The following is a 56,153-nucleotide window of genomic DNA, read 5'->3' on the forward strand; positions in this document are numbered from 1 at the left end:
CGCCCCGGCGCCGTCGTCGCCGGCCCGCCCGCCACCGCCCGTCCCTCGCACCGACCGGCCCGGCCCCCGCGCCGGCATGGAGGCCCCTCGTGCTCAGACTCATCGGCAAGCGCCTGCTGCTGCTGATCCCCACCCTGTTCGGACTGTCCGTCCTGCTGTTCGTGTGGGTCCGCAGCCTGCCCGGCGGCCCCGCCACCGCCCTGCTCGGCGACCGCGCCACCCCCGAGGCCGTGGCCCGGGTGAACGCGGCGTACGGCTTCGACAAGCCGCTGCTCGAGCAGTACGTCACCTACATGGGGCGGCTGCTGCGCGGCGACTTCGGCACCTCGATCATGACGAATCGGCCCGTGGTCGAGGAGTTCGCGGACCGTTTCCCGGCCACGCTGGAGCTCTCGATCTTCGCGATCGTGTTCGCGGTGGTCATCGGCATCCCGCTCGGCTACTGGGCCGCCCGCCATGTGGGCCGGTGGCAGGACGACGTCGCCGTCGTGCTGTCCCTGATCGGCGTGGTGGTGCCCGTGTTCTTCCTGGCGTTCATCCTCAAGTGGGTGTTCGCGGTGAAGCTGGGCTGGCTGCCCACCGACGGCCGACAGGACCCGCGGATCGACGCCACCCACTACACGAACTTCTACGTGTGGGACGGCATCATCACCGCCGAGTGGGACGCGGCCCTGAACGCGCTGACCCACCTGGTGCTGCCCGGCATCGCGCTGGGCACCATCCCGCTGGCGATCATCGCGCGCATCACCCGCGCCTCCGTGCTGGACGTGCAGGACGCGGACTTCGTGCGCACAGCCCGCGCCAAGGGCCTGGCCCCGCGCCTGATCCGGGACCGGTTCATCATGCGCAACGCCCTGCTGCCGGTGAGCACCACGCTCGGCCTGCAGCTGGGCCTGCTGATCTCCGGGGCGGTGCTCACCGAGACGGTGTTCGCGTTCAACGGGATCGGCCGGTTCCTCGCGCAGGCGATCTTCCAGCTCGACTTCCCGGTGCTGCAGGGCTTCATCATCTTCATCGCCCTGCTCTACTCGCTGATCAACCTGGTCGTGGACGTCTCCTACGGCCTCATCGACCCGAGGGTGCGTGTCTCATGAGCGTGAACCTGCCCCCCAGCCCCGGCGGCGGACCCACCGAGCACGCCGTCGAGCACGCGCTGGCGCCCGTCGAGGCCGGGGCGACCCAGGCGACCACCGAGGCCGCCGCGGACACCCGCGGCACCTCCGTGTGGGGCGCCGCGTTCCAGCGGCTGCGCCGCAACCCGGCGGCGATCGCCGGCGCCGTGATCGTGCTGCTCTTCGTGCTCGTGGCCGTCCTCGCCCCGGTGCTGGCCCCGTACGCGGGCACGGCCACACCCGGCATGCGCGAGATCCGCCCCACCCACGTGCCCGGCCCCGGCGAGGTGGCCGGCTACCCGCTGGGCCTGGACCGCTTCGGCGGGGACGTGCTCTCCAAGCTGATCTGGGGCGCGCAGGCCTCGCTGCTCATCGGCGTCGTCTCGACGGCGTTCGGCCTGGCCGGCGGCATGCTGCTCGGCCTGCTGGCCGGCACGTTCGGCGGCTGGGTGGACTCCGTCGTGATGCGCGTCGTGGACATCCTGCTCTCGGTGCCCAACCTGCTGCTGGCGGTGTCCATCGCGGCGATCCTCGGACAGACCCCGTTCGCGGTGATGATCGCGATCGGGGTGGCGCAGGTGCCCGTGTTCGCGCGGCTGCTGCGGTCCTCGATGCTCACGCAGAAGGGGTCGGACTACGTGCTCGCGGCGCAGACCCTCGGCCTCTCGCGCGGACGGATCACGATGTCCCACGTGCTGCCGAACTCGCTGGGCCCCGTGATCGTGCAGGCCACGCTCACCCTGGCCACGGCCGTGATCGACGCGGCCGCCCTGTCCTTCCTCGGCCTCGGCGGCGGCCGCCCCGAGACCGCCGAGTGGGGCCGCATGCTCACCTACGCGCAGGCCGAGCTGGGCATCAACCCGTGGCTCGCGTTCCTGCCCGGCCTGTGCATCGCCATCACCGCGCTCGGCTTCACCCTGCTGGGCGAGTCCCTGCGCGAGGCCCTCGACCCGACCTCCCGGAGGCGCTGACCATGGACCCCAAGCACGACGACGGCGCACCCGGCCCCGGCGCGGCGCCCGCGGTCCCTGCGGCGGGCGCCCCCCTGCTGGAGATCCGCGACCTGGACGTGGAGTTCACCACCCAGCAGGGCACCGTGCAGGCCGTGGAGGGCGCGTCCCTCACGCTCCCGGCCGGCGGCACGCTGGCGATCGTGGGCGAGTCCGGCTCGGGCAAGTCCACCACCGCGATGGCCGCGATCGGCCTGCTGCCCGGCAACGGCCGGGTCACGGCAGGCTCCGTCCGCTTCGCGGGCGAGGAGCTCGTGGGCCTGCCCGAGTCGCGGATGCGCCGCATCCGCGGCCGCCGGATCGGGCTGGTGCCGCAGGACCCGATGTCCAACCTCAACCCCGTGACCCGGGTGGGTCAGCAGATCGGGGAGACCCTGCTGACCCACGGCATGGCGACGAAGAAGGACGTGGGGGCCGCCGTCGTCGAGGTGATGGAGCGCGCCGGCATCCCCGAGCCCGCGCGACGGGCCAAGCAGTATCCGCACGAGCTCTCGGGCGGTCTGCGCCAGCGCGTGCTGATCGCCATCGGCCTGGCGTGCCGGCCGCAGCTGCTGATCGCGGACGAGCCGACCTCCGCCCTGGACGTGACGGTGCAGCAGGTGATCCTGGACCAGATCGGCGAGATGACCCGCGAGCTCGGCAGCTCCGTGCTGCTGATCACCCATGACCTCGGCCTCGCGGCCGAGCGGGCGCAGCAGCTCGTGGTGATGCACCGCGGACGCGTGGTGGAGTCCGGCGACGCGCGGGCCATCCTCGAGGACCCGCAGCACGCCTACACCCGCTCGCTCGTGGCGGCCGCGCCGTCGGTGGCGGCGGCCCGCCTGCTGCCCGAGGCCTTCGATCCCGCGCCCGTCGCCCTGGCCGAGGACGACACCGCGGCCCTGACCACGGTGGCCCTGGCGAAGCAGGACCTCACCCCGCTGGTGGAGATTCGCGACCTCACGAAGGTCTATCCCGTGCGCGGGCACGAGGACTTCATCGCCGTGAAGGACGTCTCCCTGAAGATCCCGCGCGGCAAGACCGTCTCGATCGTCGGCGAGTCCGGCTCCGGCAAGACGACGACGGCGCGCATGCTGCTCAAGCTGATCGAGCCGACCTCGGGCGAGATCACCTTCGAGGGCAGGGATGTGCTGGCGCTGAAGGGGGAGGGGCTCAAGGACTTCCGGCAGCGCGTGCAGGCCGTGTTCCAGGACCCCTTCTCCTCGCTCAACCCCTCGTTCACGGTGGGCCGGATCATCGAGGAGCCGCTGCAGACGTACCGGCGGGGCAACGCCACGCAGCGGCGGGCGCGCGTGCTCGAGCTCATGGACCAGGTGGCCCTGCCCTCCCACTTCCACCGCCGGTACCCGGCCGAGCTCTCGGGTGGACAGCGCCAGCGCGTGGCGATCGCCCGGGCGCTCGCGCTGAACCCCGAGCTGATCGTGTGCGACGAGCCGGTCTCCGCGCTGGACGTGCTCGTGCAGGACCAGATCCTCACGCTGCTGCGCCGCCTGCAGGACGAGCTGGGGCTGAGCTACCTGTTCATCTCGCACGACCTGGCGGTGGTGCGGCTCATCTCCGACTACGTGTGCGTCATGAAGGACGGCGAGGTGGTGGAGGCGGCCAGCTCCGAGGAGGTCTTCACCAACCCGCGGCATCCGTACACGCGGCGGCTGCTCGCCTCGATCCCGGGCAACGAGCTGGGGATCGCGGTGGAGGCGGACGGGACGCACGTCTGAGCGCTGACCGGGCCGGACGGTCGGGTGCAGAAGCGCCCCGTTCGTGTCGACCGAGCCGCAGCGACATCACCGCCGGGCGGACCGGCGGTGATGTCGCTGGGCGTCGGTCGGACGGTCGGGCGCGGTGCTCAGCGGGTGAGCTCCCACGTCAAGCGGGCGATCGCCTGCTCCTCGTCCGTGGGGACCACGAGCACCGGGATCGCCGACTCCGGCGCGGAGATCGTGTGGGGCCCGGCCACGCGGGCGCGGTTGGCCTCGGCCTCGTAGGCCACCCCGAGCGCCTCGAGCCGGTCGAGCACGCGCGCCCGGAACGGAGCCGAGTTCTCGCCGATCCCGGCGGTGAACACGATCGCCTGCGCCCCGCCCACGGCCACGTGGTAGCCGCCCACGTACTTGGCCAGCCGGTAGGAGGCCACGTCCAGGGCGTTGCGGGCGCGGCCGTCCCCGGAGGCGGCGTTCTCCAGCACCTGGCGCATGTCCGCCTCCCCGGCCAGGCCCAGCAGGCCGGAGCGCCTGTTCATGAGGGTGTCCAGCTCCTCGGCGTCGTAGCCGTGGTTCCGCATGAGGTGGGTGACCACGGAGGGGTCCAGGTCGCCGGAGCGGGTGCCCATCACCAGGCCGGCCAGCGGGGTGTAGCCCATGGAGGTGTCCACGGAGACGCCGTCGCGGATGGCGGTGGCGGAGGCGCCGTTGCCCAGGTGCAGCACCACGGCCCGGAACTCCCCCCGCGGGATGCCCAGATGCTCCGCGGCGAGGCCGGTGACGAGGTCGTGGCTCGTGCCGTGGAAGCCGTAGCGGCGGATGCCGTGCTCCGTGTAGACCTCGTCCGGCAGGGCGTACTGCCAGGCCTCGCGGGGCATGGTCTGGTGGAACGAGGTGTCGAACACGACCACCTGGGGCATGTCCGGCCAGCGCTCGGCCATGGCGCGCAGCCCCTGGGCGGCGGCGTGGTTGTGCAGCGGGGCCAGCGGGGCGAGGCGCTCGATCGCGCGGATCACCTCGTTGGTCACCCGGGCCGGGGCGGTGAACCGCTCGCCGCCGTGGACCACGCGGTGGCCGGCGGCGTCGATGGTGCGCCCGCCGGTCGCCTCGGCCAGCTCGGCCTCCACCTGCTCGAGGCCGGCGGCGTGGTCCGGCACGCCGGAGCCGGGGACGCCGATGCGCTCCACCAGGCCCTGGGCGAGGACGGGCACCGGGGCGTCCGTGCCGTCGTCGGCCAGCTCACGGAGCTGGTACTTCAGGGACGACGAGCCGGAGTTGATGACAAGGACGAGCACGGGGGACTCCTTCCGGGGCGTCAGCCCTGGGCCTGGGCCTGGATGGCGGTGATGGCGACGGTGTTGACGATGTCCTCCACGGTGGTGCCGCGGGAGAGGTCGTTGACGGGCTTGTTCAGGCCCTGCAGCACGGGCCCGACGGCGACCGCCCCGGAGGACTGCTGGACGGCCTTGTAGGTGTTGTTGCCGGTGTTCAGGTCCGGGAACACGAACACGGTGGCCTGGCCGGCCACCTCGGAGCCGGGCATCTTCGAGGCCGCGACGGAGGCGTTGACGGCGGCGTCGTACTGCAGCGGGCCCTCCACCTTCAGCTCGGGGGCGCGCTCCCTCACGAGCTCCGTGGCGGCGCGGACCTTGTCCACGGACTGCCCGGAGCCGGAGGCGCCCGTGGAGTAGGAGAGCATGGCGACGCGCGGGTCCACCCCGAACTGGGCGGCGGTGGCCGCGGACGCCACGGCGATGTCCGCGAGCTGCTGCGCGTCCGGGTCCGGGTTCACGGCGCAGTCGCCGTACACGAGGGCGCGGTCCGGCAGCAGCATGAAGAACACCGAGGAGACGATCGAGACGCCCGGCTTCGTCTTCACGAACTCCAGCGCGGGGCGGATGGTGTTGGCGGTGGTGTGGGCGGCGCCGGAGACCATGCCGTCCACGTCGCCCAGGTGGACCATCATCGTGCCGAAGTAGGCGCCCTCCTGCATGACCTCGCGGGCGCGCTCGGCGTCCACGCCCTTGTGGACGCGCAGCCGGGCGTACTCCTGCGCGTAGCGCTCCAGGTCCGGGGAGTCGGCGGGGTCCACGAGCTCGATCCCGGTCAGGTCCACGCCCTCGCGGGAGGCCAGCTCCCGCACGGCGGCGGCCGGGCCGAGCACCACGAGGTCGCAGACGTCGCGGCGCTGGAGGATCTCGGCGGCGCGCAGCACGCGGGCATCCTCGCCCTCGGGCAGCACGATCCGGCGGCGGTCCGCGCGGGCGCGGGAGATCAGCCCGTGCAGGAAGCGCAGAGGGGTGACGACGTCGGTGCGTGGCAGGTCGAAGCGGGCCAGCAGCTCGTCCCCGTCCACGCGCTGGTGCCAGGTGCCCAGGGCGGCGGCGGTCTTGCGGGGCTGGGCGCTGGAGAGCTCGGAGCGCACCCGGGAGACCTTCGCGGCGGTGGTGAACGTGTCGTCGTGGGTGACGAACACGGGGAAGGCCGCGCCCAGGTAGAGCCGCTGGAGCTGGCGGTTCGGGAGGATGCCGTTGGTGAGGATCATGCCGGAGGGGGTGGGGAAGTCCGGGGTCAGCGAGGAGGCCACGGTGGCCAGGATCGCGTCGGAGCGGTCGCCGGAGACGATCACGAGCGCGCCCTCGCGCAGGACCTCGAGGAAGTTGCCGCCCTCCATGGAGACGGCCTTGACCTCGGCGACGTCGCGGTCCAGCGTCTCCTGCCCGGCCATCTGCTCGAGCCCGAGCGCGTCCGCCACCTCGGCCACCGAGGGGTGCGCGAGCTCGGTCAGCTCGGGCAGCACGTACACGGGCCAGGCGTGGCGGCCGGGGCGCACGGCCGCGCCGACGGCGTCGAGGTCACGGGGGTCCGCGCGGTTGACCATGACGGCCAGCAGCTCGACGCCGGCGTCGTCGAGGGTGCGCCGGGCCAGGTCCACGACGTCGGCCGCCTGCTCGGGTGTCAGGTCCGCGCCGGAGACCACGGCGACCACGGGGGTGCCGAGGTTGCGGGCGAGCTGGGCGTTGAGGTCGAGGTCGGCGGCCGGGTCCGGGCTGATCAGGTCGGTGCCCTCCACCACCACGACGCCGCCCGCCGCCCGCATGGCGTCGTACTGCTCCACGCAGCGCTGCTGGACCTCGTCGCCGCGGCCCTCGGCCATGAGGGTGCGGGCCTCGGCCGCGGTGAGGCCGCCGCGGGCCTGCTCCGGGGAGAGGCCGTACTGCTCGCGCATCAGCAGCACCATGGGGTCGGTCTCCACGTCGTCGCCGGGCACCACGGGGCGGAAGTAGCCCACCGTGCCGGAGCGCCGGTACAGCGAGTCGGCCAGGCCCAGGCTGACGAGGGACTTGCCGGCGCCGGTGGACGTGGTGGAGACGAAGATTCCCTGGGGCATGGCGGACCTTCCGGTGGAGGACGGGGCTCGTCGTTCACGGTACCGAGGCCGCGGCGTCGGGGCCCGTCCCGGCCGACGCGGATCGACGTGAGTGAGGCGTGTCTCTCACGCGCGTGACACACATGACTGCACTCGCCCCGTCAAGCATCAAGGACCCTCCCATGGCAACGAGAGCCGACCGCGGCCGCCCCGTGCACAACCCCGACATCATCGGGTTCACGGACGCCGAGCTCAACGAGACCCCCATCCGGCCGAAGTGGAACTCGCTGGGACCCGGCATCGTGGCGGCCGCCACGGGCGTGGGCGCCGCGGACCTCGTGGCCACCCTCACCGCCGGCTCCCGCTACGGCTACATGCTCCTGTGGGCCGTGATCCTGGGCGTGATCTTCAAGATCGTGCTCGTGGAGGGCGTGGGCCGCTGGTACCTGTCCACCGGCAAGACGATCTTCCAGGGCTGGCGCACCCTCGGGGCCTGGACGTCCTGGTACTTCGGCCCGTACATCCTCATCTGGGGCATCGTGTACGGGGCGACGGCGATGTCCTCCACCGCCCTGCCGCTCGCGGCGCTGTTCCCCGGTGTGGACAGCAAGGTGTTCGCGATCGCCGCGGGCCTGATCGGCCTGGGACTGGTCTGGCTGGACAAGTACCGGCTCATCGAGTGGCTCATGACGGTGCTGATCGGCGTCATGTTCGTGACCGTGCTGCTCTCCGCGGCGCTGACGGCCCCGAACCTGGGCGAGATCCTGGCCGGTCTCGTGCCGCGCCTGCCCTCCGGCGACCCGGACGTCATGTTCTACGTGCTCGGCCTCGCCGGCGGCGTCGGCGGCACCATCACGCTCGCGGCCTACGGCTACTGGCTGCGCGAGAAGGGCTGGAACGTCCCGAAGTACCTGAAGGTCATGCGGTTCGACAACGCGACCTCGTACATCCTCACGGGCATCTTCGTGATCGCCACCATGATCATGGGCGTGGAGCTGCTGCACTCGGCGGGGCTGGCGATCTCCTCGGGCGACAAGGGCCTGCTCGACCTCGGCGGCGTGCTGGCCGAGCGCTACGGCTCGGTGTGGTCCACGGTGTTCCTCATCGGATTCTTCGCCGCGTCCTTCTCCTCCCTGCTGGGCGTGTGGCACGGCGTCTCGCTGATGTTCGCGGACTTCTGGACGAACTTCCGCCGGCCCGCCGCGGAGCTGGACCAGGACGACGCGCCGTCGCTGTCCTCGAAGCCCGGCCGCTTCTTCCTGCTGTGGCTGACCCTGCCGCCCATGGCGCTGCTGTTCCTGGACCGGCCGATCTTCCTGATCCTGCTCTACGGCACGCTCGGCGCCCTGTTCATGCCGTTCCTGGCCGTGACCCTGCTGTTCCTCAACAACACGAAGGACGTGCCGCGGCAGTTCCGCAACGGCTGGGTCCGCAACACCCTGCTGGGCCTGACCGCGGCCGTGTTCGTGGCGATCGGCGTGAACGAGCTGATCAAGGCCCTGCAGCCGGTGCTCGGGGGGTGAGCCGGCGGCGGGGGCGGGGCACACTGGTGCCATGATCGTCGCCTTCTCCGTCGCCCCCTCCGGCCAACCCGCCGACGCCGAGCACCTGCCCGGCGACGCGGACACCGCGTCCGTGCACCGGGCGGTGGCGGCCGCCGTCGCCGTGGTGCGCGCCTCCGGCCTGCCGCACCGCACCTCCTCGATGTTCACCGAGATCGAGGGGGAGTGGGACGAGGTGGTGGAGGTCGTGCGCGCCGCCGTGGACGCCGTGTCCCCGTACGGCTCCCGCGTCTCGCTCGTGCTGAAGGCGGACATCCGCCCCGGCCACACCGGCGAGCTGGACGGCAAGCTCGAGCGCCTCGAGTCGGCCCTCGCCGAGGACGAGGGGCGGCGCGCCGCCCCGGCCCCGCACGACGGCGACGCCGGGTGACCCCCCTCCCCGCTGCCCCCCCGGACGCTTTCGTTCGAGAAACGGCGCCGTGTCGAGGCGCTTTCGTTCGAGAAATGGCCGCCGCGCCGGCGGCCCAGAGGAGCAGCCCGTGCCTGAGTCTGTGACCGTGCGCCCCGCCGCCCCCGGGGACGTCGAGGCGCTGCTGCGCGTCAAGGCGCGGTCGTGGCGGGAGGCCTACGGCGCGCTCCTGCCGTCCGCGTACCTGGACGCGATCGAGGCCCGGATCCCGGAGGACGTACCCGCGTGGACCGCGCTGATCGGACCGGACCGAGACCTCTGGGTCGCCGACGACGGCGGCCGGCTGCTCGGCGTGGCGCTCGCGGGCCCGCGTCGCTCGGCGGCGGAGACGGGCCGGACGGGCGCGGACGACGCGGCCGCATCGCCCGCCGACCTGCCCGATGTGGAGCTCATGGTGCTCTACGTCCTGGCCGAGGCGTACGGGACCGGCCTGGGAGCGCGCCTGCTGGACGCCGTCGTCGGGGAGCGTCCCGCGATGCTGCGCGTCCTCGCCGAGAATCCGCGGGCCGTGGCGTTCTACGCCAAGCACGGGTTCGCGGCCGTGGGGGCGCCGGAGCCGATGACCGGCCCGTGGGCCGGCCTGCACGAGCAGCTGATGGTGCGCCGTCGCCCGCACGACGGCGGTGCGGCGTGAGTCGCCGGTCATCGGCGCGCCGGGGCCGGGCCGCGGGCGGATCCGCCGGCCCCGCCGGGATCGAGCCGGGCGTCCACGCGATCACCCACGGCACCGCCGAGATCCGCGAGGACGCCTTCGAGCCGGACGCGTTCATCCTCTACGTCAACGGCGTCGAGTCCTCGCCGCTGGACCCCGAGCGCCCCGAGCGCATGGCCTTCGAGTACATGCGCTGGGCCGCCGCGGCCGTCCGGGCGCACTGGCCGGAGCCCACGCCGCTGCGGGCCCTGCACCTGGGCGGCGCGGGCTGCGCGCTCGCCCGCTGGGTGGACCACGCGTACCCGGGCTCCCACCAGACCGCGGTGGAGATCGACGCCGGCCTGGCCGCCCTCGCCCGCGAGCGCTTCGGCCTGCCCCGCGCCCCGGCCCTGCGCATCCGCGTGGCAGACGCCGCCGAGGTCCTGGCCACGGCCCACCCGGCCAGCCGCGACCTGATCATCCGCGACGTCTTCGCCCCGGACCCCACGGACCTGACCGGTGCCCGCCACATCACCCCGCCGGGCCTCACCGGCCTGGACGCGGCCCGCGCCGCCGCGCGGGTCCTCGCCCCGGGCGGGCTGTACGTGCTCAACGTGGGCGGCGGGCCGGACCTGACGTCGGTGCGGGCGGACGTGGCTGCCGTCGTCGCCGCGTTCGAGCACGTCGAGGTGATCGCGGATCCGCCCATGCTCAAGGGGCGGCGCCGCGGCAACGTCATCGTGGCGGCCTCGGACGCCCCCGTGGCCCGCCCCGCCGCGGACGCCCCGCCCGGCTCCGACCCCCGCGACCGCCTGGCCCGTGCCCTGCGCATGGACGCCTTCCCGGCCCGGCTCGCGGAGGATCCACGCGGCTTCCCCGCGGGCGTCGCGCCCGGGATCACGGGACTCGTCCCGGGCCCCGAGGCGTAGACTGGAGGCACTCGGCCGGGTCCGCCCGGGGCCCGTCGAGTCCGACTCGAGGAGGTCGCCATGTCCGCCCAGACCCAGCCCGCCGCCACCCGCCGTGAGGACGCACCGCTCGGCGTCCTGGTGGGTGTGGACGGCTCCGACCAGTCCGTCTCCGCCGCCCGCTGGGCCCAGCGCGAGGCCGGCCTGCGCGGCGAGCCGCTGACCCTCGTCACCGCCTACTCGATCCCCGCGTACTGGGGTTACGGCGCGGACGCCGGCGGCGCCGTCCTGGACGACTCCCGTCTCCGCGAGGGCGTGCAGGCCCTCCTGGAGGAGGTCGCCGGCAAGCTCGACGCCGACGGGGTGCGTCCGGAGCTGCGTGTGGAGATCGGGGACGCGGCCGGCGTCCTCGTGGAGCTCTCCGCCGAGGCCTCCCTGCTCGTCTCGGGCGCGCGCGGCCGCGGCGGCTTCATGGGCCGCCTGCTCGGCTCGGTGGCCGCCGCGCTGCCCGGCCACGCGCACTGCCCGGTCGCCATCATCCCCGCCGGGGTCGAGGCCAGCCGCGCGGGGGACAGGACCGCCGTCGTGGTGGGCGTCGACGGTTCCGAGCAGGGCCGTGCCGCCGCTCTCGAGGCCGCTGAGGAGGCCCGCCTCCGCCAGGCCCCGCTGAAGCTCGTGTGCGCCGTCCCGCCCCTGGGCGCGAACGCCGCATGGCTGGCCGTCAGCCTGGACGAGGAGGCCCGCGAGCGGGAGCTGCGCGAGCGCCTCGACGCCGGCGCCGCGTGGATCAGCTCCGAGTTCCCCGGCCTCGAGGTCCTCACCGAGCTCGTGGACGGCACCCCCGTGGACGTGATGGTGGACCAGACCGCCACCGCCCGCCTCACCGTGGTGGGCACGCGCGGTCTGGGCGGCTTCGCCGGTGCGATCGTCGGCTCCACGAGCCGCGGCGTCGCGGACCACGCGAAGGGCCCGGTGCTCGTCGTCCCGTTCCGCGAGGACGTCCGCCTCAGCCGCCGCGCCTCGTTCGGCCCGGTCCAGGACCAGCCGGAGTCCTGATCGTCGCTCAGCCCCAGCCGAGCTCGTGGAGCCGCTCCTCGGAGATGCCGAAGAAATGCCCCACCTCGTGCATGACGGTGACGGTGATCTCGTCCTCGAGCTCGGCGCGGGAGGTGCAGTGGCGGGTGAGCGGGCCGCGGAACACCACGATCCGGTCCGGCATCTGCCACGCGAACTCGGCGCGCTCGGTCAGCGGCACGCCCTCGTAGAGGCCGAACAGCTCGGTGGCCGGGTCCTCCCAGCGCTGCGGCTCGTACTCGTCCTCCACCACCACGACGACGTTCGTCAGCAGCCGGGCCAGCTCGTCCGGGATGCGGGTGAGGGCCGCGGAGACGGCGTCGTCGAACTCCTGCTCGCTCATCCACGTGGCGGCGGGCTGCTCGGGCGACGGGCGGTGGTCCACGGCGGCTCCTGGGGGTGCGGGGCTCCGCGGTGCGGAGGGCGGCCGGCCGGCGGCCGGACTTGCCGGAGGGTGTGCGGCCACCATAGACTCCCAGGGTCCACCTCGGGAATCTCGACATCGGACCTGCCCCTATCGTCTAGAGGCCTAGGACACCGCCCTTTCACGGCGGCGACACGGGTTCGAATCCCGTTGGGGGTACGCAGAACGGCCGCCCTCGGCAGCCGGAACGGCACGTGGAGCGTGGATTTGCACGACGCTCGGAGGCTCTGCTAGAGTTTCCACTCGTTGCGAAAGCGGCGAGAACAACAGAACATGGCCCTGTAGCGCAGTTGGTTAGCGCGCCGCCCTGTCACGGCGGAGGTCGCGGGTTCAAGTCCCGTCAGGGTCGCTCGGATCGTCCGATCACCGGCATTCGGAAACGGAGTCCGGTGACGCATGGTCCTGGTGACGAAGGTCGCCGGGCTCTGTAGCTCAGTTGGTAGAGCGTACGACTGAAAATCGTAAGGTCACCGGATCGACGCCGGTCGGAGCCACCACTTCGAGAAGGCCCCCCGCAGACGCGGGGGGCCTTCGTCGTCCGGGGCGACGGGCCGCTGACAGGGGGAGACGCGGTGGGCACACTGGGTCGATGCCCGATTCCTCCTCCGCCCGCGCGACCGGTGGCGAGACCGCGCTCGTGGTGATCGACGTCCAGCACAGCTACTTCGAGCATCCCGCGCTGGCCGCCCGTCAGGCCGAGCTGACGGCGGCGGTCGTGGAACTGCTCCGGACCGCGCACGAGGCCGGCCGTCCCGTCTTCCTGGTGCGGACCGAGCACGCCCGGGACCGCTCCACGTGGACGTTGAACATGCTGGCCGACGGCGAGGGCTTCGCCTTCCCTGGCACCCGGCAGGCCGCTCTGCTCGACGGGGTCGCGGCGGCCGCCCCGGACGCCGTCGAGGTCGTGAAGACCCGGGACTCCGCCTTCCACGGCACCGGGCTGGCGGCCGAGCTGCGGGGCCGCGGGGTGGATCGGCTCCTGCTGTGCGGCGTCTCCACCCACAGCTGCATCGCCGAGACCGCCACGGCCGCGTTCGCCCTCGACTTCCACGCCGCGATCGCGACGGACGCGATCGCCTCCGAAGAGCCGGCGCTGGCCGCGGCGATGCTCGACTTCCTCCGCGCCGAGATGCGTCAGCCGCTCCTCGGGCAGGACGAGGCACTCACCCTCCTGCGCACCGGCCTCGTCCCCGACCGGGGCTGAGGGGCGGTCACAGGATCTCGACGTCGCCCTCGTCCGCACGCGTGCGGTCCTGGGCGTCCTCCTCGATGTGCATGGCGGCGGACTCCGCATTGCGCAGGGAGTCCGGGGCACGTCCCTCCCCGGCCCAGTGCTGCGGGTCGTCCGAGCCGCCGCGCACGGGCTGGCCGTCGCGGCCGTCCTCCGGCTCGGGGTCGCCGGCGGCGTTGGGATCGGCGAGCAGGTCCGTCTCGAGCTCTCGTTCGTCCTCGCGGTCCTCGAAGGGGACGTCGGTCATGGTGCGGGTCCTTCCTCTCACGGGCGGGCCCGTCCGGCGCCGCCGTCGTCGTGGTGCCCCACACCCTAGTGAGGCCGCCCACGCGTCACCAGGGGGCGCCCGCGCCGGGGCCGTGGGCGCGGTCACCCGGCCGGGTGAGACCGTCCACTCGGCCGCGTCTCAGGCGGGGGGCCTGCGCGCGGGACCACGTAGGGTCGGGAGGATGAGCGATCCGACACCGCCCTCGACCGAGCCCATGATCCCCGAGCAACCCGGGAACCATCCGTCCTCGGCGACCGCCCCCGACGCCGGCGTCGCCCCTGCCACCTCCGCCGCGGCCGCCCGCGACCGCGTCCTGCTGCCGTGGGTGTTCTGGCCCTCCGCGGTCATCGTGCTCTCCTTCGTGGGGGCCACGCTGCTCGCCCCCGAGCAGATGACCGTGGGCATCGGCCTGGTCCAGCAGGCCATCATCACGAACTTCTCGTGGTGGTACGCGCTCGTCGCCCTGTTCTTCGTGCTGTTCTGCGGCTACCTCGCGTTCTCTCGCAAGGGCGACATCACCCTGGGCAAGCCCGATGAGAAGCCCGAGTTCTCCACGCTGTCCTGGTTCTCCCTGCTCTTCGCGGCGGGCATGGGCATCGGCCTCGTGTTCTTCGGCATGACCGAGCCGCTCATGCACTTCACCGATCCGCGGCCCGACGTGGCGGCCGCCAACCCCACCCAGGCGGAGGCCGCCCAGTCGGCGCTGGCCACCACGTTCCTGCACTGGGGCCTGCAGCCCTGGGCGATCTACGCGGTGGTGGGCGTGGCGGTCGCGCTGGCCATCCACCGGCGTGGCCGTCCCCTCGCGCTGCGCTGGGCCTTCGAGCCGCTGATCGGCGAGCGCCGCGTGCGCGGCGGCTGGGGCCACCTGATCGACAACATCGCCCTCATCGGCACCGTCTTCGGCGTGGCCACCTCGCTGGGCCTCGGGGTCACCCAGATGTCCGCGGGCCTGCGCGCGCTGGGCATCGTGCCCGAGGACAGCCCCTGGCTCGAGTACGTCATGATCGGCGCGGTCACCTGCGTGGTGCTCTACACCGTGGTCTCCGGCGTGGAGCGCGGCATGAAGTGGCTGTCCAACACCAACCTGATCCTGGCCGCCGGCCTGCTGCTGTTCATCGCGATCGTGGGACCCACCGCGTTCCTGTTCAAGGAGATGGTGCAGTCCCTCGGCTCCTACATGCAGTACTTCTTCGCGAACTCGCTCAACGTCTCCGCGTTCTACGGCGCCGAGGGCGACGCGTGGCAGGCCGGCTGGAGCGCGTACTACTGGGGCTGGTGGATGTCCTGGACGCCGTTCGTCGGCATCTTCATCGCCCGCATCTCGCGCGGTCGCACCGTGCGCGAGTTCATCGCCGGCGTGCTGCTGGTGCCCACCCTGGTCTGCGTGGTCTGGTTCGGCATCCTGGGCGGCACCGCGATCTTCCTCGAGACCACCCGCCCGGCCGGGTACACCTCCGTGGTGGGCGCGGACGGCGCCATCGACTCGAACACCGCGCTGTTCCAGGTGCTCGAGCAGCTGCCCGCGGGCATGATGCTCGTGGTCGGCGCCATCATCCTCTCGGGCATCTTCTTCATCACCTCCGCCGACTCGGGCTCGCTCGTGATGGGCATGCTCGCCACGGGCGGCGACGTGAACCCGAAGGCCACGGTGAAGATCTTCTTCGCCATCGCCACCTCGCTCATGGCCGCGGCCCTGCTGGCCGCCGGCGGCCTGTCCGCGATCCAGGTCCTGGCCATCACGATCGGCCTGCCGTTCTCCGTGCTGATGCTGCTGATCTGCCTGGCCACGTTCCGCTCGCTCGGCTACTCCGTGGCGCGGGTGGAGGCGGTGCGCCGCAAGGCCATGCTGGCCTCCATCAAGGACCGCCTGGGCCTCGAGTCCGACGACGACGAGGTGGTCGACGCCGGCCCCGTGGCGGCCTCGCAGTGGTGGGCCTCGCTCAGCCGGGACCACCAGCAGCGGATCGCCGATGCGGCCGCCGGCGTCCCGGCCTCGGCCGGGCCTCGCCGCCCCCGGCTGCGCCGCCACGAGCACTGACGTCCGCCCCCGGGCGCCCTCCCGGCCCCGACGAGAACGGCCCCTGTCCCGCGCGGGACAGGGGCCGTCGTCGTCGTGGGGGTCAGTCCTCGTGGGACTGGCGGGTGCGGACCACCGGCAGGGTGCCGGTGCGGCTGTGGGCCGCGGCCGACGTGCGGGTGCCCGTGACGAACCAGGCGAGGGTCAGGACCGCGACCCACACGAGACCGATGATGAGCGCGCGGCGCGAATCCGGGATGGTAGCCATGGTGATCACCACGGTGGCCACAAACGCCAGGCCCAGGTAGGTGCCGACGTTGCCCAGCGGCATGGGGAAGGGGGACGGCTCCGCGCCCTGCTCCGCGACGCGCCTGCGCATGGCGCGGTGGGACAGGAAGATCATGGCCCAGGTCAGCACCACGGCGAACGAGGCGACGCCGGCCACCAGGCTGAAGGCGTTCGGGTCCACGGTGATCAGCACCGCGCCGAGCACCATCACGCCCAGCGTCACGGCCACGGACAGCCACGGCACGCCGCCGCGGTTGGTGTGGGTGAAGGCCCGGGGCGCCTGGCCGTCATGGGCCATCGCGTAGAGCAGGCGACCGGACGCGTAGATGCAGGCGTTGATCGCGGAGACGGCGGCCGTGAGCACCACGAAGTTCAGCAGGTGCGGGGCGAAGGGGACGCCGAGGCCCTCGAAGATCTGCACGAACGGGCTGGCCTTGCCGTCCACCTGGTTCCAGGGGACGAGGGCCATGATGACCGCCATCGTCAGCACGTAGAACAACAGGATGCGGATCGGCACCGTGTTGATGGCCTTGGGCAGCACCTTCTCCGGGTTCTTGGCCTCGCCCGCGGCCACGCCGAGGGTCTCGATGCCGCCGAAGGAGAACGTCACGATGGTGAGCGCGGTCAGCACGCCCAGGATGCCGTGCGGCAGGAATCCGCCGTGGTCCACGAGGTTCGCCAGGCTGGCCTGGGTGCCGTCCGCGGTGGAGGCGCCGGTGAAGAGCAGGATCACACCGCCGAAGATCATCGCCACGATGGCCCCGACCTTCACGAGCGTCAGCCAGAACTCGGCCTCGCCGAAGTTCCCGACGTGCGTGAAGTTGATCAGGCCGACCACGAGGATCGTGGCGGCGACCCAGGCCCAGGCCGGGACCCCCGGGAACCAGAACGCCATGTACGTGGTGATGGCGGCGGTGTCCGCGACGATCACGACGGCCAGCTCGAAGACGAAGGTCCAGCCGGTCACGTAGCCGGCGAAGGGGCCGAGATAACGGGAGGCATAGGCGGCGAAGGAGCCGGAGACGGGCTCACGGAGCGTCATCTCGCCGAGGGCGCGCATCACGAGGAACACGGCGGCGCCCGCGACGAGGAAGGACAGGATCACGCCCGGCCCGGCGGCCTGGATGCCGCCGGCCGAGCCGTAGAAGAGGCCGGTGCCCACCGCCGTGCCCAGGGCGATGAACATGATGTGCCGCTGGCTCAGGCCGCGGTGCAGCTGCCCGCGGTCCGCGGTGGCCGCGCCGGTCTCGGCGACGCGGGAGCCGGAGGGGGAGGTGCTCACGTGAAGTCTCCGCTCGAAGGGGGGGGGGGGGGGATCAGGACACGCCATGGTGACTCGTGACACAGCGTTCATGCCACTTTGTCCGGTGTGATGCAAGTCATCGTGGACGTTACGTCGCGTTCGTCCGGCCAGGCCGGATGATGTGACCTCGCCCACCGCGGATTCCCCGCGGAAGGTCCGTGGCGCCCCGGCGGGTCCCGGGGCGCGCCGGGCTCAGTCCATGAGCAGCCACGCGGCGGCGTCGTGCGCGAGCCGCCCGTCCTGCACGGCCTCCGCCTCCTCGAGGGAGAACAGGGCCCGGGAATGGTTCGCGGGCAGGTCGACGGGCTCGGTCGACAGGTTCGCCATCACGAGCACGGTGCGCGCCGGGATCGGCTCGCCCGAGCCCAGGTGCCGGCCACCGCCCGAGGTGACCGTGAACGCCAGCACGCCGCGTGTGGGGTCGTGGTGCTCGGACCACGCGAACGTGCCCGTGCCCAGGTCGAGCTCGCCGCGGATCTGCAGCAGACGCCGGTACAGCTCGAACACGGAGCCCTCGACGCCGACCTGCCGGTCCGCCGCCAGCGCTCGGAAGGACGCGGGCTGGGGCAGCCACGGCGCGGCGACGCCCTCGGCGGCGGACGCGGGGCCGTCGTCGTCCGCGGGGGTCGAGAAGCCGTAGGACGGCTCGTCGGCGGCCCACGGCAGAGGGATGCGGCAGCCGTCGCGGCCGGGCTCCTTGCCGTCCGTGCGGAAGAAGTACGGGTCCTGGCGGTGCTCGGCGGCGAGGGTGGTGTGCTCGGGCAGGCCCAGCTCGTCGCCCTGGTAGATGTACGCGGAGCCGGGCAGGCCCAGCTCCACCATCGCGGCGGCGCGGGCCCGACGGCGACCGACCGCCTCGTCTGGCTGCTCGTCCTCGGCCGTGATGCCGGCGGGGTAGGAGCTCGGGTCGGCGAGGCCGTAGCGGGAGGCGTGGCGCACCGTGTCGTGGTTCGAGAGCACCCAGGTGTTCGGGGCGCCGACCCGGCCGGCCTGCTCGAAGGACCGGTCGATCGCGTGGGTCAGCGAGGCGGCGTCCCAGCCGGCCATGAGGTAGGTGAAGTTGAAGGTCTGGTGCATCTCGCCGGGGCGGACGTACCGGAACATCCGCGAGAGCGGGGCCACCCACGCCTCGGCCACCATCATCGGCTCGTGGTCGTAGGAGTCCAGGACCCGCCGCCAGTCCCGGTAGACCTCGTGGACGCGGTCCTGGTCCATGAACGGGGTGAGCGGCTCGAAGGTGTCCGGGTCGAACGTGGGGTCGGCGTCCTCGCCCGCGTCCGTGACCATGCCCATGCGGGAGTGCTCGGCGTCCGGGTAGCCGGGCTGCTTGATGAGCCCGTGGGCCACGTCCACCCGGAAGCCGTCCACGCCGCGGTCCAGCCAGAACCGCAGGATGGAGCGGAACTCCTCACGCACCTCCTCGTTCTCCCAGTTCAGGTCCGGCTGCGTGGTGTCGAACAGGTGCAGGTACCACTGGCCCGGGGTGCCGTCCGCCTCGGTCACGCGGGTCCAGGCCCCGCCGCCGAACGTGGACTCCCAGTTGTTGGGGGGCAGCTCGCCGTGCTCGCCGCGGCCCTCGGCGAAGTGGTAGCGGGCGCGCTCGGGGGAGCCGGGGCCGGCGGCCAGGGCGGCCTGGAACCACGCGTGCTCGGACGAGGTGTGGTTCGGCACGAGGTCCACGACCACGCGGATGCCGGCCTCGTGCGCGGCGGCGATCATCTCGTCCGCGTCCGCGAGCGTGCCGAACCGCGGGTCCACGGCGCGGTAGTCCGCGACGTCGTAGCCGGCGTCGTGCTGCGGGGAGAGGTAGAAGGGCGAGAGCCAGATCGCGTCCACGCCGAGCTGGGCCAGGTAGTCGAGGCGCGAGGTGACGCCGCGCAGGTCGCCCATGCCGTCCCCGTCCGCGTCCGCGAAGGAGCGCGGGTACACCTGGTAGATCACGGCGTCCACCCACCACGGCGTGACGGGCCGGTTCCGGGCTTCCGAGGGCGGGGTGCTCAGGCGCTGCGTGGTCATGGGATCCACCCTAGGCCCGACGCCGGGGCGCGCGCCCCGCGTGGGCGGCGTCGGCGGCGTGGTGTGCGTCTCGAGCACCCGGGTCGGCCCCACCCCGGTGCGCCGGCGGCCGGCTCAGGTCAGCCTGGCCAGCATCCCGACGGCGGCCCAGCGCCGGTTCAGTCGTTCCTGTGCGACGCCGGCGGTCGCCTCGTCGCCCTCCTCGAGCGCGTCGATGAGCGTCCACAGGTCGAAGACGGAGTCGTCCGGCCACACGTGCCGCGTGAGGCCGCCGTAGTCCAGCTCGATCCACGAGTCGGGGTGGAACGCGCCGAGCCACTCCACCATCACCGTGAGCTCGCCGATCAGCTCCGCATCCGGGGCGTGCCGCGCGAGCACCGCCGCCGCGTGCCCGGCCCGCTCCCGGGCGGCCACGATCGGGGCGCGCCGGTACGCCGTGCGCTCGCCGTCCACGAGGCGCTTCACCGGCTCCTCGGGGTCGAACACCGTGAGCCAGCCGTGCGGCACACCCCACGTGGCCGTGCGCGTCTGCACGCGGTGGTGCTCCGGCGCGCCGCCCTCGTCCTGCGGGTCCTGGCCCGCCGCGTCCGGGTCGGGGGAGAGGCCCCACTCGTCCTCGAGCGCCACGAGCGCGCGGCCGCGGTTCATGGCGCGCGCCGCCGGCGGGATGGCGGCCTCGTGCAGCCGCGGCAGCATCGTCTCCTCGAGCATGGCCGCGGCCATCTCGGCGCGCAGGCCCCGCTCGTCCGGGCAGTAGAAGGCGGAGCGGTGCTCGTCCTGGAGGACCCGCACCAGGTCGTCCTCACCGGGTTCCGGGAACGGGTCGGCCACGGGCCGGGCCAGGCGACGCCGGGCCCGTTCGGCCGCCTCGGCCTCGACCTCGGCACGGGTGCGGTGGCCGCCGGCGATCAGCCGCGCCTGGACCGCGTCCGGGAACGTGGCCAGCGGCTGGAAGACGCGCAGGTGCGCGGTGCCGCGCGCGACACCCGGGGGCGGGCCGCCGTCGTCGTGGGTCATCGCGGGCTCATCCGTGGCTCAGCCCAGCTCGACGACCACGGGCGCGTGGTCCGAGGCGCCCTTGCCCTTGCGCTCCTCGCGGTCGATCCAGGCGTCCGTGACCGTCCGTGCGAGGGCGGGGGAGCACAGCTGGAAGTCGATGCGCATGCCCTTCTTCTTGGGGAAGGCCAGGCCCGTGTAGTCCCAGTACGTGTACACGCCGGGGCCGGGGTGGCGCGGGCGCACCACGTCCACCAGCCCGGCGTCCTCGAACGCGTGGAACGCCGCGCGCTCGGCCGGGGAGACGTGCGTGTAGCCCTCGCGCTGGAACAGCTCGATGTCCCACACGTCCTCGTCCTGCGGAGCGATGTTCCAGTCGCCGGTCAGGGCGAGCCGGGTGTCCGGGTCCTCGGCGAGGCGAGCGGCCGCGTGCTCCTGGAGCACGCGCAGCCACTCGAGCTTGTAGCCCATGTGCTCGTTCTCCAGGCCGCGCCCGTTGGGCACGTACAGGCTCCACAGGCGCACCGGGGCGACGCCGTCGGCCGCCTCCGCGCCCACGGTCGCCCCGATGGCGCGGGACTCCTCCTGCGGGTCCACGCCGCCCTTGCCGAAGTGCGGCTGGCCGGGGAAGCCGCGCTGCACGTCGCTCAGGCCGACGCGGGAGGCGATGGCCACGCCGTTCCACTGCGAGGTGCCGTTGTGCACCACCTCGTAGCCGGCGCGCTCGAAGAGCTCCCACGGGAAGTTCTCGTCCCGGCACTTGGTCTCCTGGATGGCCAGGACGTCGATGTCATGGCGCTCGAGGAAGGCCTCGACGCGGTCGGCGCGGGCACGGAGGGAGTTGACGTTCCAGGTGGCGATCTTCACCCGGCCAGGCTATCGAAGGGCGCGGACACCGTGGGATCGGCGCCTCAGCGCCACCAGTCGTCGTGGATCGTCACCGGCGTGGTGCGCTTGTGGCGGCTGCGGAGCCAGATGCCCTCGAGCTTCTCCGCGACCTCGGTAGGGACGTCCTTGCCCTCGAGGTAGTCGTCGATGTCCTCGTACGTCATCCCGAGTTCGGCCTCGTCCGTCTGGCCCGGCGTGCCGTCCAGCAGGTCCGCGGTGGGCACCTTGTTCCACAGGGGCTCGGGGGCGCCGAGTTCGCGGCCCAGCGCCCGCACCTGCCGCTTGTTCAGGCCAGCCAGCGGCAGGACGTCCGCGCCGCCGTCGCCGAACTTCGTGTAGAAGCCCGTGATGGCCTCCGCCGCCTGGTCCGTGCCGATCACCAGCTGCCCGTGGGCGCCGGCCACCGCGTACTGGGCCGTCATGCGGATGCGGGCCTTCACGTTGCCCTGGTTGTAGTCCGAGATCGGCTCCCCCACGGCCTCGGCGAAGGCGGCGGCCAGACCCTGCACGGCCTCCGCGATGTTCAGGGTGACGTCCTGGTCCGCGCCCACGAAGTCCATGGCGGCCCGGGCATCCGCCTCGTCGTGCTGCACCTTGTAGGGCAGGCGCACGGCGGTGAACCGGGGGTTCTCGCGGGAGGGCACGACGTCGGCGCCCACCCCCGCCTCACCCGGCGGGGTGGTGCCGGGGCCGCCCAGGGCGACGGCGTCCGGGACGCCGAGCTGGGCGCGGCGACGCTCGACGGCGAGCTGGGCCAGCCGGCCGCCCACCGTGGAGTCCACGCCGCCGGAGATGCCCAGGACGAAGCCGGACGCGCCCGTGGCCGCGAGGTAGTCGGCGAGGAAGGCCACGCGCCGTTCGACTTCGGCCGCCGGGTCGATCTCGGGGAGGACGCCCTGCTGGGCGATGATCCGCTGCTGGAGTTCACGCATGCCGGTCAGCGTAGGACCGGCCCCGCGCACGGGGACAGGGGCGGTCGGCGACGACGGCTCACGCGTCCGGGTGCCCCAGGTTGCGGGCGATGCGGCGCAGGACGCGGACGGCGTCGTCGATCTGGTCCCGCGGGACGTCCGCCGTCGCCTCGGCACGCAGGGCCTCGACCGCCTCACCCACGCGGGCGCCCGCGGTGCGGCCCGTGGCGGTGAGGGTGTAGAGGTCGCCCTCGACCGTCACCCAGTGGGACTCGACCAGCTCCTCGATCTGACCGGACACCGCGCCGCGCTGCTCCTCCTCGAAGCCGGCCTCGAGCTCGGCGCGGGACTGCGGGGCCACCGTGAGGGTGTTCAGCAGCTGCCACTGGACGCGGGTCAGGCCGTGCTCCTCGAGGCTCTCGGCCACGCGCGCCGCGATCAGGCCCTCGGTGAGGGTGAGCCAGTGCGCCAGGGGCAGGCCGGAGGGATGCTGGACGGGGGCGTCGTCGTGCGGGATCTCGCTCATAACCCGAGCCTAGCCAGGCCGGGACGGAATCGGCAGGGGTGGCCGGGCTCGCACTAGCATGGGCGGCATGACCGACGCGCAGACCCCCACCGTCCCCACGCCCGAGCAGGACCGCGAGCGGCTCAAGCAGCTCATCCAGGAGCTGGCCGTGGTGCACGGCCGGGTGACCCTGTCCTCCGGCAAGGAGGCGGACTACTACGTGGACCTGCGTCGTGTCACCCTGCACCACGAGGCCGCCCCACTGATCGGCCGCGTGATGCTGCGCCTGCTCGAGGAGAACGGGATCGAGTTCGACGCGGTGGGCGGCCTGACCATGGGCGCCGACCCCGTGGCCACCGCGATGATGCATCAGGCCGGCACCGTGGGCCGCGCGCTCGACGCGTTCGTGGTGCGCAAGGCGCAGAAGTCGTACGGCATGGGCCGGCAGGTGGAGGGCCCGGGCGTGGACGGGCGCCGCGTCGTCGTGCTGGAGGACACCTCGACGACGGGCGGCTCCGCGCTCACCGCCGTCGAGGGCGTGCGCAACGCGGGCGGCGACGTCCAGGCCGTGGCCGTGATCGTGGACCGTGCGACCGGCGCCGCCGAGCGCGTGGCCGAGGAGGCGGGGGTGCCGTACCTGTACGCGTTCGGCAAGGACGAGCTCGGCCTCGACTGAGCCTCGGCCGGCCCCGCGCCGCCCGCCTAGAGCCAGTCCGCGCGCTTGAACAGCACGAAGAGGGTGAGGGCCACCGCCAGCATGAGTCCCAGGGCGAACGGATAGCCGAACGCCCAGTGCAGCTCGGGCATGCCGTCGAAGTTCATGCCGTAGACCGAGCCCACCAGCTGCGGCGCGAAGATGATCGCCGCCCAGGACGAGATCTGCTTGACCTGCTCGTTCTGGGCGATCGACTGCTCGGCCAGCCGCTTCGACGCCAGCGTCGAGTCCAGCTCGAGGGCGTTGTTGAGCATCTGGCGCATGGTCATCACGCGCTCGTTGATCTGGACGGCGTGGTCGTGGACGTCGCGCAGGCGGCGCAGGTTCTCCACCTCGAGGCGCGCCTGATCGCTGAGCTCCTCGTCCTCCCAGGCGTGGGCGTCGTCGCGCCGGGGCAGGCCGTCGGCGTCGAGGCGGCGGGTGTCCTCATGCAGGCGGGTGCGCACCTCCTCCTGGAGCTGCTCCACGATGGACGGCAGCGCGCGGATGGCGTGCTGGAAGTTCAGCACCTCGCGGGAGAGCTCGTAGATGCGCCGGGAGACGTGCCCGTCGCCGGCGAAGACCTGGTCCTCGATCTCCGCGATGTCCTGTTCGAGGCCGTCGGCCACCGGGAAGTAGTCGTCCACGACCCGGTCCAGGATCTCCAGGGTGACCTGCCACGGCCCCATCGCGAGGCGCTCGCGGCCCTCCGTCTCCAGGGACCGTCGCACGGCGGCCAGGTCCGGCTCCTCCGCGTGACGCACCGTCACCACGTAGTGCTCACCGGTGAAGACGCTCAGCTCGCCGAACTCCACGGTCTCGGTGCGGTCGACGTAGCGGGCCGGGTGCAGGACCATGAACGAGTCCTCGCCGTAGCGGTCCAGCTTGGCGCGCTCGCCTCCGGCGAGGGCGTCCTCGACGGCGAGCGGGTGCAGGCGCAGCTCCTCCGCGACCGCTTGGAGCTCGGCCACGTCCGGGCGGTACAGGCCCAGCCAGGCCATGCCGCCGGTGCGCTCACACTCCTCCCAGGTGTCCTCGAGGGTGGAGGGGGCGTGGACGCGCCGCCCGTCCACGTACACGGCGTTGTCGATCATGCTCACCCGGACATTCTCCCCGACGGCGGCCCCCGGCGGATTCCAGGATGCGCGCGCTACGGTGGCGCCATGAAGACTCCGCGTCATGCCCCGCCCGTCGTCCGCGACGGCAAGACCCTGCTCCCCGCCCACGCCGTCTCCACGGCCCCGGTCACCGCATTCGGTCTGATCGGCGGCTACCTGACCGCCCGTGAGACCGGCATCCGGCCGCTCGGCGGTGTCGTGCTGGCCGCCGCCGGCCTGTATGCCGGCCGGACGTGGTTGGCCACGCGGGGGCCGGCCGTCACCGGGGGCCTGGCCGCCCTGTACCTCGGCGGCTTCGGCGCCTCCCACCCGCTGGCCAAGAAGATCGGTGCGTGGCCGGCGGTGCTCTCCGTGGCCGCGGTGTCCGCCGGGGCCGCCTGGGCCGCCGTCGACCGGTCCGAGGCCGGCCGCTGAACGAGCCCGCGCCGGCCGAGGACGGCGCCGCGCCCCGCGAGGTCGGCGTCGGGCCGTGGCTCGGCCCGTGGCCGGAGGACCCGCGCTACGACCCGGAGCTGCTCGCGCACGGCGACCGCCGCAACGTGCTCGACCACTACCGCTACTGGAGCCTCGAGGCGATCGTCGCGGACCTCGACGCGCGGCGCCACCCGTTCCACGTGGCCATCGAGAACTGGCAGCACGACCTGAACATCGGCACCGTCGTGCGCACCGCCAACGCGTTCAACGCCGCCGGGGTGCACATCATCGGGCGGCGCCGCTGGAACCGGCGCGGCGCCATGGTCACCGACCGCTACCTGCACGTGCGCCACCACGAGACGGTGGCGGCGTTCACGGAGTGGGCGGCGGGGGAGGGGCTGCCCGTGCTCGGCGTGGACCTGTTCCCCGAGTCGGTGCCGGTGGAGACCTTCGACTTCCCGCGTGCCTGCGTGCTCGTCTTCGGGCAGGAGGGGCCGGGGCTGTCGGCGGAGGTGCGCGCGGCGTCGAGCGCGGTGCTGTCCATCGCGCAGTACGGCTCCACCCGCTCGATCAACGCGGGCGTGGCCGCCGGCATCGCGATGCACGCGTGGATCCGGCAGCACGCGGCCGTCCCCTGAGTCCGGCGCGAGCCAGACGATTCCGCGCTGAAAGGAGCCTCTGGACCGCAGATTCGTCTGGCTCGTGGCGCAGGACGGCGCAGGACGGCGCAGAACGGCGCAGGGTGGCGTCGACGACGTGCGGCGTGACGGCGTCAGCCCGCGAAGGGGCGGGCCGGCAGGCCCGTCACCCCCGGGCGGACGGCGAACAGGGCCCCGGCCAGCGGGTCCTCGCCGCGCTCCAGGTTCTCCCAGGAGGTGGTGATGTAGAGGGTGCCGAGGTCGTCGCCGCCGAACGTGCACGCCGTCGTCTTCTGCACGGGCACCTCGACCACCTCGTCGAGCGTCCCCTCGGGCGTGTACCGGTGGATCTGCCCGTGGCTGATCACGGCCACCCAGATGCCGCCCTCGGCGTCCACGGTGAGTCCGTCCGGCTTGCCCTCGCCGTCGAGCACGTCCACGAGCACGCGCCGGTTCGTCAGGCCCTCCTCGCGGGAGTAGTCGAACACGGCCACCTGCCGCGTGGGGGTGTCGTTGTAGTAGGCCCGCGTGCCGTCCGGGCTCCACTCCAGGCCGTTGGACGTCGTCGCGCCGGTCAGCACGACGTCCACCTCGCCGGCGCCGCCGTCGGGTCCGGGGGCGAGCCGGTAGAGGTTCGCGGCGCCGGGGGTCTTGGCGTACGCCATGGTGCCGCAGTGGAACCGGCCGTCCGGGTCGCAGCCGCCCTCGTTCATCCGGATCCCGGCGTCCGCGCCCCACAGCTCGGGCAGCGTCGTCAGCTCGCCCTCGGGCGAGATCAGGGCGAAGCCCCGCTCCACCGCGACGACGGCGCCACCCCCCGCACGCGGGCGCAGCGCGGCGGCCACGTCCCCGACGTGCGTGCGGTCCACCGTGCCGTCGGCGCGCAGGGACAGGACGTCCCCGGCGAGCATGTCCACCCAGCGCAGGCCGCCGCCGGCGGTCACGCCCTCGGCGGCGCTGCCCCACGAGGCGGCCCAGACGGGGCCCTCGCCGTGGTAGGTGATGGGATCGGTGACCTGCTCGGCGCGCATGACTGCTCCTTCGGTGGGCGGGACGGTCCTGGCCCCGACGCTAGCCGAGGCTCAGAACCACCCGCACGAGTCGGCGGTCCAGCGGTCGGCGAGGGTCGCGTCCAGGAACGCCCCCATCCGCGGCAGCGAGGCCACGTGGCCGCCCACGTGGGTCGGGGTGAGGAGCGGGTCAAAACGCACCCGTGCCCCTTCCGCGCACCAGCGGCGGCCCAGGTCGCGGCCGGTGCGGTACGGGATGACGTCGTCCGTGACGGAGTGCGCGATCATCACCGGCACGTCCGGACGGCGGCCCGGTGCGCCGATCCGCTGCTCGGCGAGGATCCCGGCCAGCTCGGCGTCGGAGCGGACGAGCTCAGGGAAGTCCTGCCCCGTGTGGGTCAGCGTGGCGGAGTCGAGGTGCGCGTAGGCGAGGCTGCCTGCCACGCAGGTCTCGGCCGCGCCGGCGAGGGCCGTCAGGCCGGTCTCGTTGAGGTGCGTGGCCGGGTCCACGTCGTACGCGGCGAGCTGCCCGGCCATCGCGTAGAGCAGGAAGGCCGCGTACAGGCCGCCGTCGATCCGGTCCGCGACCTGCACGAGGTCGGCCGGCGGGGCGCCCACGTAGGCGCCCTTGAGGTCCAGCTCCGGGGCGTAGTCGGACGCGAGCTCGGCGGCGGCCGCGGCCGCCCCGCCGCCCTGCGAGTAGCCCGCGAGCGCGACCGGCGCGGTCGAGGTGACGCCCGACCCCGAGACCTGGGCGGCCGCGCGCACCGCGTCGAGGACGGCGTGCGCCTGGGCCTCCCGGACCATGTAGGTGTGCGTGCCCGGGGTGCCCAGGCCCTCGTAGTCGGTGACCACCACGGCGTGGCCGCGGCTCAGCAGGGACGTGATCCCGACGCCTTCGTACTGCGCGCCGGTCGAGAGGGTGCGCGAGGGGGCGCAGCGGTCCGCCGCGCCCTGGGTGCCCACCGCGTAGCCGATCACGGGGCGCTCGCCGCCGCCCGTCCAGGGGGCGGTGGGGGTCAGCACGGTGCCGGTCACGGCGACGGGTCGGCCCTGGGCGTCCTGCGAGGCGTACATGATGCGCGTGGCGTGCGCGGGCACCTGCACCAGCCGCACGGGATCCAGATAGAAGGCGGCGGGCTCGCTGCGGATCAGGGCGCCGGGGGTCGCGGGCACGACGGCGGGCGGCAGGTAGAAGGGGTCGTCGACCGAGGCGGCCGCCAGGGCGTCCCGGGCCGCGTTCCAGCGGGCGTCCTCGGCCGTCGTGGCCGGCTGCGAGAGGTCCGCGACGGCGGAGCTCACCTCCGGCGCGTCCGGGGCCGGGGCGGACTCCTGGGCCAGGGCAGCGTGCGGCGCGCCGAACCCGGCGACGACGGCCACGGCGGCGGCCAGGGCGAGGGGGCGGGAGGGGCGGCGTGCGGGGGCCATGGCGGTCTCCGGTCTCTCGGATGTGAATGTGACGCAGCTCACCCTAGGCCAGCGACGGGCCCGTGCCCAGGCCGGCGTCGCCGTCGGGCCCGGGGCCCTGGGGCGGGTCCGGCCGCGCGGATAGGATGAGCCCGAGGGCGGCGCGCCCGCCGCGCTCCCCCGCCTGCCCGAGTCGACGACGCCTAGGAGCTGCAGCATGCCCATCGCATCCCCGGAGAAGTACGCCGAGATGATCGACGCCGCCAAGAACGGCGCCTTCGCCTACCCGGCGATCAACGTCACCAGCTCCCAGACCCTGAACGCCGCCATCCGCGGCTTCGCCGAGGCCGGCTCGGACGGCATCATCCAGGTCTCCACCGGCGGCGCCGCCTACTTCTCCGGCTCCTCCGTGAAGGACATGGTCGCCGGCTCGCTGGCCTTCGCGGCGTTCGCGCGCGAGGTCGCCAAGAAGTACTCCGTGAACATCGCCCTGCACACGGACCACTGCCCCCAGGACAAGCTCGAGGGCTTCGTCCTGCCCCTGCTGGACGCCTCCGAGGCCGAGGTGAAGGCCGGGCGCGACCCGATCTTCAACTCCCACATGTGGGACGGCTCCGCCGAGACCCTCGAGGAGAACCTGCGGATCGGCCGCGAGCTGCTCGCCCGCACCCACGCCAACAAGCAGATCCTCGAGGTGGAGATCGGCGTCGTGGGCGGCGAGGAGGACGGCGTGGCCCACGAGATCAACGAGAAGCTCTACACCACCGTGGCGGACGGCATCGCCACGGTGGAGGCCCTCGGCCTCGGCGAGCACGGTCGCTACCTCACCGCGCTGACCTTCGGCAACGTGCACGGCGTCTACAAGCCGGGCAACGTGAAGCTGCGCCCGGAGATCCTGCAGGAGATCCAGCAGGCCGTGGGCGAGAAGTTCGGCAAGGAGCGCCCGTTCGACCTCGTGTTCCACGGCGGCTCCGGCTCCGCCGCCCAGGAGATCGCCGACTCGGTGGAGTACGGCGTCGTGAAGATGAACGTGGACACGGACACCCAGTACGCGTTCACCCGCCCGGTGGCCGGGCACATGTTCGAGAACTACGACGGCGTCCTGAAGGTCGACGGCGAGGTCGGCGACAAGAAGCAGTACGACCCCCGCGTGTGGGGCGCCAAGGCCGAGGAGGCCATGGCCGCCCGCGTGGTCCAGGCCTGCACCGAGCTGAACTCGGCCGGCAAGAGCATCGGCTGACCCCGCCGTCCGCCGCGCCGGCCCGCACCCTCGCGTGAGGGTGCGGGCCGGCGTCGTCCTCAGCCCTCCCGCTCCTCCTGGGCCTGGAGGAACTCGAAGACCTCACGCTCGTCCACACCGGGGAAGGTCTGCGTGGGCATGGCCGCCAGCAGATGCGCGTGCATGCGGGCCGCGGGCCACACGTGCCCGCCCCACGCGGCCTCGAGCTCGGGGTCGGGGCGGCGGCAGCAGCGCGGATCGGGGCACGTGGAGGTGACCCGGTGGCGGGTGTCCGCGCCGCGGAAGTACCGGGCATGCTCGAACGGGGTGCCCACGGAGAGGGCGAACAGCCCGTCGGGGCCGTTCTCGATCATCGAGGTGCACCAGAACGTCCCGTTGGGCGAGTCCGTGTACTGCGTGTGGGCGCGGAACCGGTCGTTGCGGGAGAAGGCCTGCCGTGCGCCCCACTTCCGGCACGCCTGCTGGCCCTCGATCGCACCGGTGTGGTCGGCGGGGAACACGATCCCGTCGTTCTCGTAGGCCTTGTGGATCACCCCGGTCTCGTGGACCTTCTGGAAGTGGCAGCGGATGCCCAGGTCCACGGTGGCCAGGTTGGTGAACCGGTGCGCGGCGGCCTCGTAGGAGACGCCGAACGCGTCCTTCAGGTCGTCCACGGACAGGTCCCGGCGCTTCTGGGCGGCCCGCAGCAGCGACGACGCCGCCCGCTGCGGCATGAGCAGCGCGCCCGCCAGGTAGTTCACCGCCACACGCTGGGCGAGGAAGTCCTCGTAGTCCCGCGGCTCGCCGTGGCCCAGGACGGCGGCGGCGAGGGCCTGGAGCACCACGGTGCGGCGGTCGTGGTCCGAGGAGCGGGAGCCGCTGATGTGGATGCGCCCGTGCTTGAGGTCCGTGACGGAGCGCGTGGAGTGCGGCAGGTCCGGGACGAAGCGCAGGGTGAAGCCGAGGTGCTCGGCCAGCTCCGAGACCGCGTGCAGGCCCAGCGGCCCGCCCGTGTGGCCGATCGCGTCGAGCAGCCGATGCGCCTCGGCCTCGAGGTCGGGGTAGTGATTGTCCACCGCGCGCATCCGGGCGCGCAGCTGGGCGTTGGCGCGGCGCGCCTCCTCGGGGGTGGCGGCCTGCTCCTCCAGGCGACGGCGCAGCTCGGCCTCCAGCCCCGCGATCACCTCGAGGACCTCGGTGGGGGTGCGGGGCCCGATGCGCAGCGGCGGCAGGCCGAGGGAGGCGTAGTGCTCCGAGCGCGCGAACCGTTCGACCTCGATCTCCAGTTCGGCCCGCCGGGTGGGGGCCCGGCCGGTGAGCAGGTCCTCGACCGGCACGCCCAGGACCTCCGCGATCCGCTGGACCAGCGAGAGCCGCGGCTCGCGGCGGGCGTTCTCCACGAGGGACAGGTGGGAGCCGCTCACTCCCGTGCGCTCCGCGAGCTGGTCCAGGGTGAGGCCGGCCTGCTTGCGCAGGTGCCGGACGCGGCGGCCCAGCGCGACGGTGTCCACGGTCGCGCTGTCCTCGGGAAGCGGGCGGGTCATCATGCGCGGAACTGTAGACGGAACCGGGGAGGAGATCACGTGTGACGGAAAGAAAGTCACATTCTTGACAAGCGGGGGGCCGTTGCCGTGATCCATGCCACATGGGGGCGCAAGGACTGTCACGTTCTGACCCAGTGGCAGGAACGGCCGGAGTTTCCACCGATTTTGTGCTCCAGAGGGCCTTGCCCGGGGCCAAGGTGGATGTCAACGGCAGCGACGGACACGTCGCACCGAACCCTTCACGAACCGGACCGATCCTCAGGAGGACGTCATGACCACCCAGCCCCACCACTCCACTCCCGCCTCCGCCGAACAGCTCCAGCACGACTGGGACAACAACCCCCGCTGGGCCGGCGTCGAGCGCAGCTTCACCGCCGAGGACGTCGTCCGTCTCCGCGGCCGCATCCAGGAGGAGCACACGCTGGCCCGCCGCGGCGCCGAGAAGCTGTGGACCCAGCTGAAGGACGAGAACGCCCGCGGTGAGTTCACCAACGCCCTCGGCGCCCTCACCGGCAACCAGGCCGTCCAGCAGGTCAAGGCCGGGCTGCGCGCCATCTACCTCTCCGGCTGGCAGGTCGCCGCGGACGCCAACCTCTCTGGCCACACGTACCCGGACCAGTCCCTGTACCCGGCCAACTCCGTGCCGCAGGTGGTGCGCCGCATCAACAACGCCCTGCTGCGCGCGGACCAGATCGAGCACGCCGAGGGCGTCAGCAGCGTCGAGGACTGGCTCGTGCCGATCGTGGCCGACGCCGAGGCCGGCTTCGGCGGCCCGCTCAACGCCTACGAGCTCATGAAGTCGATGATCACCGCCGGCGCCTCCGGTGTGCACTGGGAGGACCAGCTGGCCTCCGAGAAGAAGTGCGGCCACCTCGGCGGCAAGGTGCTCATCCCCACCGGCCAGCACATCCGCACGCTCAACGCCGCCCGCCTGGCCGCCGACGTCGCCGACGTGCCCAGCGTGATCATCGCCCGCACCGATGCCGAGGCGGCCACCCTGATCACCTCGGACGTGGACGAGCGCGACGCCGAGTTCATCACCGGTGAGCGCACCGCGGAGGGCTTCTACAAGGTCCGCAACGGCGTCGAGCCCTGCATCGCCCGCGCCAAGGCCTACGCCCCCCACGCGGACCTGATCTGGATGGAGACCGGCACGCCGGACCTCGAGCTGGCCCGGAAGTTCGCCGAGGCCGTCAAGGCCGAGTTCCCGGACCAGATGCTGGCCTACAACTGCTCGCCGTCCTTCAACTGGAAGAAGAACCTCGACGACGACACCATCGCCAAGTTCCAGCGCGAGCTGGGCGCCATGGGCTACACCTTCCAGTTCATCACGCTGGCCGGCTTCCACGCCCTGAACCACTCGATGTTCGACCTGGCCAAGGGATACAACGAGCGCCAGATGTCCGCGTACGTCGAGCTGCAGGAGCGCGAGTTCGCCGACGAGGCCCGCGGCTACACCGCGACCAAGCACCAGCGCGAGGTCGGCACCGGCTACTTCGACGCCGTGTCCACCGCCATCAACCCGGACAGCTCCACGGTGGCCCTGGCGGGCTCCACGGAGTCCGGCCAGTTCCACTGATCCGCTCAGCCGAGACCGCGAGGAGGCAGTCCCATGAGCCCGCAGACCACGACCCCCACCCTGCACGAGATCCATGCCGACGACGTTCGGGAGCACACGCCCCTGCCGCATGACGTGAGCACCCAGGCCATCCCCGTCGTCATCCCCGAGGGCGCCGCCCCCGTGGTGACCGTCCACGGGCCGGTCGACGGGCGGCAGGCCGAGATCCTCACGGACGAGGCGCTGGCGTTCCTCGGCCGCCTGCACCGGCTGGCCGAGGACCGCCGCCGGCGGCTGCTCGAGGAGCGGGAGTACACCCGGCGCCGCATCACCGACGGCTGGAACCCGCACTACCTGCGGTCCACCCGCCGGGTCCGCGAGGACGACTCCTGGCGTGTGGCGCCGCTGGCCCCCGGCCTGCAGGACCGCCGCGTGGAGATCACCGGCCCCGTGGATCGGAAGATGACGATCAACGCCCTCAACTCGGGCGCCTCGGGCTGGCTCGCCGACTTCGAGGACTCCTCGACGCCGTCCTGGGACCGGATGCTGGACGGGCAGGTCAACCTGTTCGACGCGATCCGCGACCGGATCGACTTCACCTCCCCCGAGGGCAAGGAGTACCGGCTGCGCGAGCGCGAGCTCACGGACCGGCCGACCATCATCGTCCGCCCGCGCGGCTGGCACCTCCTCGAGGACCACATCCGTGTGGACGGCGAGCCGATGGCCGGCGCCCTCGTGGACTTCGGCCTGTACTTCTTCCACAACGCCGACGAGCTGATCCGCCGCGGCCACGGCCCGTACTTCTACCTGCCCAAGCTCGAGTCCCATCTCGAGGCGCGGCTGTGGAACTGCGTGTTCGTGGCGGCGCAGGACGAGCTGGGCATCCCCCAGGGCACCATCCGGGCCACCGTGCTGATCGAGACGATCACCGCGGCGTTCCAGATGGAGGAGATCCTGTACCAGCTGCGCAACCACGCCGCGGGCCTCAACGCCGGCCGCTGGGACTACATCTTCTCCATCATCAAGAACTTCCGGGACCGCGGGGCCGAGTTCGTCCTCCCGGACCGCTCGGAGGTGACCATGACCCAGCCGATGATGCGGGCCTACACGGAGCAGCTGGTCCGGGCCTGCCACCGGCGCGGCGCCTCGGCGATCGGCGGCATGTCTGCCGTGATCCCGGACCGCCGGAACGAGGAGGCCAACGCCGCCGCGCTGGAGAAGGTGCGCGCGGACAAGGCCCGCGAGGCCGGCGACGGCTTCGACGGCTCGTGGGTGGCGCACCCGGACCTCGTGCCGGTCGCCCGGGAGGAGTTCGACGCCGTGCTCGGCGAGGCCCCGAACCAGATCCGCACCCGCCGCCGCGAGGACGTGGTGCCGGACGAGGCCGCCCTGCTCGACGTCGCCGCGACCACGGGCTCGGTGACCGAGGCCGGCGTGCGGATGAACATCGAGGTCGGGATCCGCTACATCGAGTCCTGGCTGCGGGGGAACGGCGCCGCCGCGATCCACGGACTCATGGAGGACGCCGCCACGGCGGAGATCTCCCGGTCCCAGATCTGGCAGTGGGCACACAACGGCACCGGTGTGCAGCTGACCGAGGGCGGCGTGCGGACCGCCAACCGCGGCTGGATGGAGCAGCTGATCCGCGAGGAGCACGCTCGGATCCTCGCCGGCCCGCTGCCCGAGGGCCACCGGTTCGAGGACGCGGTGCGCGTGTTCTGCGAGTCGGCCCTGCCGCCGGAGTACCCGGCGTTCCTCACCCTGGGCGCGTACCGCCGGCACTTCGCCGGTCAGGACGACGCCGCGGCGAAGGCCTGATCCGCCGGGCCCCACGACGACGGCCGGTCACCTCACGAGGTGACCGGCCGTCGTCGTGCCGGGTGTCAGTCCCCGGACGTGGAGGGGGACGGGGAGGCCGAAGCCGACTTCGTCGGTGACGGGCTGGCCGACGCCGAGGCGGACGCCTCCGCGGCCCGCTGGGATTCGGCGGCCTCCCGCGCGGCGCCCTGGAACGGCCGCGGCGGCTGGCCGGGGGCCACGGGGCCGGGGGCGCCCTCGGGGCGGTCGATCGTGGACTGGTTGTTCAGCAGCTCGTCGGGCACGCGGCCGGTGGGGATCTCCCGGGCCTGGGCCAGGGTCTCCTCGTCCATCTGCGCGTTCAGGAAGAACGGCGAGCTGAGCTTGATGACCTCCTGGAAGTCCCCGGCGTCCTTCAGCACGGTGTCCGCGAGGTGGTCGCGGGTCTCGGTGACGAGGGTGGTGCTCTGCGCGACCGGCGAGTTCTTCACCTGGGTGAGGCCGCCGTTGGCGTCGCCGAAGCCCTCCATGGAGCCCATGGTCACGGAGACCATCTCGCTGCCGTCCTCGGAGCAGGCCCACGCGGTGCGCTGGGGCAGCAGGGGGGCGCCGTCCTGGCCGCCGACCATGCCGGGGCGCAGCAGGGCGAGCAGCCCCTTGCCGGTCTTCGGGTCGAACGTGTACTCGTCCGCCACGGCGGCGGGCTCCTCCTGGCACCACTCCAGGCGGGAGCCGTCGAGGTTGTGCTGGTAGTGGACCTGCGCCAGGGGCATGCCGGGGCTGTACTCGAAGTAGCCGTTGTAGACGCAGGTGAGGAACTCGTGGGTCTCGTCCTGCGAGGCGAACAGCTGCACGATCTCGATGTTCGAGCTGTCCGGGATGTGCGTGGCGACGGCGTCCAGGGTGCGCTGGTCCAGGACGTCGCGCGTGCAGTCCATCACGGAGACGGTGTCGTTGCGGACCGCGGCCGTGTTCTTCCAGGCCTCGGTGGCGGCGCCGTCCTTGATGCCCGGGCCGACGGTCTCGAACGCCTGACGCGGCTCGGCGCGCGGGGTGCCCTCGGCGGACTCCGACGCGAGGGCCTCACGGACGCGGGACGCCGCGGCGGACGCGGGGTCGGTGGGGCTCTCCGTGGCCGAGCCGGCCGCGGCCGAGGCCGCCGATCCGCTGGGCGCCGCGGCGGTCGACGAGGCGGGCTCACCGGACTGGCCGGCCGAGCCGCAGCCGGCCAGGGCGAGGGCGAGGGCGGCGACGCCGACGGCCAGCGGGGCACGGCGGCGGGCGGGCGCGGGGTGGGTCATGGAGGCTCCTTCGACGGCATCGGCGGCCCGGCCCCGGGAGCGTGGGGCTGCGGACGGACGCTGCGCCTACGGTACCGGACCGTCCTGGACGCGGGGACGGCGATCCGTCCGGCGTCCGGCGCCGTCGATAGACTCGGCCGCGACCGCATCGTCCGCGAGGAGAAGAGGCATCCCATGTCCGAGTCCCTGATCGGCAAGAACCTGATGGAGCCGCCGGCCACGCGCCTGCCGGAGGAGCCGGAGGTGCTGGCCCGGCTCGAGGCAGGTGACCTGCCCGAGGACATCGTGCCGATGGCGCCCGAGTCCTCCCTGGTGTGGGCGCTCATGGCGGAGGACGCGTGGGCCGAGGGCCGGACCGTGGACTCCTATGCGTACGCCCGCGTCGGCTACCACCGGGGTCTGGACGCGCTGCGCCGGGCGGGGTGGCGCGGCGCCGGCCCGGTGCCGTACGCCCACGAGCCCAACCACGGCTTCCTGCGCGCCCTGTACGCGCTGGGCCGCGCGGCCGCCGGGATCGGGGAGTCCGAGGAGGTCGAGCGCATCCGCACCTTCCTGCGGGACTCGGACCCCACGGCCGCAGAGCAGATCGAGGCCGGCCAGGGCCGCGCCCAGGGCTGAGCGGAGCCGTGGCCAAGCTCTACTTCCGCTACGGGGCCATGAACTCCGGCAAGTCCACGGGCCTGCTGCAGGCCGCCTTCAACTACGAGGAGCGCGGCCAGCGGGTGCTGCTGGCCAAGCCGGAGGTGGACGTGAAGGGGGAGGGCGACGTCGTCTCCCGCCTCGGTGTGACCCGCGCCGTGGACTTCCTCGTCCCGGCGGGCGCGGACGTGCGGGAGCTGTTCCGCCGGCACGCCACCGGTGACGACCCGGACGCCCTCGTGGGGCACGTGGAGGCCCCGCCCGTGGCGTGTCTGCTCGTGGACGAGGCACAGTTCCTCGAGCCGGCGCAGGTGGACGACCTGCTGCGCATCGCCGTGCTCGACGGCGTCCCCGTGATCGCCTACGGACTGCGCACCGACTTCCGCACCCGCTCCTTCCCGGGCTCCGCGCGGCTGCTGGAGCTGGCGCACTCCCTCGAGGAGCTGAAGACCATCTGCCGGTGCGGCCGGAAGGCGGTGTTCAACACGCGCAAGGTCGTTGACCCGGCCACGGGCGCCGAGCACTTCGTGTTCGAGGGGGACCAGGTGGCGATCGACGGTGTCCAGGTGACCTACGAGTCCCTGTGCGGCACGTGCTACCTGGCGGAGTCCGGCGGTGCCCTGGGCTGAGGCGGCCATTGCCAGGCAACTGCCAGGCTGCGTGACGGCTGCGCCCATGCTCGGTTCGTACGGTGGAACCACTTCATCGAGGTGCGAGTGATGAAGGTGCGAGTGATGACAGGCGAAGGGCCCCGGTGATCCCGGGGCCCTTCGTCTGTCCTGCCACGTCCGGCATCGGCCGATCGGGTCAGAGCGAGACGAGCAGGAGCGTGCCGCCGAAGACGAGCCCCGACGCGAGCAGCACGACCGTGGTGTACCCCAGGATGTCGCGCATCTTCAGCCCGGCGATCGCCAGAAGGGGGATTGCCCAGAACGGCTGGATCATGTTGGTCCACTGGTCGCCGTAGGAGACGGCCATGATGGTGATGGCCGGGTCCACGCCGAGCGCGTCGCCGGCCTGGAGCATGATCGGGCCCTGCACGGCGAACTGTCCGCCGCCGGAGGGGACGAAGAAGTTCACGAGGCCCGCGGCCAGAAATGCCAGCAGGCCGAACGTCACCGGGTTCGAGATCGCCACGAAGGCGTCCGAGAGCACCGCCACCAGGCCGGTGGTCGTCATCATGCCGAGGATGCCCGCGTAGAGGGGGAACTGCAGCAGGATCTCGCCCACGTTGGACGCGGCCGACTGGGTGAGGCCGATCAGCTCGTGCGGGCTGCGCACCAGCAGCAGGATCAGCGCGAGGAAGGACCAGTTGACGATGTCCAGGGTGAGGGTGCCGCCGCCGACGAAGTGCATCACCAGATAGACCACGAGCATGGCGCCCACGAGGAGCGTGGGGACACGGGAGGCGTCGAGGCGGTCCGCCGGCGTCTCGATCTCCGGTGCGGGCACGGCGTCCTGGTCCCGCGCGTCGATCTCCAGCTCCACGATCCGGTCCCCGGCGCGCGGGGCGACGAGGAACAGGGCCAGGGCCACGACGAGCACGGTCACCACGGCGGCGGTGATGTTCCACCAGGAGAAGGTGGTCTCCGAGACCGGGACCGTCCGGCCGTCCAGGCTCTCCGTGAGGAACGAACCGGGGGTGGCGGCCGTCAGCGGGCCGGAGCCCGAGTACCCCATGTGCCACACCACGAACCCGGAGAACCCGGCGGCCACCAGCATCGGGAAGTGCAGGACCAGCCCGCGCTCACGGGCCTGCGCCGCGACCTCCTTGGCCAGCAGCGCACCGACCACCAGGCCCAGGCCCCACGTGATGAGGGAGGCCGCCGCCGCCACCACGAACACGAAGATGTAGGCGGCCAGGGGCGTGCGGGGAATGCTGGCGAGCCTGGCGAGCAGACGGCGCACCGGGCCGGTGTTCGCCAGGATGTGTCCGAGCATGAGCACGAGCGCCATCTGCGTGATGAACGCCAGCAGTCCGGACAGACCGTCACCCCAGCCCACGACGACGTCGGCCGGCCCGGCCGGAGTGAGCAGCAGGCACAGGGCTGCCACCGCGAACGTGAGCACGATGGTGAACACGAGCGAGGACGGGATGAACCGCTCCATCGTCGTGTTCAGCGGGCGCATGGCGCGGCTGAAGAACGTGCCCTCGCGGGCGGTACGGCCCGAGGGTCCGGGTGTGGGCGGACGTGTGGACGTGGCGGACATGAGGCTCCTGTTCAGGGTGAGAGGCCACGGCGAGAGTGATGTGGATCACTCTAGGCGCTCGATCGTCGTGGGCGGGACGTGGGCCGCGTCCCTGGCCGGGAGCTCGCTGACGAGAGTGCCGGCGCGGTCGATCCCCCAGCGGTCGACGACGTCGTGGCCCGGCTCGGCCGGGTCACCCGGAATCTGTACGCGATCGTGGACGAGCTCACCGACAAGGGATGCACCGTGCGGGTCTCGACCGAGTGAGATCACGGTGCCCAGGCCCGGCACTTCCCCCGTAGCCGGACTCATGCTCGGCATCCAGGCCGCATTCGCTGAGTTCGCGCGTCGAAGGATCAAGGAGCGCCAGGCCGAAGGGATCGCCCTGGGGCGTGTTGTTTCCTTCCAAGCGCTGCTGTCGATGGCCCTCGCGTCTCCGCTCTGGTGGAGTACGGCTCTAGAGAGAGGGCCACGCGCTCTCGGCGCATGGCATGACAGGGTCTCAAAGCCAGGGCTCCCCGGGCATGCATGAACAGGCCCGACTCCGGTACTCTTCTTGCATGACTCTTCTGACGGTGGGGGAGGCCGCCGAGCGCCTCAAGGTCTCCGACCGCTATGTGCGGCGTCTCGTCGAGCGCGGTGATGTGCCGGCCCGCCGCCTCGGAGAATCCTGGTTCATCGATGAGCGCGCCCTGGCCCGTCGTGCCCGCAGGGCGCCGGGTATCGGCCGCACCTGGGCTCCGCGGACCGCCTGGGCCGCCGTCGACCTCCTTGCCGGAGGAAACGGACGGGCCTTCCTTGACCAGCCGCGGATCTCCCGTCTGCGCTCCCGGCTGCGAACGCTCACCGCTGCCGAGATGCACCGACTGGCTGAGAACAGGGCCCGGCCCCACCGGTTCCACGCCTCGCCTCGAGCCCGAGCCAAGCTCGCCGACGTTCTCGTGCCCTCGGGGGTGTCCGCCCTGGATCAGTCGGATCTCGCCCGCCGCTTCGGGCTCGCCGCTGTCGAAGGGAACCAGCGGGAGGAGGGCTATCTGCTCGGCGACCTGGAGGCTCTCCAGTCGCGGCTCCGCCTCGACGCCTCGGCGGCGGGGGAAGTGGTGATCCGCCACATACCTGCACCCGTGGATCCCTCCGCCCTGCTTCGCACTGAAACAGTCGTGGCGCTGGACCTCATGGACTCCGACGACGTCCGTGAGCGGGCCGCCGGGCGAGAGGCAGTTGAGTCCCGCATAGTGGTGTAGCGCCCGGTGGTCGGGCACGTCGTCTCAGACGTGGACGCGGCCACCGTGTGATCCTTCGAGTGAACCTCTCACAGCACCCTCGAATGGAGTCATCACGATGACCGCTCCTCATATTCTCGACCCTGCCGGCCTGCTGAGCGAAGCCCTGTCCGAAGCGTCCCCGGACATGATGCGCCACTTGCTGCAGACCATGATCAACACCCTGCTCTCCGCCGATGCCGACGCGGTGGTCGGCGCCGAATGGGGCAAGCCCACCCCGACACGGTCCGCCCAGCGCAACGGGTACCGGCACCGGGACCTGGACACCCGGGTCGGCACGGTCGATGTAGCCATCCCGAAGCTGCGCTCTGGGACGTACTTCCCGGAGTGGCTGCTGGAACGCCGAAAGAGAGCGGAGTCGGCGCTGATCACCGTGGTGGCGGACTGCTACTTGGCCGGGGTGAGTACCCGGCGGATGGACAAGCTGGTCAAGACCCTGGGGATCAATGCCCTCTCCAAGTCCCAGGTCTCCAGGATGGCCGCGGACCTGGATGAACACGTGGAGTCCTTCCGCCACCGGCCCCTGGATGAGGCCGGTCCGTTCACGTTCGTGGCCGCGGACGCGCTGACGATGAAGGTCCGCGAGGGCGGGCGGGTGGTCAACGCGGTGGTGCTGCTGGCTACCGGGGTCAACGGTGACGGCCACCGCGAGGTCCTGGGGATGCGCGTGGCGACCAGTGAGACCGGTGCGGCGTGGAACGAGTTCTTCGCTGACCTCGTGGCCCGGGGCCTGGCCGGGGTCCGCCTGGTCACCAGTGACGCCCATGCCGGGCTCAAGGACGCCATCGCCGCCAACCTGCCCGGCGCCACCTGGCAGCGGTGCCGGACCCACTACGCGGCGAACCTGATGGGCATCACCCCGAAGTCCATGTGGCCGGCGGTGAAGGCCATGCTCCACTCGGTCTACGACCAGCCCGACGCCACGGCGGTGAACGCGCAGTTCGATCGGCTGCTGGACTACGTAAGCGAGAAGCTCCCGGCGGTGGCCGAGCACCTCGGTGATGCCCGGGCGGACATCCTGGCCTTCACGACGTTCCCGAAGGACGTCTGGACGCAGATCTGGTCGAACAACCCGGCCGAGCGGCTCAACCGGGAGATCCGCCGCCGCACCGACGCGGTGGGCATCTTCCCCAACCGGGCAGCCATCGTCAGGCTGGTCGGGGCGGTGCTGGCCGAGCAGACCGACGAATGGGCCGAAGGGCGCCGCTACCTCGGCCTCGAGGTCCTCGCCCGCTGCCGCCTCACCCCCGTCGAGGACACCGGAAGCGAGGTGGGCACCGACACCGACACTGCCCTCGAGCTCAGCGCCTGACAGCCCCAACGAAGGATCCAACCGCTACACCACCACAAGGGGCTTGACCCGAGAGGCCCTCGATCGACTGTTGCATCGTGTCTGAGCCGCGTCACCTGAGCGTGGAGGACCTCCTCGGATGTGAGGCGGGCCTCGGCGCTGGAGATGGCCTAGGGCGTGTCTGAGAATGGCTCCAGGGACCCGCTGAGATCCGGGGAGCTATGTCCCGGTTCCAGGTCGTCTCCGACGCCAAATCGGAGCTGATCGCCCCGCTGCTCCAGACCGCACGGGCCAGCAGGGCCGACCCTTCTCGGATGCCCGCACGATGGTCGAAGCGATCATCTGCCAGTGCAGGTGCGGGACTCCGTGGCGGGATCTGCCCGAGGTCAACGGGCCCTGGCTGGCCGCGTGGATCTGACATCGACGCAGGGTGCGGGCACTGGTCTGTCCGGGGGCTGACTCGAGAACTTTTGTTCGTACCCTGTCTGTCATGGCCACCCCTCTCCTGGAGCTCGCCGCGAGTCGAGGCGTCTGCTTCCCGCTGCGAGCCCGCCGGCTGACCCTCACCCCGTTCCGGGGTCTCGATGCACCCGCCGTGTGGAGCTTCTGCCGTCGTGAGCAGGTGTGGTCGTGGACCTCCGGCCGCCCGGAGAGTGAGAACGCGCTGCGCGAGTCCTACCTCGGGGCGGGGGACCGTCTCACCGTGCGGGCCGGAGACGTCATCGTCGGTGTCGGGAAGGTCGCGGTGCAGGACGCGTGGAGTCAGGGCGGCCCGCGGGAGGAAGCCCGGGACGCCCAGGCCGAGCTCGGCTGGACGATCGATCCGCGCCAGGCCGGGCAGGGCTATGGCACCGAGCTTGCGCGAGCCCTGCTGGGCTTCGCGTTCGACGATCTGGGTGTGCGGCGCGTGGAGGCTCATGCCTTCGCGGACAACGCTCCGAGCCTGCGCATCATGGAGAAGGTGGGGATGCGTCACGAGGGCACGTTCAAGGAGGAGTCTCTGCATCTCACGCGCGGCTGGGTGGATGGCGCCACCTACGCGATGCTCGCCTCGGAGTTCCATCCGCCCCTTACGCAGGAGTGATCCCGCCGGCCACGACCGCATGATCTGCCGCTCCGCCTCCGAGGGCCGTGTGCCAGCATGGGGCTGTGAGCCGGGTGGGGAATGAGCGTGAGTGGCGGTGGCGCATCGGTGTGGCATCTGCCCTGGTGGGTTCGGCTGGTGTGTTCGCGGGGCTGCGGCAGGATCTGGGACTGGGGTGGGGTCTGACGCTGGTGGCCGTCACGGCCCTCGGGGCGATGCTCGCCTTGCGAGGGGTGCATCACCGGGTCGAGGCGGAGCAGGCTCGCCGCAACGTGTTCGACGCCGGAGCCGGCTCCACCGCGTGGGTGATGCTGCTGATGGGGGCCGCGGTCATTCCGGCGCTGGTGCTGAACGTGATCGACGACGCCGGCGTCCGGGCGGTCGGGGCCGGTCCGCTCGGCGCGGTGCTCGCTGCCGCCGCCCACGGCATCCTCGCGGCGACGACGCTCGAGGAGCAGCCCCGGCCCGAGCCGGTCCCTCTGGACCGGCGCAGGCGCTGACGTCGGGGTCATGGCCCCCCGCTCCTGAACACTGTTCAATGAACACTGTTAGAGTCCCTCGGGTCAGACCCACCCGGGGCCGAGCCCCGCCCACCGGAGAGGCCCGCATGACCGCCACCCAGGACGCCGCCGCCGTCGACCCCCGCCCCGCCGCCGCCCTCGACCCCGAGGCCCTCGTGGACCGCGTCGAGGCGGGCCACCGCCTCACCGCTGAAGAGGCCGTCGCTGTGCTGGACGCCCCGGACGCGGACACGTTCCGCATCGTCGCGGCGGCCTCGCGCCTGCGCGAGAAGCACTTCGGCCGCACGGTCAAGGTCAACTACCTGGTCAGCCTCAAGACCGGCCTCTGCCCGGAGAACTGCACCTACTGCTCCCAGCGTCTCGGCACCGAGGCCGAGATCCTGCGCTACACGTGGCTCAAGCCGGAGGAGGCCGTCCGCCAGGCGGGCCTGGGCATCGCCGGCGGCGCCTCGCGCGTGTGCATGGTGGCCTCCGGCACCGGTCCCACGGACCGCGACGTCGACCGCGTGGCCGGCATGGTCGGCGACCTCAAGGCCCAGCACCCGGACGTCGAGGTGTGCGCGTGCCTCGGCTTCCTCAAGGACGGTCAGGCCGAGAAGCTCAAGGACGCCGGCGTCGACGCCTACAACCACAACCTCAACACGGCCGAGTCCCACTATGAGTCCATCTGCACCTCCCACACCTACGAGCAGCGCGTGGACACCGTGCAGCGGGCCGGCGCCGCCGGCCTGTCCTCCTGCAGCGGCCTGATCGCGGGCATGGGGGAGACGCACGAGCAGCTCGTCGAGGCCGTCCTCGCGCTCCGCGACCTGGACTCCGACTCCATCCCCGTCAACTTCCTCATGCCCTTCGACGGCACCCCGCTGCAGGGCCACCAGCAGCTCACCCCGCTCGAGTGCCTCCGGATCCTCGCCATGGTCCGCCTGGCCTGCCCGGACAAGGAGCTGCGCATCGCCGGCGGCCGCGAGATGCACCTGCGTTCCCTGCAGCCGGTCGGCCTGCAGGTGGCCAACTCGATCTTCCTCGGCGACTACCTCACCTCCGAGGGCCAGGACGCCGAGGCGGATCTGCAGATGATCGCCGACGCCGGCTTCACCGTGCTCGGCGCCGAGGAGCGTGCGCGGCGGGCCACGGCCGACGACGGCGCCCCGGCCGGCGGCTGCTGCGCCGGCACGGACGGCGCCGGCTCGTGCGGCTCCGGTGCGGCCGTCGCCTCGGAGGCCGGGGCCGCGGAGGACGCCCGACCCGACACGGGCGCCGAGGGCACCGTGAAGCCCGAGCTGCGCCGCCGGGGCGCGGGCACGGCCGAGCCCGCCAACGCCTGAACGCGCCGTGACCGTGACGGTCAGCGCGTCATGTCGGCGCGCTGACCGCCGTCGTCGGGAGCGTGCTCAGCGAACGGCGCGGATCCGCCGCACCACGCACACCACGATCACCGCGAGACCGGTGAGCGCACTGACGGCCACGAGGGCGAGGCCGCCCACGATGCCGACGTCCATCGCGGTGCTCTTGCCGAGCAGGTCCATGAGCACCGGGGTCGTGGCGCCGGAGTCCGGGTGGTCGCCGCCGTCGGGGAAGATGATCGCGGCCAGCGCGAAGGACCCCCAGGAGACGCCCAGCAGCGTGTGCAGCAGGCGCCCCAGCCGGATGCCGCCCCGCTGCTCATCCTGCGGGTTCACGCGGGGCAGGAGGAACAGGCTTCCCACCAGGACCATGAGGACGAGTTCGTGGGGCAGGGCGCCGAAGACCATGTAGATGACCGTCATCCAGCCGTTCGCGCCGAAGTTGGAGCGCAGGGCGAGCGCGATCAAGGGCAGGGCGAGGAGGGCCAGCGCCCACGGCAGCACGGCCCAGGGACGCCACGTGCCCACGCTCGGACCCTTGCGGGTGGGGGTCGGGGAGGGGAAGTCCGAGTGCTGGGTGTGGGGCGCTGCGGTGCTCATGGCGTCAGCGTAGCCAGAGGGTGGCATCCGTCACGCTGGTAGGATTCGGGGGTACGGCCTCCGTGCGCACCGCAAGGGGGCGTTTTCCATGTACGGGCCGGTCCGGGACGACCCGCGGCCCTGAGGAGAGATGCAGATGCCAGCGATCGCGATCGTCGGAGCCCAGTGGGGCGACGAGGGCAAGGGCAAGGCCACCGACCTGCTGGGCGGGCGAGTGGACTACGTCGTCAAGCCGAACGGCGGCAACAACGCCGGGCACACCGTCGTCGTCAACGGGGAGAAGTTCGAGCTCAAGCTGCTGCCCGCCGGCATCCTCTCGCCCAACGCGACGCCCGTGATCGGCAACGGCGTGGTGGTGAACCTGGAGGCGCTGTTCGAGGAGATCGACGGGCTCGAGTCCCGCGGCCACTCGTGCGAGCACCTGAAGATCTCCGCCAACGCCCACCTCGTGGCGCCGTACCACCAGACCATGGACAAGGTGACCGAGCGGTTCCTGGGCAAGCGCGCGATCGGCACCACCGGTCGCGGCATCGGGCCCGCCTACATGGACAAGGTGGCCCGCCTGGGCATCCGCGTGCAGGACATCTTCGACGAGTCGATCCTGCGCCAGAAGATCGAGGGCGCCCTGCGGCAGAAGAACGAGCTGCTGGTGAAGCTCTACAACCGCCGCGCCGTCACCGTGGACGAGATCGCCGAGTACTTCCTGGGCTACGCGGACCGCCTGCGCCCCATGGTCGTGGACTCCGTGAACCTGCTCAACGACGCCCTGGACGAGGGCAAGGTGGTGCTCATGGAGGGCGGCCAGGCCACCTACCTGGACGTGGACCACGGCACCTACCCGTTCGTGACCTCGTCCAACCCGACCGCCGGCGGCGCGGCCGTGGGCGCGGGCATCGGCCCCACCCGCTTCTCCCGGACCATCGGCATCGTGAAGGCCTACACCACGCGCGTCGGCGCCGGCCCGTTCCCCACGGAGCTCTTCGACGAGATGGGCGAGCAGCTGCGCACCACCGGCGGCGAGTTCGGCGTGAACACCGGCCGCCCGCGGCGCACCGGCTGGTACGACGCCGTCATGGCCCACTACGCCGCGCGGATCAACGGCTTCACGGACTACTTCCTCACCAAGCTGGACGTGCTCACCGGCATCGAGAAGATCCCGGTGTGCGTGGCCTACGAGGTGGACGGCGTGCGCCACGACCGCATGCCCATTACCCAGACCGAGTTCCACCACGCGAAGCCGGTCTACGAGCACTTCGACGGGTGGACTGAGCACATCTCGGGCGCCCGCGCGTTCACGGATCTGCCGCTGAACGCCCAGCGCTACGTGGAGGCCCTCGAGAAGCTCTCCGGCTGCCGGATCTCCGCGATCGGCGTGGGCCCGGGCCGCGACCAGGTGGTCCAGGTCCGGGACCTCATCGAGGACTGACCCGGCCCGCCGCCCCGGCCCGGCCCGCCCTGGCCTGCACTTTCGAACGTGAAAGAGGGCGAATGGGCGCTTTCGAACGTGAGATAGGCCCTATCTCACGTTCGAAAGCGCCCGGGGGTCCGCCGGTCAGTCGGCCAGGCGGCCCGTCGTCGGGAAGCGGTCCCACACGCGGTGCGCGGGCAGGAGCTGCTTCAGCGCCGCCACGGCGGCCGCGCCGTCCGCCGCGGACTCGACGCCCTTGCCGGACACCTGGGCGGCCGCGAGGACGGCCTCCGCCGGCTCGAGGGCGAGGATCGCCTTGGAGTGGCGCCACATCTCCTGCAGCACCTTGATGACGCGCGGGTCCACCGCCTCGGGGTCGGCGGCGCCGGCCTTCTGGTCCAGGCCGGGGGCGGCGTCGGCGGCGGGGGCCGCCGGCGAGGCCACGACCACGGCATCCAACTCGATGGACGCGGCGGTCAGGTAGGTCCGCTGGGCCACGATCTCCCCGGCCACGGGGCCGCCCTTCGGCGCGATGACCAGCGGGACCATGCCCGCACCGTGGATGCCCTGCACGAGGGCGTCCAGCTCCTTCTCGTCCACGGACTCGCCCACCACGACGCCGACCTGACGGCCGTCGAGCGGCCACGCGCCGCCGATCTGGGACAGCACGGGGGAGGGCTGCACGTCGGCCGGGGTCTCGGTCGGCGCGGGAACGGGGATGCCCAGGCCGTCCGCGACCTGCTGGGCCAGTCGCGTGTCGATCGCGGCGAGGTGGGCCAGCTGGCGCTCGCGGATGGTCTGCTCGTAGCACTTGCCGAGCTCGAACGTGTACGCCTGCGCCACGTGCTCGCGCTCCACCTCGGAGAGGGAGAGGAAGAACAGGCGCGCCTGCGAGAAGTGGTCGTCGAAGGACGCGGCGTGCGCGCGCTCCTTCACCGAGGCCGGCAGCGGCTCCGGGTGCTCGATGAACGCGTGGTCGTCCGCGGGGGTTTCGTACGGCAGGCCGCCGTCGAGCGAGTTGGGCCGGTACGGCGCCACGCCGCGATGCACGGCGCTCTGGTGGAAGCCGTCACGCAGCATGTCGTTGACCGGGGCGTGCGGGCGGTTGATGGGCAGCTGGTTCCAGTTCGGCCCGCCGAGGCGGGTGAGCTGCGTGTCCAGGTAGGAGAAGAGGCGGCCCTGCAGGAGTGGGTCGTTGGTGACGTCGATGCCGGGCACGAGGTTGGCCGGGTTGAAGGCCACCTGCTCCGTCTCCGCGAAGTAGTTGGACGGGTTGGCGTTCAGCGTCATGCGGCCGAGGGGCTGCACGGGGGCGAGCTCCTCCGGGACCAGCTTCGTGGGGTCGAGCAGGTCGATGCCCTCGAACATCTGCTCCTCGTTGTCCTCGAACACCTGCACGCCGAGCTCCCACTCGGGGAAGGCGCCGGCCTCGATCGCGTCGGCGAGGTCACGCCGGTGGAAGTCCGGGTCCATGCCGTTGGTGAGCAGCGCCTCCTCCCAGGTCACGGAGTGCACGCCGAGCATCGGCTTCCAGTGGAACTTGACCAGCACGGTGGAACCGTCCGCCGCGATCAGGCGGTAGGTGTGGACGCCGAAGCCCTCCATCATGCGGTAGGAGCGCGGGATGCCGCGGTCGGACATGTTCCACAGGGTGTGGTGCTGGGCCTCGGTGTGCAGGGACACGAAGTCCCAGAACGTGTCGTGCGCGGACTGCGCCTGCGGGATCTCCCGGTCCGGGTGCGGCTTCACCGAGTGCACGACGTCCGGGAACTTGATGGCGTCCTGCACGAAGAACACGGGGATGTTGTTGCCCACCAGATCCCACGTGCCCTCGTCCGTGTAGAACTTGGTGGCGAAGCCGCGGGTGTCGCGGGCCAGGTCCATGGAGCCGCGGGAGCCGGCCACGGTGGAGAAGCGGACGAACACCTCCGTCTCCTTGTCCTTGGCGAAGAGGCCGGCCCGGCTGATCTTCGCGGCGGTGCCGTAGCCGCGGAACACGCCGTGGGCACCGGCGCCGCGGGCGTGGACCACGCGCTCGGGGATGCGCTCGTGGTCGAAGTGGCTGAGCTTCTCCCGCAGGTGGTGGTCCTGGAGCAGGGTGGGGCCGCGGCGGCCGGCCTTGAGCGAGTGGTCCGAGTCCTGCAGGCGCACGCCGTGCGCGGTGGTCAGGTACGGGCAGCCCTGCGCGGCGGTCGCGGGGTCGGCGCCGGTGTCCTGGCCGGTGGGGGAGACCTGGGCCGGACCGCGCTGGTCCGGGGCCGGCACGGCCACGGGCTGGTCCGGGTGGGTGAGGGCGGTGTGCTCCTCGAGGTCGGGGGTGATCGGCCCCGGCGTGCCGGGGATGTCGGGCTGCTGGGTGGTCATCGCGTCTGCTCCTGTGGTGTCGACGTGCCGCGCGGTGCCGCGCGGATCGGGGGGCGGACGACGACGGCGGCCGATGCGGGCCGACGTCGTGCCCGGTCCCCAGCGTGGCGGCTGGCCCCAGCGCTGACCAGGGCTGACGGCCACCGGCAGGGGCCTGGCTACCCTGGGGGCATGAGGATCAGCGTCGGACAGTTCGGGCCCGTGGGCGACGTCGAGGCGAACCTGGCCGTGATGGCCCGCCTCGCCGCCCGTGCCGCGGGCGAGGGGGCGGACCTCCTGGTGCTGCCCGAGGAGGCCATGCTCGGGGCCCGCGAGGTGGGGGAGCAGTTCCCCGACGCCGTCGCCACGGCCTGGGAGCCGTTCGCCGCGGGCCTGGCCGCGCTGGCGCGTGAGCACGGGATCGCCGTCGTCGCGGGCGGCTACGAGCCGGGACCGGACCGGCGTCCCTACAACACGCTGCTGGCGGTGGGCGCGGACGGCGCCCGGCTGGGCGCGTACCGCAAGCTCCACCTCTACGACGCGTTCGCACACCGCGAGTCGGACCGGATCACCCCCGGCGACGGCGGCGTCGCGGCGATCGAGCTCGGCGGGCTCCGCCTGGGCCTGCTCACCTGCTATGACCTGCGCTTCCCCGAGCTGTCCCGGCGTCTCGCGGTGGAGGGGGCGGACGTGCTCGTGATCCCCGCGGCGTGGTTCTCCGGCGAGCACAAGGTGGAGCACTGGCGCACCCTGCTCAAGGCCCGCGCGGTGGAGAACACGGTGTGGGTGGCCGCGGCGGACACGTGCTCGGACGGCACCGTGGGCCACTCGATGATCGTGGACCCGCTGGCGCTGCCCGTCGCCGAGCTCGCCGACGAGCGGGAGGCCGTGGCGACCGCGGAGGTCACCCGCGAGCGGATCGACGAGGTCAGGGAGTTCCTCCCCTCGCTCGCCAACCGCCGCACCGACGTCCTCTGAGCCGCCCCCGCCAGGCGGACGGGTCACCATTACCCCCTGGGGCTGGGAAAAGCCTAAAATCACGTCAGACGTGCAACCAGACGTGCAACCAGACGGGCGCCCTGGCGCCCGGAACGCGCCCCGCCCGGGGCGGGACGGGAGATCAGAGATGACCATCAACGCCGACGGCAGCCACGCCGTCCAGCCCCACACCGCGAACGCCCACACCACCCCGGCCCGCCCCGTGCGCCACGCCGTGGTGGAGGAGGAGGTGCTCGAGCCGCTGCGCCCGGTGGACGGCTGGGGCTTCACCAACCGCGTCATCCTCGTCTCGGTGCTCGTCGTGATCATCGGCAACGTCGTGCGCGTGCTCACCGGCGGCCTGGGTGATCCCAACGGCTCCGTGGCGCTGGGCGAGACCGGCCACGGCTGGGTCGTGCTGGTGCAGTCGTTCATGTTCGGCCTGGTGGGCGGCGCCCTGGCGGGCGCGGCCGGGTACCTGGTCGTGCTGCTGATGGGCGGGGCCGCCCGCTCCGTCGTGCGCTACGTGGTCGGTGGCGTGGTCGGTGGCTTCCTCGGTGCCGTGGGCCTGTTCGCGGTGTTCTCCAACACCGTCCTCTACGGGTCGGGCGTGCACCTGTTCTGGATGCTGCCGGTGGCCGGCCTGCTCGGCGGCCTCTGGGCGGGTCTCGTCTCCTCCCGCCGCTGATCCCGGACCCGGCGCCTCGGGCGCCGGGCACAGAGAAAGGCCCCGGTTCCGGCTCTCGCCGGGCCCGGGGCCTTCTCCGTCATCACTCGCACCTTCGATGAGGTGGCTTCAGCCTACGAACGCGCCTTGGGCTTTCCAGGGGAGTCGGCTGGGCGTTCCCTGGGAGTGTCGGCCGCCCCGAGCAGGTGCGCCAGCTCGTGGGTGGCGGCGACGAGGGCCGCCCCGCACCGGTCCGCCAGCTCGTCCGTGCAGCGGTAGGCCGGCACGAGCGTGCTGAGCGCCCCGACCACCGTGCCCGCCACGCTGATGGGGGCGGACAGCGAGGTGACGTCCTTCTCCACGGAACGGGTGCGCAGCGTGTAGTCCCCCGCGGCCACGCTGCCGCGCAGGGCGTCGCCCACGGCCGTGCCCGCCAGGGGGACGGTGCGTCCGACCCAGTTCGTGTGGCGGACCGAGTGCGTGCCCTCCACGATCGCCAGGTAGACGGCGGAGTCCGGAGGGGTCGTCACCGAGAGGTAGACGGATTCGCCCGTGGCGGCCACGACGTGGTCCATCGGCCCGCGGGCCAGCTGCACGAGCGAGTCCCGGGAGAAGGCCCGCGCCCCGAGCTGGATGAGGCGCACACCGGGGCGGTAGGCACCGTCGTCGTCGCGGGCCACGAAGCCGGACCCCTCGAGGCTGCGCAGCAGGCGCAGCGCCGTGGACGCCGGCAGGTCCGTGGCGCGGGCGGCCTCGGTCAGGCTCAGTCGGGGCTGCTCGGTGACGGCGGCGAGCAGGTCCAGGGCCCGGTCCACGGTGCGCGTCGAGGCGGTGGGGGTGGTGGTCATGACAGGGAGCGTAACGGGTGCGGGACACGCAGATCGGGCTTGCGCGTGAGCCGAGTCACTGTTTCAATGTTCGGAAAGTGCATGCCGAGCCGTGAAATCACCGGGGCCACCCGTCCCGGCGGCGCACGCACCCCGTCGAGAGGAACTGCCATGGCCGTGGGCTTCACCCAGCACGACCCGTCCCGCACCATCCGCGCCCCGCGCGGCACCGAGCTGTCCGCCAAGTCCTGGCAGACCGAGGCCCCGCTGCGGATGCTCATGAACAACCTGGACCCCGAGGTCGCCGAGCGTCCCGAGGACCTCGTCGTCTACGGCGGCACCGGCCGCGCGGCCCGCTCCTGGGAGGCCTACGACGCCATCGTCGCCACGCTCAAGGACCTCGAGGAGGACGAGACCCTCCTGGTGCAGTCCGGCAAGCCGGTCGGCGTCGTCAAGACCAACGTGTGGGCCCCCCGCGTGCTGATCGCCAACTCCAACCTGGTGGGCGACTGGGCCGACTGGAAGACCTTCCGCGAGCTCGAGGCCGAGGGCCTGATGATGTACGGCCAGATGACCGCCGGCTCGTGGATCTACATCGCCACCCAGGGCATCCTCCAGGGCACCTACGAGACCTTCGCCGCGATCGGCCGCAAGCGCTACGACGGCTCCCTCAAGGGCACCCTCACCCTCACCGGCGGCTGCGGCGGCATGGGCGGCGCCCAGCCCCTGGCCGTCACCCTCAACGGCGGCGTCTGCCTGATCGTGGACGTCTCGGAGGACCGCCTGCGCCGCCGCATGGGCAAGCGCTACCTGGACGAGGTGGAGACGGACATCGACAAGGCCGTCGAGCGCGTCATGCAGGCCAAGCGCGACGGCGAGGCCGTCTCCGTGGGCCTCGTGGGCAATGCCGCCGAGGTGTTCCCCGAGCTGCTCGAGCGCCAGAAGGCCGGCACCGTCGAGATCGACATCGTCACCGACCAGACCTCCGCGCACGACCCGCTGTCCTACCTGCCGATCGAGATCGACGAGAAGGACTGGCACGCCGAGGCCGAGGCCGACCCGGACACCTTCACCAAGAAGGCCCAGGAGTCCATGGCCCGCCAGGTCGAGGCCATGGTCGGCTTCCAGGACATCGGCGCCGAGGTGTTCGACTACGGCAACTCCATCCGCGACGAGGCCCGCAAGGCCGGCTACTCCCGCGCGTTCGAGTTCCCGGGCTTCGTCCCGGCCTACATCCGCCCGCTGTTCTGCGAGGGCCTCGGCCCGTTCCGCTGGGCCGCGCTCTCCGGCGACCCGGAGGACATCCGCGTGACCGACGCGGCGCTGAAGGAGCTGTTCCCCGAGAACGAGCACCTGCACCGCTGGCTCGACGGCGCTGCCGAGTTCGTGGAGTTCGAGGGCCTGCCGGCCCGCATCTGCTGGCTGGGCTACGGCGAGCGCCACAAGGCCGGCCTGCTCTTCAACCAGCTCGTGGCCGAGGGCAAGGTCAAGGCGCCGATCGTGATCGGCCGCGACCACCTCGACTCCGGCTCCGTGGCCTCCCCGTACCGCGAGACCGAGTCCATGCTGGACGGCTCCGACGCGATCGCCGACTGGCCGCTGCTCAACGCGCTGACCGCCACCTCCTCCGGCGCCACCTGGGTGTCGATCCACCACGGCGGCGGCGTCGGCATCGGCCGCTCCATCCACGCCGGTCAGGTCGGCCTGGCCGACGGCACCGAGCTGGCCGCGGCCAAGCTCACCGCCCTGCTGACCAACGACCCCGCCATGGGCGTCTTCCGTCACGTCGACTCGGGTTACTCCCGGGCCGTCGAGGTCGCCGCCGAGCGCGGCGTCCGTGTGCCCATGGAGGCCACGATCCGGGACTGACCCCGGTCACGTCGCCGGACGACGGTGCCACCGCACCGTCGCCGCCCGACGACTTCACCGCCGCGAGCCGGACGGGCGTCCGCCCGTCCGGCTCGCGATCGAAAGGACACCACGATGGACTCGTCCCGCCCCGCAGACCACGAGCTGCACACCGACACCACCGCGATGGCCGCGATCGAGGCCGACGCGCCCCGCCCGCCGGCGCGCTGGCGCATGATCGTCTACTCGGCGATCGGCATCGTCATGTTCTTCGTGCCCGTCACGATCAACGGGGCGAGCTCCATCCCGCTGGACCACCTGGTGACCTGGGTGCGCGGGCTGCTCGGCCCGGCCGACCGCTGGGTGGGCCTGGCCATCATCACCGCCGGCGCCGTGTACCCGTTCGCCTCGGGCCGCTGGCGCACCAGCACCACCCGGACGGTCTTCGCCTTCCTCGCGGTGCTCGGCCTGGTCGCCTCGGCGATGGTCGTGTTCGGCGTGGGCCCGAGCTGGATCCTGGACGAGAGCATCGGCCCGTTCCTGATGGACAAGCTCGTGGTGCCCGTGGGCCTGATCGTGCCCATCGGCGGCGTCTTCCTGGCCCTCGTGATCGGCTACGGCCTCATGGAGTTCGTGGGCGTCTACCTGCGCCCGGCCATGCGGCCGATCTGGCGCGTGCCCGGCCGCGCCGCCGTCGACGCCGTCGCGTCCTTCGTGGGCTCCTACGCCCTGGGCCTGCTGCTGACGAACCGCATGTACACCGGCGGCCGCTACACGGCCCGCGAGGCGGCGATCATCGCCGCCGGCTTCTCCACGGTGTCCGCGACCTTCATGGTGATCGTCGCCAAGACGCTGGGCCTGATGGACATCTGGCTCTGGTACTTCTTCGGCACCCTCCTGGTGACGTTCGTGGTCACGGCCATCACCGTGCGCATCCCGCCGCTGAGCCGCATCCCGGACGAGGTGTACCCCGGCGTGGTGCACTCGCCCGAGCAGGCCGTCACCCGGGACCGCTTCCGCGTGGCCCGTCGCGCCGCCGAGCAGACCCTTGCCGAGGCCCCGTCCCTGCCGAAGAACATCTGGGTCAACTTCCGGGACGGCCTCGTGATAGTGCTCCAGATCCTGCCCTCCATCATGTCCGTGGGCCTGATCGCCCTGGTCCTGGCCACGTACACGCCCGTGTTCGAGTGGATCGGCGTGATCTTCTACCCGCTGTTCTGGGCGTTCGGCTACTCCGACCCCGGCCTGCTGGCCTCGGCCTCTGCCACCTCGATCGCCGAGATGTTCATCCCGGCCACGATGGCGGCCGGCCACGAGGACCTCGTCGCCCGGTTCGTGATCGGCGTCGTCTGCGTCTCCGCGATCATCTTCTTCTCCGCGGTGGTTCCTGCCATCCTGGCCACGGACATCCCCGTGAAGATGTGGCACCTCCTGGTGATCTGGGTCGAGCGCGTGGCGCTCACCATCGTGCTGGCCACGCCGCTGGCCCACCTGGTGGCCGCGCTCGCCTGAGGCCCACCCCACCGCCCCACCTCCCCCGTCCGTCCCGCAGAGAGGCCCCCATGCGCTCCACGCTCATCACCGACATCGCCGAGCTGACCACCGTCGACCCCGAAGGGCGGGTGCTCACGGACGCGGCCGTCGTCGTCGAGGACGAGCGCGTCGCCTGGATCGGCCCCGCCGCGGACGCCCCGGAGGCGGACGACCGGGTGTCCGTCGAGGGCCGCGCCGTGCTGCCCGGCTGGGTGGACTCCCACACGCATCTCGTGTTCGACGGGGACCGCTCCGCCGAGTTCGAGGCCCGCATGGCCGGCGAGTCCTACGCGGCCGGCGGCATCGGCGTGACCACCTCCGCCACCCGCGCCGCCTCGGACGCTCGCCTGGCCGAGCTGGTCCGCGGCCGGGTGGCCGACGCGGTGGCCGGCGGCACCACCTACCTCGAGACCAAGACCGGCTACGGGCTCACCGTGGAGGAGGAGGCGCGCCACGCGCGCCTGCTGGCCGGGCTGCGCGAGGAGGGCCTCGTGGACGAGGTGACCTTCCTCGGCGCCCACCTCGTGCCCCCGGGCCGGGACGTGGAGGACTACCTGGACGACGTCGTCGGGCCGATGCTCGCGGCCGTGCGGGAGCACGTGGGCTGGGTGGACGTGTTCTGCGACACCGGCGCCTTCGACGCCGAGCAGACCCGCCGCGTGCTCGCCGCGGGTGTGGCGGCGGGCCTGGGCGTGCGCCTGCACGGCAACCAGATCGAGCAGGGCCCGGGGGTGGGCGTGGCCGTGGAGTTCGGCGCCGCCTCCGTGGACCACGTCAACCACCTCTCCGACGCGGACGTCGAGGCCCTGGCCGGCACCTGGGCCGACTGGGACCGCGCCTCCGCCACCGGGACGCCCGGCACCGTGGCCGGCTGCCTGCCCGCGTGCGACCTGTCCACCCGCGCCCCGCTGGCGCCCGCGCGTCGTCTGCTCGACGCCGGCATCGAGGTCTCCCTGGCCTCGAACTGCAACCCGGGCACCAGCTACACCACGTCCATGAACTTCAACGTGGGCACCGCCGTGCTGCAGATGCACCTGACCCTCGCCGAAGCCGTGCGCGCCGCCACCCTCGGCGGGGCCCTCGGCCTGCGCGCGCAGGACCGCGTCGGCAGCCTCGAGGTCGGCAAGCGCGCCGACCTGCACGTGCTCGACGCCCCCGCCGCCATCCACCTGGCCTACCGCCCCGGCATGCCGCTGACCCACGCGGTCTGGCGCGCGGGCCGTCGGGCCGTCTGATCGACCCACAGCAAGGAGAACGCATCACCATGACCACCCCTCCCGTCACCGTCACGCTCGGCACGTCCGGGGCCACCCTGGACGACGTCGTCGCCGTGGCCCGCCACGACGCCCGCGTGGTGCTCGCCGACGACGTGCTCGAGACCGTCGGCGCGGTGCGCCGCCACGTCGAGGCGCTGGCCGAGGCCGAGACCCCCACCTACGGCGTCTCCACCGGCTTCGGCGCGCTCGCGGACAAGCACATCCCGCTCGAGTCCCGCGCGCAGCTGCAGAAGTCCCTGATCCGCTCCCACGCCGCCGGCATGGGCCCCGTGGTGGAGCGTGAGGTCGTCCGCGCGCTGATGTTCCTGCGCGCCACCACGCTGGCCTCCGGCCGCACGGGCGTGCGCCCCGTGGTGGTCGAGACCTTCGTGGCCATGCTCAACGCGGGCATCACCCCCGCCGTGCGCGAGTTCGGCTCCCTGGGCTGCTCCGGCGACCTCGCCCCGCTCTCCCACGTGGCCCTGGCGCTGATGGGCGAGGGCGACGTCGTCGGGACGGACGGCGCGCTGCGTCCGGCCGGCGAGGCGCTCGCCGAGGCCGGGATCGAGCCGGTCGAGCTGCGCGAGAAGGAGGGCCTGGCCCTCGTCAACGGCACCGAGGGCATGCTCGGCATGCTGATCATGGCGCTGGCCGACCTCGAGGAGCTCGCCGACACCGTGGACCTCACCGCCGCGATGTCCGTGGAGGCGCTGCTCGGCACCGACCGCGTGTTCGTGCCGGAGCTGCACCTGCCGCTGCGCCCCCACCCGGGCCAGGCGACCTCCGCCGACCGGATGCTGAGGATCCTGGCGGGCTCGCCGATCGTGGCCAGCCACAAGGAGGGCGACTCCCGCGTGCAGGACGCCTACTCGCTGCGCTGCGCCCCGCAGGTGGCCGGCGGCCTGCGCGACACCCTCGCGTACGTGCGCACCGTGGCCGAGCGCGAGCTCGCCGCCACCGTGGACAACCCGGTGGTGCTCGACGACGGCCGGGTGAGCTCGAACGGCAACTTCCAC

50 protein-coding genes, 3 tRNA genes and 2 pseudogenes (1 of these 55 running past the window's edge) are annotated in these 56,153 nt (G+C 72.5%); 36 read left to right on the forward strand and 19 right to left on the reverse strand.

The window, feature by feature from the left end; translation table 11 throughout:
- Positions 1–89: 89 nt before the first annotated feature.
- From SJ20_RS01060 to SJ20_RS01070, 3 genes are read left to right on the forward strand one after another with little or no spacing between them, the layout of a single operon-like run.
- Positions 90–1,094: an ABC transporter permease gene (locus tag SJ20_RS01060; protein WP_036341532.1), complete on the forward strand. Its 1,005-nt coding sequence runs from the start codon at positions 90–92 to the stop codon at positions 1,092–1,094.
- The gene (locus SJ20_RS01065; RefSeq protein ID WP_036341535.1) at positions 1,091–2,083 is read left to right on the forward strand and encodes an ABC transporter permease; all 993 of its coding nucleotides are present in this window, start codon (positions 1,091–1,093) and stop codon (positions 2,081–2,083) included. Before SJ20_RS01060 ends, SJ20_RS01065 begins: the two co-directional genes overlap by 4 nt.
- A gap of 2 nt (positions 2,084–2,085) precedes the next feature.
- The gene (locus SJ20_RS01070) at positions 2,086–3,840 is read left to right on the forward strand and encodes an ABC transporter ATP-binding protein (protein WP_044658639.1); all 1,755 of its coding nucleotides are present in this window, start codon (positions 2,086–2,088) and stop codon (positions 3,838–3,840) included.
- Between the two features lie 128 nt (positions 3,841–3,968).
- Here the strand turns inward: SJ20_RS01070 and SJ20_RS01075 are convergent, their stop codons facing one another.
- Both SJ20_RS01075 and pta read right to left on the reverse strand, forming a co-directional pair.
- A complete protein-coding gene (locus SJ20_RS01075) occupies positions 3,969–5,117 on the reverse strand; it encodes an acetate/propionate family kinase (RefSeq protein ID WP_044658640.1) in 1,149 nt (382 codons plus the stop codon).
- 20 nt (positions 5,118–5,137) lie between these two features.
- Complete coding sequence (gene pta / locus SJ20_RS01080; protein WP_044658641.1) at positions 5,138–7,213, reverse strand: phosphate acetyltransferase; 2,076 nt, start codon at positions 7,211–7,213, stop codon at positions 5,138–5,140.
- 161 nt (positions 7,214–7,374) lie between these two features.
- Between pta and SJ20_RS01085 the strand changes: the two genes are divergently transcribed.
- The 5 genes from SJ20_RS01085 to SJ20_RS01105 all read left to right on the forward strand — a co-directional run bounded on the left by SJ20_RS01085 (position 7,375) and on the right by SJ20_RS01105 (position 11,758).
- Positions 7,375–8,715: an Nramp family divalent metal transporter gene (locus SJ20_RS01085; RefSeq protein ID WP_044658642.1), complete on the forward strand. Its 1,341-nt coding sequence runs from the start codon at positions 7,375–7,377 to the stop codon at positions 8,713–8,715.
- Between the two features lie 31 nt (positions 8,716–8,746).
- Positions 8,747–9,124, forward strand: coding sequence for a thiamine-binding protein (locus tag SJ20_RS01090; protein WP_044658643.1), 378 nt, complete (start codon positions 8,747–8,749; stop codon positions 9,122–9,124).
- A 109-nt stretch (positions 9,125–9,233) separates the two neighbouring features.
- Complete coding sequence (locus SJ20_RS01095) at positions 9,234–9,797, forward strand: GNAT family N-acetyltransferase (RefSeq protein WP_044658644.1); 564 nt, start codon at positions 9,234–9,236, stop codon at positions 9,795–9,797.
- The gene (locus SJ20_RS01100; RefSeq protein WP_044658645.1) at positions 9,794–10,723 is read left to right on the forward strand and encodes a spermidine synthase; all 930 of its coding nucleotides are present in this window, start codon (positions 9,794–9,796) and stop codon (positions 10,721–10,723) included. The genes SJ20_RS01095 and SJ20_RS01100 overlap by 4 nt, the downstream gene beginning before the upstream one ends.
- A gap of 60 nt (positions 10,724–10,783) precedes the next feature.
- Positions 10,784–11,758: a universal stress protein gene (locus SJ20_RS01105; RefSeq protein ID WP_044658646.1), complete on the forward strand. Its 975-nt coding sequence runs from the start codon at positions 10,784–10,786 to the stop codon at positions 11,756–11,758.
- Between the two features lie 7 nt (positions 11,759–11,765).
- Here SJ20_RS01105 and SJ20_RS01110 read toward each other — a convergent pair whose 3' ends face one another.
- Positions 11,766–12,161 (reverse strand): metallopeptidase family protein, encoded by a 396-nt coding sequence (locus SJ20_RS01110; RefSeq protein ID WP_002856128.1) that lies wholly within the window; start codon positions 12,159–12,161, stop codon positions 11,766–11,768.
- A 125-nt stretch (positions 12,162–12,286) separates the two neighbouring features.
- Between SJ20_RS01110 and SJ20_RS01115 the strand changes: the two genes are divergently transcribed.
- The 4 genes from SJ20_RS01115 to SJ20_RS01130 all read left to right on the forward strand — a co-directional run bounded on the left by SJ20_RS01115 (position 12,287) and on the right by SJ20_RS01130 (position 13,404).
- A tRNA-Glu gene (locus SJ20_RS01115) sits at positions 12,287–12,359 on the forward strand.
- 116 nt (positions 12,360–12,475) lie between these two features.
- Positions 12,476–12,549, forward strand: a tRNA-Asp gene (locus SJ20_RS01120).
- Between the two features lie 72 nt (positions 12,550–12,621).
- Positions 12,622–12,697, forward strand: a tRNA-Phe gene (locus SJ20_RS01125).
- Between the two features lie 92 nt (positions 12,698–12,789).
- Positions 12,790–13,404, forward strand: coding sequence for a cysteine hydrolase family protein (locus tag SJ20_RS01130; RefSeq protein ID WP_044658647.1), 615 nt, complete (start codon positions 12,790–12,792; stop codon positions 13,402–13,404).
- 7 nt (positions 13,405–13,411) lie between these two features.
- Here SJ20_RS01130 and SJ20_RS01135 read toward each other — a convergent pair whose 3' ends face one another.
- The gene (locus SJ20_RS01135; protein WP_002856131.1) at positions 13,412–13,678 is read right to left on the reverse strand and encodes a hypothetical protein; all 267 of its coding nucleotides are present in this window, start codon (positions 13,676–13,678) and stop codon (positions 13,412–13,414) included.
- 202 nt (positions 13,679–13,880) lie between these two features.
- Here SJ20_RS01135 and SJ20_RS01140 point away from each other — a divergent pair, with 202 nt between their 5' ends.
- Positions 13,881–15,740, forward strand: a complete 1,860-nt coding sequence (locus SJ20_RS01140; RefSeq protein WP_044658648.1) for a BCCT family transporter — start codon at positions 13,881–13,883, stop codon at positions 15,738–15,740.
- A gap of 82 nt (positions 15,741–15,822) precedes the next feature.
- Here SJ20_RS01140 and SJ20_RS01145 read toward each other — a convergent pair whose 3' ends face one another.
- From SJ20_RS01145 to SJ20_RS01170, 6 genes are all read right to left on the reverse strand, one after another.
- Entirely contained in the window at positions 15,823–17,289 is a 1,467-nt protein-coding gene (locus SJ20_RS01145) for an amino acid permease (RefSeq protein ID WP_044658649.1), read from the reverse strand.
- Between the two features lie 213 nt (positions 17,290–17,502).
- Positions 17,503–19,326 carry an alpha-amylase family glycosyl hydrolase gene (locus SJ20_RS01150; protein ID WP_036383521.1) on the reverse strand — a complete coding sequence of 608 codons (1,824 nt, stop codon included), beginning with the start codon at positions 19,324–19,326 and terminating at the stop codon, positions 17,503–17,505.
- Positions 19,327–19,440: 114 nt separating this feature from the next.
- On the reverse strand, positions 19,441–20,343 hold the full coding sequence (locus tag SJ20_RS01155; RefSeq protein WP_036383519.1) for a hypothetical protein: 903 nt from the start codon (positions 20,341–20,343) through the stop codon (positions 19,441–19,443).
- Positions 20,344–20,361: 18 nt separating this feature from the next.
- A complete protein-coding gene (locus tag SJ20_RS01160) occupies positions 20,362–21,189 on the reverse strand; it encodes an exodeoxyribonuclease III (RefSeq protein WP_036316782.1) in 828 nt (275 codons plus the stop codon).
- Between the two features lie 44 nt (positions 21,190–21,233).
- On the reverse strand, positions 21,234–22,142 hold the full coding sequence (nadE, locus tag SJ20_RS01165) for an ammonia-dependent NAD(+) synthetase (RefSeq protein ID WP_036316784.1): 909 nt from the start codon (positions 22,140–22,142) through the stop codon (positions 21,234–21,236).
- 58 nt (positions 22,143–22,200) lie between these two features.
- Complete coding sequence (locus tag SJ20_RS01170) at positions 22,201–22,647, reverse strand: MarR family winged helix-turn-helix transcriptional regulator (RefSeq protein ID WP_036316787.1); 447 nt, start codon at positions 22,645–22,647, stop codon at positions 22,201–22,203.
- A gap of 58 nt (positions 22,648–22,705) precedes the next feature.
- On the opposite strand from SJ20_RS01170, the gene pyrE reads away from it, so the two are divergent.
- Entirely contained in the window at positions 22,706–23,302 is a 597-nt protein-coding gene (gene pyrE / locus SJ20_RS01175; protein WP_036316789.1) for an orotate phosphoribosyltransferase, read from the forward strand.
- Between the two features lie 26 nt (positions 23,303–23,328).
- Here the strand turns inward: pyrE and SJ20_RS01180 are convergent, their stop codons facing one another.
- Complete coding sequence (locus tag SJ20_RS01180; RefSeq protein ID WP_306452696.1) at positions 23,329–24,420, reverse strand: magnesium and cobalt transport protein CorA; 1,092 nt, start codon at positions 24,418–24,420, stop codon at positions 23,329–23,331.
- Between the two features lie 63 nt (positions 24,421–24,483).
- On the opposite strand from SJ20_RS01180, the gene SJ20_RS01185 reads away from it, so the two are divergent.
- Positions 24,484–24,852, forward strand: a complete 369-nt coding sequence (locus SJ20_RS01185; RefSeq protein WP_036316791.1) for a hypothetical protein — start codon at positions 24,484–24,486, stop codon at positions 24,850–24,852.
- Complete coding sequence (locus SJ20_RS01190; RefSeq protein ID WP_223247569.1) at positions 24,849–25,490, forward strand: RNA methyltransferase; 642 nt, start codon at positions 24,849–24,851, stop codon at positions 25,488–25,490. Before SJ20_RS01185 ends, SJ20_RS01190 begins: the two co-directional genes overlap by 4 nt.
- A gap of 134 nt (positions 25,491–25,624) precedes the next feature.
- Here SJ20_RS01190 and SJ20_RS01195 read toward each other — a convergent pair whose 3' ends face one another.
- Together SJ20_RS01195 and SJ20_RS01200 are read right to left on the reverse strand one after the other, a co-directional pair.
- The gene (locus tag SJ20_RS01195) at positions 25,625–26,521 is read right to left on the reverse strand and encodes an SMP-30/gluconolactonase/LRE family protein (protein WP_041103614.1); all 897 of its coding nucleotides are present in this window, start codon (positions 26,519–26,521) and stop codon (positions 25,625–25,627) included.
- 51 nt (positions 26,522–26,572) lie between these two features.
- Positions 26,573–27,928 (reverse strand): lipase family protein, encoded by a 1,356-nt coding sequence (locus tag SJ20_RS01200; protein WP_041103615.1) that lies wholly within the window; start codon positions 27,926–27,928, stop codon positions 26,573–26,575.
- Between the two features lie 196 nt (positions 27,929–28,124).
- Between SJ20_RS01200 and fbaA the strand changes: the two genes are divergently transcribed.
- On the forward strand, positions 28,125–29,147 hold the full coding sequence (fbaA, locus tag SJ20_RS01205) for a class II fructose-bisphosphate aldolase (protein WP_041103616.1): 1,023 nt from the start codon (positions 28,125–28,127) through the stop codon (positions 29,145–29,147).
- Between the two features lie 59 nt (positions 29,148–29,206).
- Here the strand turns inward: fbaA and SJ20_RS01210 are convergent, their stop codons facing one another.
- Complete coding sequence (locus SJ20_RS01210; protein WP_044658650.1) at positions 29,207–30,673, reverse strand: helix-turn-helix domain-containing protein; 1,467 nt, start codon at positions 30,671–30,673, stop codon at positions 29,207–29,209.
- A 268-nt stretch (positions 30,674–30,941) separates the two neighbouring features.
- Here SJ20_RS01210 and aceA point away from each other — a divergent pair, with 268 nt between their 5' ends.
- Together aceA and aceB are read left to right on the forward strand one after the other, a co-directional pair.
- Positions 30,942–32,249 (forward strand): isocitrate lyase, encoded by a 1,308-nt coding sequence (gene aceA, locus SJ20_RS01215; protein WP_012750705.1) that lies wholly within the window; start codon positions 30,942–30,944, stop codon positions 32,247–32,249.
- A 33-nt stretch (positions 32,250–32,282) separates the two neighbouring features.
- On the forward strand, positions 32,283–34,046 hold the full coding sequence (aceB, locus tag SJ20_RS01220; protein WP_082067554.1) for a malate synthase A: 1,764 nt from the start codon (positions 32,283–32,285) through the stop codon (positions 34,044–34,046).
- A gap of 65 nt (positions 34,047–34,111) precedes the next feature.
- Here the strand turns inward: aceB and SJ20_RS01225 are convergent, their stop codons facing one another.
- Positions 34,112–35,326 (reverse strand): hypothetical protein, encoded by a 1,215-nt coding sequence (locus SJ20_RS01225; protein WP_036341081.1) that lies wholly within the window; start codon positions 35,324–35,326, stop codon positions 34,112–34,114.
- A 174-nt stretch (positions 35,327–35,500) separates the two neighbouring features.
- Here SJ20_RS01225 and SJ20_RS01230 point away from each other — a divergent pair, with 174 nt between their 5' ends.
- Together SJ20_RS01230 and SJ20_RS01235 are read left to right on the forward strand one after the other, a co-directional pair.
- Positions 35,501–35,944 (forward strand): DUF3151 domain-containing protein, encoded by a 444-nt coding sequence (locus SJ20_RS01230; RefSeq protein ID WP_044658651.1) that lies wholly within the window; start codon positions 35,501–35,503, stop codon positions 35,942–35,944.
- Between the two features lie 8 nt (positions 35,945–35,952).
- Positions 35,953–36,594: a thymidine kinase gene (locus SJ20_RS01235; RefSeq protein ID WP_010079593.1), complete on the forward strand. Its 642-nt coding sequence runs from the start codon at positions 35,953–35,955 to the stop codon at positions 36,592–36,594.
- A 178-nt stretch (positions 36,595–36,772) separates the two neighbouring features.
- On the opposite strand, the gene SJ20_RS01240 is transcribed toward SJ20_RS01235, so the two are convergent.
- The gene (locus SJ20_RS01240; protein ID WP_044658673.1) at positions 36,773–38,095 is read right to left on the reverse strand and encodes a short-chain fatty acid transporter; all 1,323 of its coding nucleotides are present in this window, start codon (positions 38,093–38,095) and stop codon (positions 36,773–36,775) included.
- 159 nt (positions 38,096–38,254) lie between these two features.
- Here SJ20_RS01240 and SJ20_RS12060 point away from each other — a divergent pair, with 159 nt between their 5' ends.
- The 8 genes and pseudogenes from SJ20_RS12060 (at position 38,255) to bioB (ending at position 43,659) form a co-directional block, all read left to right on the forward strand.
- A complete protein-coding gene (locus SJ20_RS12060; protein WP_186315055.1) occupies positions 38,255–38,422 on the forward strand; it encodes a hypothetical protein in 168 nt (55 codons plus the stop codon).
- Positions 38,423–38,447: 25 nt separating this feature from the next.
- Positions 38,448–38,549 (forward strand): annotated as a pseudogene (locus tag SJ20_RS12285) (recombinase family protein); the annotation flags it as partial.
- 166 nt (positions 38,550–38,715) lie between these two features.
- The gene (locus tag SJ20_RS01245) at positions 38,716–39,399 is read left to right on the forward strand and encodes a helix-turn-helix domain-containing protein (RefSeq protein ID WP_235281207.1); all 684 of its coding nucleotides are present in this window, start codon (positions 38,716–38,718) and stop codon (positions 39,397–39,399) included.
- Positions 39,400–39,496: 97 nt separating this feature from the next.
- The gene (locus SJ20_RS01250; protein WP_044658653.1) at positions 39,497–40,750 is read left to right on the forward strand and encodes an IS256 family transposase; all 1,254 of its coding nucleotides are present in this window, start codon (positions 39,497–39,499) and stop codon (positions 40,748–40,750) included.
- Between the two features lie 200 nt (positions 40,751–40,950).
- Positions 40,951–41,141 (forward strand): annotated as a pseudogene (locus SJ20_RS11645) (transposase); the annotation flags it as partial.
- Between the two features lie 78 nt (positions 41,142–41,219).
- Positions 41,220–41,813, forward strand: a complete 594-nt coding sequence (locus tag SJ20_RS01255) for a GNAT family N-acetyltransferase (RefSeq protein WP_205810640.1) — start codon at positions 41,220–41,222, stop codon at positions 41,811–41,813.
- A gap of 110 nt (positions 41,814–41,923) precedes the next feature.
- On the forward strand, positions 41,924–42,313 hold the full coding sequence (locus SJ20_RS01260; RefSeq protein WP_044658654.1) for a hypothetical protein: 390 nt from the start codon (positions 41,924–41,926) through the stop codon (positions 42,311–42,313).
- A 107-nt stretch (positions 42,314–42,420) separates the two neighbouring features.
- Complete coding sequence (bioB, locus tag SJ20_RS01265; protein WP_044658655.1) at positions 42,421–43,659, forward strand: biotin synthase BioB; 1,239 nt, start codon at positions 42,421–42,423, stop codon at positions 43,657–43,659.
- 66 nt (positions 43,660–43,725) lie between these two features.
- Here the strand turns inward: bioB and SJ20_RS01270 are convergent, their stop codons facing one another.
- Positions 43,726–44,277: a hypothetical protein gene (locus SJ20_RS01270; protein ID WP_044658656.1), complete on the reverse strand. Its 552-nt coding sequence runs from the start codon at positions 44,275–44,277 to the stop codon at positions 43,726–43,728.
- Positions 44,278–44,413: 136 nt separating this feature from the next.
- Here SJ20_RS01270 and SJ20_RS01275 point away from each other — a divergent pair, with 136 nt between their 5' ends.
- Positions 44,414–45,703, forward strand: a complete 1,290-nt coding sequence (locus tag SJ20_RS01275) for an adenylosuccinate synthase (protein WP_044658674.1) — start codon at positions 44,414–44,416, stop codon at positions 45,701–45,703.
- Between the two features lie 126 nt (positions 45,704–45,829).
- On the opposite strand, the gene SJ20_RS01280 is transcribed toward SJ20_RS01275, so the two are convergent.
- A complete protein-coding gene (locus tag SJ20_RS01280; protein WP_044658657.1) occupies positions 45,830–48,049 on the reverse strand; it encodes a catalase in 2,220 nt (739 codons plus the stop codon).
- 171 nt (positions 48,050–48,220) lie between these two features.
- On the opposite strand from SJ20_RS01280, the gene SJ20_RS01285 reads away from it, so the two are divergent.
- On the forward strand, positions 48,221–49,006 hold the full coding sequence (locus tag SJ20_RS01285; RefSeq protein ID WP_044658658.1) for a carbon-nitrogen hydrolase family protein: 786 nt from the start codon (positions 48,221–48,223) through the stop codon (positions 49,004–49,006).
- A gap of 148 nt (positions 49,007–49,154) precedes the next feature.
- On the forward strand, positions 49,155–49,694 hold the full coding sequence (locus tag SJ20_RS01290; protein ID WP_044658659.1) for a hypothetical protein: 540 nt from the start codon (positions 49,155–49,157) through the stop codon (positions 49,692–49,694).
- A gap of 113 nt (positions 49,695–49,807) precedes the next feature.
- On the opposite strand, the gene SJ20_RS01295 is transcribed toward SJ20_RS01290, so the two are convergent.
- Positions 49,808–50,521 carry an IclR family transcriptional regulator gene (locus SJ20_RS01295; RefSeq protein WP_044658660.1) on the reverse strand — a complete coding sequence of 238 codons (714 nt, stop codon included), beginning with the start codon at positions 50,519–50,521 and terminating at the stop codon, positions 49,808–49,810.
- 150 nt (positions 50,522–50,671) lie between these two features.
- Here SJ20_RS01295 and hutU point away from each other — a divergent pair, with 150 nt between their 5' ends.
- The 4 genes from hutU to hutH form a co-directional block, all read left to right on the forward strand.
- Positions 50,672–52,369, forward strand: coding sequence for a urocanate hydratase (gene hutU / locus SJ20_RS01300; RefSeq protein ID WP_044658661.1), 1,698 nt, complete (start codon positions 50,672–50,674; stop codon positions 52,367–52,369).
- 114 nt (positions 52,370–52,483) lie between these two features.
- Positions 52,484–53,860, forward strand: coding sequence for a YjiH family protein (locus SJ20_RS01305; protein ID WP_082067556.1), 1,377 nt, complete (start codon positions 52,484–52,486; stop codon positions 53,858–53,860).
- A 50-nt stretch (positions 53,861–53,910) separates the two neighbouring features.
- Positions 53,911–55,116, forward strand: coding sequence for an imidazolonepropionase (hutI, locus tag SJ20_RS01310; RefSeq protein ID WP_044658662.1), 1,206 nt, complete (start codon positions 53,911–53,913; stop codon positions 55,114–55,116).
- 29 nt (positions 55,117–55,145) lie between these two features.
- Positions 55,146–56,153 carry the 5' portion of a histidine ammonia-lyase gene (gene hutH / locus SJ20_RS01315; RefSeq protein ID WP_044658663.1) on the forward strand. 606 nt of this gene lie beyond the right edge of the window, so only the first 1,008 of its 1,614 coding nucleotides appear in the window; the start codon lies at positions 55,146–55,148; the stop codon falls past the right edge of the window.

Origin of the sequence: Micrococcus sp. MS-ASIII-49 (assembly GCF_000946635.1) — a bacterium.
Lineage (GTDB): Bacteria > Actinomycetota > Actinomycetes > Actinomycetales > Micrococcaceae > Micrococcus > Micrococcus luteus.

Bases quoted from the DNA above. Each gene is read 5' to 3' on its own strand.
- SJ20_RS01140 (WP_044658648.1), top strand. From the start codon at position 13,881: ATGAGCGATCCGACACCGCCCTCGACCGAGCCCATGATCCCCGAGCAA.
- pyrE (WP_036316789.1), top strand. From the start codon at position 22,706: ATGGGCGGCATGACCGACGCGCAGACCCCCACCGTCCCCACGCCCGAG.
- SJ20_RS01195 (WP_041103614.1), bottom strand. From the start codon at position 26,521: ATGCGCGCCGAGCAGGTCACCGATCCCATCACCTACCACGGCGAGGGC.
- SJ20_RS01295 (WP_044658660.1), bottom strand. From the start codon at position 50,521: ATGACCACCACCCCCACCGCCTCGACGCGCACCGTGGACCGGGCCCTG.
- SJ20_RS01255 (WP_205810640.1), top strand. From the start codon at position 41,220: ATGGCCACCCCTCTCCTGGAGCTCGCCGCGAGTCGAGGCGTCTGCTTC.
- SJ20_RS01250 (WP_044658653.1), top strand. From the start codon at position 39,497: ATGACCGCTCCTCATATTCTCGACCCTGCCGGCCTGCTGAGCGAAGCC.
- SJ20_RS01245 (WP_235281207.1), top strand. From the start codon at position 38,716: ATGACTCTTCTGACGGTGGGGGAGGCCGCCGAGCGCCTCAAGGTCTCC.
- bioB (WP_044658655.1), top strand. From the start codon at position 42,421: ATGACCGCCACCCAGGACGCCGCCGCCGTCGACCCCCGCCCCGCCGCC.
- fbaA (WP_041103616.1), top strand. From the start codon at position 28,125: ATGCCCATCGCATCCCCGGAGAAGTACGCCGAGATGATCGACGCCGCC.
- SJ20_RS01230 (WP_044658651.1), top strand. From the start codon at position 35,501: ATGTCCGAGTCCCTGATCGGCAAGAACCTGATGGAGCCGCCGGCCACG.
- SJ20_RS01155 (WP_036383519.1), bottom strand. From the start codon at position 20,343: ATGACCCACGACGACGGCGGCCCGCCCCCGGGTGTCGCGCGCGGCACC.
- SJ20_RS01185 (WP_036316791.1), top strand. From the start codon at position 24,484: ATGAAGACTCCGCGTCATGCCCCGCCCGTCGTCCGCGACGGCAAGACC.
- SJ20_RS01270 (WP_044658656.1), bottom strand. From the start codon at position 44,277: ATGAGCACCGCAGCGCCCCACACCCAGCACTCGGACTTCCCCTCCCCG.
- SJ20_RS01200 (WP_041103615.1), bottom strand. From the start codon at position 27,928: ATGGCCCCCGCACGCCGCCCCTCCCGCCCCCTCGCCCTGGCCGCCGCC.
- SJ20_RS01210 (WP_044658650.1), bottom strand. From the start codon at position 30,673: ATGATGACCCGCCCGCTTCCCGAGGACAGCGCGACCGTGGACACCGTC.
- hutI (WP_044658662.1), top strand. From the start codon at position 53,911: ATGCGCTCCACGCTCATCACCGACATCGCCGAGCTGACCACCGTCGAC.
- SJ20_RS01275 (WP_044658674.1), top strand. From the start codon at position 44,414: ATGCCAGCGATCGCGATCGTCGGAGCCCAGTGGGGCGACGAGGGCAAG.
- SJ20_RS01105 (WP_044658646.1), top strand. From the start codon at position 10,784: ATGTCCGCCCAGACCCAGCCCGCCGCCACCCGCCGTGAGGACGCACCG.
- SJ20_RS01240 (WP_044658673.1), bottom strand. From the start codon at position 38,095: ATGCGCCCGCTGAACACGACGATGGAGCGGTTCATCCCGTCCTCGCTC.
- SJ20_RS01280 (WP_044658657.1), bottom strand. From the start codon at position 48,049: ATGACCACCCAGCAGCCCGACATCCCCGGCACGCCGGGGCCGATCACC.
- SJ20_RS01085 (WP_044658642.1), top strand. From the start codon at position 7,375: ATGGCAACGAGAGCCGACCGCGGCCGCCCCGTGCACAACCCCGACATC.
- SJ20_RS01285 (WP_044658658.1), top strand. From the start codon at position 48,221: ATGAGGATCAGCGTCGGACAGTTCGGGCCCGTGGGCGACGTCGAGGCG.
- SJ20_RS01170 (WP_036316787.1), bottom strand. From the start codon at position 22,647: ATGAGCGAGATCCCGCACGACGACGCCCCCGTCCAGCATCCCTCCGGC.
- SJ20_RS01065 (WP_036341535.1), top strand. From the start codon at position 1,091: ATGAGCGTGAACCTGCCCCCCAGCCCCGGCGGCGGACCCACCGAGCAC.
- hutU (WP_044658661.1), top strand. From the start codon at position 50,672: ATGGCCGTGGGCTTCACCCAGCACGACCCGTCCCGCACCATCCGCGCC.
- nadE (WP_036316784.1), bottom strand. From the start codon at position 22,142: ATGCGTGAACTCCAGCAGCGGATCATCGCCCAGCAGGGCGTCCTCCCC.
- SJ20_RS01135 (WP_002856131.1), bottom strand. From the start codon at position 13,678: ATGACCGACGTCCCCTTCGAGGACCGCGAGGACGAACGAGAGCTCGAG.
- SJ20_RS01290 (WP_044658659.1), top strand. From the start codon at position 49,155: ATGACCATCAACGCCGACGGCAGCCACGCCGTCCAGCCCCACACCGCG.
- aceA (WP_012750705.1), top strand. From the start codon at position 30,942: ATGACCACCCAGCCCCACCACTCCACTCCCGCCTCCGCCGAACAGCTC.
- SJ20_RS01130 (WP_044658647.1), top strand. From the start codon at position 12,790: ATGCCCGATTCCTCCTCCGCCCGCGCGACCGGTGGCGAGACCGCGCTC.
- SJ20_RS01090 (WP_044658643.1), top strand. From the start codon at position 8,747: ATGATCGTCGCCTTCTCCGTCGCCCCCTCCGGCCAACCCGCCGACGCC.
- aceB (WP_082067554.1), top strand. From the start codon at position 32,283: ATGAGCCCGCAGACCACGACCCCCACCCTGCACGAGATCCATGCCGAC.
- SJ20_RS01305 (WP_082067556.1), top strand. From the start codon at position 52,484: ATGGACTCGTCCCGCCCCGCAGACCACGAGCTGCACACCGACACCACC.
- SJ20_RS01070 (WP_044658639.1), top strand. From the start codon at position 2,086: ATGGACCCCAAGCACGACGACGGCGCACCCGGCCCCGGCGCGGCGCCC.
- SJ20_RS01150 (WP_036383521.1), bottom strand. From the start codon at position 19,326: ATGACCACGCAGCGCCTGAGCACCCCGCCCTCGGAAGCCCGGAACCGG.
- pta (WP_044658641.1), bottom strand. From the start codon at position 7,213: ATGCCCCAGGGAATCTTCGTCTCCACCACGTCCACCGGCGCCGGCAAG.
- SJ20_RS01225 (WP_036341081.1), bottom strand. From the start codon at position 35,326: ATGACCCACCCCGCGCCCGCCCGCCGCCGTGCCCCGCTGGCCGTCGGC.